General features: G+C 64.3%; 48 protein-coding genes (1 of these 48 running past the window's edge). 23 read left to right on the forward strand and 25 right to left on the reverse strand.

The annotated features are described in order from the left end of the window. On the reverse strand, positions 1–825 hold the 5' portion of the coding sequence (gene puuE, locus ACOXXX_RS15845; protein ID WP_422827581.1) for an allantoinase PuuE. 588 nt of this gene lie to the left of the window's left edge; 825 of the gene's 1,413 nt are visible here — the first part of the coding sequence; the start codon lies at positions 823–825; its stop codon lies off the left edge, out of view. A 152-nt stretch (positions 826–977) separates the two neighbouring features. Between puuE and uraH the strand changes: the two genes are divergently transcribed. Next, positions 978–1,337 carry a hydroxyisourate hydrolase gene (uraH, locus tag ACOXXX_RS15850; RefSeq protein WP_422827582.1) on the forward strand — a complete coding sequence of 120 codons (360 nt, stop codon included), beginning with the start codon at positions 978–980 and terminating at the stop codon, positions 1,335–1,337. Positions 1,338–1,342: 5 nt separating this feature from the next. Here the strand turns inward: uraH and speB are convergent, their stop codons facing one another. Genes speB through ACOXXX_RS15865 form a run of 3 tightly spaced genes read right to left on the reverse strand, consistent with a single transcriptional unit; the run spans position 1,343 to position 3,680 of the window. Beyond that, on the reverse strand, positions 1,343–2,290 hold the full coding sequence (gene speB, locus ACOXXX_RS15855) for an agmatinase (protein ID WP_422827583.1): 948 nt from the start codon (positions 2,288–2,290) through the stop codon (positions 1,343–1,345). A 60-nt stretch (positions 2,291–2,350) separates the two neighbouring features. Further along, positions 2,351–2,833: a prepilin peptidase gene (locus ACOXXX_RS15860; RefSeq protein WP_422827584.1), complete on the reverse strand. Its 483-nt coding sequence runs from the start codon at positions 2,831–2,833 to the stop codon at positions 2,351–2,353. Continuing rightward, the gene (locus tag ACOXXX_RS15865; RefSeq protein WP_422827585.1) at positions 2,826–3,680 is read right to left on the reverse strand and encodes a helix-turn-helix transcriptional regulator; all 855 of its coding nucleotides are present in this window, start codon (positions 3,678–3,680) and stop codon (positions 2,826–2,828) included. The genes ACOXXX_RS15860 and ACOXXX_RS15865 overlap by 8 nt, the downstream gene beginning before the upstream one ends. Positions 3,681–3,998: 318 nt before the next feature. Between ACOXXX_RS15865 and ACOXXX_RS15870 the strand changes: the two genes are divergently transcribed. The 8 genes from ACOXXX_RS15870 (at position 3,999) to ACOXXX_RS15905 (ending at position 11,478) form a co-directional block, all read left to right on the forward strand. Next, on the forward strand, positions 3,999–4,190 hold the full coding sequence (locus tag ACOXXX_RS15870) for a Flp family type IVb pilin (protein ID WP_422827586.1): 192 nt from the start codon (positions 3,999–4,001) through the stop codon (positions 4,188–4,190). 100 nt (positions 4,191–4,290) lie between these two features. Continuing rightward, entirely contained in the window at positions 4,291–5,715 is a 1,425-nt protein-coding gene (locus ACOXXX_RS15875; RefSeq protein ID WP_422827587.1) for a pilus assembly protein TadG-related protein, read from the forward strand. Then, the gene (locus tag ACOXXX_RS15880; protein ID WP_422827588.1) at positions 5,712–6,194 is read left to right on the forward strand and encodes a TadE/TadG family type IV pilus assembly protein; all 483 of its coding nucleotides are present in this window, start codon (positions 5,712–5,714) and stop codon (positions 6,192–6,194) included. Before ACOXXX_RS15875 ends, ACOXXX_RS15880 begins: the two co-directional genes overlap by 4 nt. Then, the gene (locus ACOXXX_RS15885) at positions 6,191–6,814 is read left to right on the forward strand and encodes a TadE/TadG family type IV pilus assembly protein (RefSeq protein WP_422827589.1); all 624 of its coding nucleotides are present in this window, start codon (positions 6,191–6,193) and stop codon (positions 6,812–6,814) included. Before ACOXXX_RS15880 ends, ACOXXX_RS15885 begins: the two co-directional genes overlap by 4 nt. A gap of 18 nt (positions 6,815–6,832) precedes the next feature. Then, positions 6,833–8,131, forward strand: a complete 1,299-nt coding sequence (locus tag ACOXXX_RS15890) for an AAA family ATPase (protein ID WP_422827590.1) — start codon at positions 6,833–6,835, stop codon at positions 8,129–8,131. Continuing rightward, the gene (locus ACOXXX_RS15895) at positions 8,131–9,552 is read left to right on the forward strand and encodes a CpaF family protein (RefSeq protein ID WP_422827591.1); all 1,422 of its coding nucleotides are present in this window, start codon (positions 8,131–8,133) and stop codon (positions 9,550–9,552) included. Before ACOXXX_RS15890 ends, ACOXXX_RS15895 begins: the two co-directional genes overlap by 1 nt. Continuing rightward, positions 9,549–10,496 (forward strand): type II secretion system F family protein, encoded by a 948-nt coding sequence (locus ACOXXX_RS15900; protein ID WP_422827592.1) that lies wholly within the window; start codon positions 9,549–9,551, stop codon positions 10,494–10,496. The genes ACOXXX_RS15895 and ACOXXX_RS15900 overlap by 4 nt, the downstream gene beginning before the upstream one ends. A 16-nt stretch (positions 10,497–10,512) precedes the next feature. After that, positions 10,513–11,478, forward strand: a complete 966-nt coding sequence (locus tag ACOXXX_RS15905) for a type II secretion system F family protein (RefSeq protein WP_422827593.1) — start codon at positions 10,513–10,515, stop codon at positions 11,476–11,478. A 6-nt stretch (positions 11,479–11,484) separates the two neighbouring features. Here ACOXXX_RS15905 and pqqE read toward each other — a convergent pair whose 3' ends face one another. From pqqE to ACOXXX_RS15940, 7 genes are all read right to left on the reverse strand, one after another. Next, positions 11,485–12,591, reverse strand: a complete 1,107-nt coding sequence (pqqE, locus tag ACOXXX_RS15910; RefSeq protein WP_422827594.1) for a pyrroloquinoline quinone biosynthesis protein PqqE — start codon at positions 12,589–12,591, stop codon at positions 11,485–11,487. After that, positions 12,588–12,863, reverse strand: a complete 276-nt coding sequence (pqqD, locus tag ACOXXX_RS15915) for a pyrroloquinoline quinone biosynthesis peptide chaperone PqqD (RefSeq protein ID WP_422827595.1) — start codon at positions 12,861–12,863, stop codon at positions 12,588–12,590. Before pqqD ends, pqqE begins: the two co-directional genes overlap by 4 nt. Continuing rightward, positions 12,863–13,612, reverse strand: a complete 750-nt coding sequence (gene pqqC / locus ACOXXX_RS15920) for a pyrroloquinoline-quinone synthase PqqC (protein WP_422827596.1) — start codon at positions 13,610–13,612, stop codon at positions 12,863–12,865. Before pqqC ends, pqqD begins: the two co-directional genes overlap by 1 nt. Next, a complete protein-coding gene (gene pqqB / locus ACOXXX_RS15925) occupies positions 13,609–14,505 on the reverse strand; it encodes a pyrroloquinoline quinone biosynthesis protein PqqB (protein ID WP_422827597.1) in 897 nt (298 codons plus the stop codon). The genes pqqC and pqqB overlap by 4 nt, the downstream gene beginning before the upstream one ends. A gap of 23 nt (positions 14,506–14,528) precedes the next feature. Continuing rightward, positions 14,529–14,618, reverse strand: a complete 90-nt coding sequence (pqqA, locus tag ACOXXX_RS15930; RefSeq protein ID WP_422827598.1) for a pyrroloquinoline quinone precursor peptide PqqA — start codon at positions 14,616–14,618, stop codon at positions 14,529–14,531. A gap of 112 nt (positions 14,619–14,730) precedes the next feature. Further along, on the reverse strand, positions 14,731–15,420 hold the full coding sequence (locus ACOXXX_RS15935; RefSeq protein ID WP_422827599.1) for a response regulator transcription factor: 690 nt from the start codon (positions 15,418–15,420) through the stop codon (positions 14,731–14,733). 9 nt (positions 15,421–15,429) lie between these two features. Then, positions 15,430–17,016, reverse strand: coding sequence for an ATP-binding protein (locus tag ACOXXX_RS15940; protein WP_422827600.1), 1,587 nt, complete (start codon positions 17,014–17,016; stop codon positions 15,430–15,432). Between the two features lie 196 nt (positions 17,017–17,212). Here ACOXXX_RS15940 and ACOXXX_RS15945 point away from each other — a divergent pair, with 196 nt between their 5' ends. The 9 genes from ACOXXX_RS15945 to ACOXXX_RS15985 all read left to right on the forward strand — a co-directional run bounded on the left by ACOXXX_RS15945 (position 17,213) and on the right by ACOXXX_RS15985 (position 27,675). Beyond that, positions 17,213–17,416: a hypothetical protein gene (locus ACOXXX_RS15945; protein ID WP_422827601.1), complete on the forward strand. Its 204-nt coding sequence runs from the start codon at positions 17,213–17,215 to the stop codon at positions 17,414–17,416. A gap of 493 nt (positions 17,417–17,909) precedes the next feature. Then, positions 17,910–19,769 (forward strand): B12-binding domain-containing radical SAM protein, encoded by a 1,860-nt coding sequence (locus ACOXXX_RS15950; protein WP_422827602.1) that lies wholly within the window; start codon positions 17,910–17,912, stop codon positions 19,767–19,769. A gap of 21 nt (positions 19,770–19,790) precedes the next feature. Then, positions 19,791–21,074 carry an ATP-grasp domain-containing protein gene (locus ACOXXX_RS15955; RefSeq protein ID WP_422827603.1) on the forward strand — a complete coding sequence of 428 codons (1,284 nt, stop codon included), beginning with the start codon at positions 19,791–19,793 and terminating at the stop codon, positions 21,072–21,074. Beyond that, positions 21,049–22,236 (forward strand): MFS transporter, encoded by a 1,188-nt coding sequence (locus ACOXXX_RS15960; protein ID WP_422827604.1) that lies wholly within the window; start codon positions 21,049–21,051, stop codon positions 22,234–22,236. The genes ACOXXX_RS15955 and ACOXXX_RS15960 overlap by 26 nt, the downstream gene beginning before the upstream one ends. A gap of 169 nt (positions 22,237–22,405) precedes the next feature. After that, a complete protein-coding gene (locus ACOXXX_RS15965; RefSeq protein ID WP_422827605.1) occupies positions 22,406–23,602 on the forward strand; it encodes an aminotransferase class V-fold PLP-dependent enzyme in 1,197 nt (398 codons plus the stop codon). Positions 23,603–23,642: 40 nt separating this feature from the next. Further along, entirely contained in the window at positions 23,643–24,587 is a 945-nt protein-coding gene (locus tag ACOXXX_RS15970; protein ID WP_422827606.1) for an HpcH/HpaI aldolase/citrate lyase family protein, read from the forward strand. Positions 24,588–24,613: 26 nt separating this feature from the next. Continuing rightward, a complete protein-coding gene (locus ACOXXX_RS15975) occupies positions 24,614–25,792 on the forward strand; it encodes a malate--CoA ligase subunit beta (protein WP_422827607.1) in 1,179 nt (392 codons plus the stop codon). A gap of 18 nt (positions 25,793–25,810) precedes the next feature. Continuing rightward, positions 25,811–26,710: a succinate--CoA ligase subunit alpha gene (gene sucD, locus ACOXXX_RS15980; RefSeq protein WP_422827608.1), complete on the forward strand. Its 900-nt coding sequence runs from the start codon at positions 25,811–25,813 to the stop codon at positions 26,708–26,710. Next, a complete protein-coding gene (locus ACOXXX_RS15985; RefSeq protein WP_422827609.1) occupies positions 26,707–27,675 on the forward strand; it encodes a 2-hydroxyacid dehydrogenase in 969 nt (322 codons plus the stop codon). Before sucD ends, ACOXXX_RS15985 begins: the two co-directional genes overlap by 4 nt. Before the next feature lie 80 nt (positions 27,676–27,755). Here the strand turns inward: ACOXXX_RS15985 and ACOXXX_RS15990 are convergent, their stop codons facing one another. Continuing rightward, complete coding sequence (locus tag ACOXXX_RS15990) at positions 27,756–28,013, reverse strand: YjhX family toxin (RefSeq protein WP_422827610.1); 258 nt, start codon at positions 28,011–28,013, stop codon at positions 27,756–27,758. A gap of 538 nt (positions 28,014–28,551) precedes the next feature. Between ACOXXX_RS15990 and ACOXXX_RS15995 the strand changes: the two genes are divergently transcribed. Further along, positions 28,552–29,343 (forward strand): prephenate dehydrogenase/arogenate dehydrogenase family protein, encoded by a 792-nt coding sequence (locus ACOXXX_RS15995; protein ID WP_422827611.1) that lies wholly within the window; start codon positions 28,552–28,554, stop codon positions 29,341–29,343. A gap of 150 nt (positions 29,344–29,493) precedes the next feature. Here ACOXXX_RS15995 and ACOXXX_RS16000 read toward each other — a convergent pair whose 3' ends face one another. Genes ACOXXX_RS16000 through ACOXXX_RS16025 form a run of 6 tightly spaced genes read right to left on the reverse strand, consistent with a single transcriptional unit; the run spans position 29,494 to position 34,472 of the window. After that, entirely contained in the window at positions 29,494–29,925 is a 432-nt protein-coding gene (locus ACOXXX_RS16000; RefSeq protein ID WP_422827612.1) for a hypothetical protein, read from the reverse strand. Then, positions 29,922–30,542 (reverse strand): ABC transporter ATP-binding protein, encoded by a 621-nt coding sequence (locus ACOXXX_RS16005; protein WP_422827613.1) that lies wholly within the window; start codon positions 30,540–30,542, stop codon positions 29,922–29,924. Before ACOXXX_RS16005 ends, ACOXXX_RS16000 begins: the two co-directional genes overlap by 4 nt. Next, positions 30,539–31,288 (reverse strand): ABC transporter permease, encoded by a 750-nt coding sequence (locus ACOXXX_RS16010; protein WP_422827614.1) that lies wholly within the window; start codon positions 31,286–31,288, stop codon positions 30,539–30,541. The genes ACOXXX_RS16005 and ACOXXX_RS16010 overlap by 4 nt, the downstream gene beginning before the upstream one ends. 10 nt (positions 31,289–31,298) lie before the next feature. After that, on the reverse strand, positions 31,299–32,270 hold the full coding sequence (locus tag ACOXXX_RS16015; protein WP_422827615.1) for an ABC transporter substrate-binding protein: 972 nt from the start codon (positions 32,268–32,270) through the stop codon (positions 31,299–31,301). Between the two features lie 24 nt (positions 32,271–32,294). Continuing rightward, positions 32,295–33,272, reverse strand: a complete 978-nt coding sequence (locus ACOXXX_RS16020) for a YVTN family beta-propeller repeat protein (protein WP_422827616.1) — start codon at positions 33,270–33,272, stop codon at positions 32,295–32,297. A gap of 15 nt (positions 33,273–33,287) precedes the next feature. Further along, positions 33,288–34,472: an ABC transporter substrate-binding protein gene (locus tag ACOXXX_RS16025; protein ID WP_422827617.1), complete on the reverse strand. Its 1,185-nt coding sequence runs from the start codon at positions 34,470–34,472 to the stop codon at positions 33,288–33,290. A gap of 122 nt (positions 34,473–34,594) precedes the next feature. Here ACOXXX_RS16025 and ACOXXX_RS16030 point away from each other — a divergent pair, with 122 nt between their 5' ends. The 4 genes from ACOXXX_RS16030 to ACOXXX_RS16045 all read left to right on the forward strand — a co-directional run bounded on the left by ACOXXX_RS16030 (position 34,595) and on the right by ACOXXX_RS16045 (position 37,408). After that, positions 34,595–35,113 (forward strand): DUF3280 domain-containing protein, encoded by a 519-nt coding sequence (locus ACOXXX_RS16030; RefSeq protein WP_422827618.1) that lies wholly within the window; start codon positions 34,595–34,597, stop codon positions 35,111–35,113. Between the two features lie 6 nt (positions 35,114–35,119). Then, positions 35,120–35,659, forward strand: coding sequence for an SRPBCC family protein (locus ACOXXX_RS16035; RefSeq protein WP_422827619.1), 540 nt, complete (start codon positions 35,120–35,122; stop codon positions 35,657–35,659). Between the two features lie 67 nt (positions 35,660–35,726). Then, positions 35,727–36,590, forward strand: a complete 864-nt coding sequence (locus tag ACOXXX_RS16040) for a beta-propeller fold lactonase family protein (RefSeq protein WP_422827620.1) — start codon at positions 35,727–35,729, stop codon at positions 36,588–36,590. Between the two features lie 2 nt (positions 36,591–36,592). Then, the gene (locus ACOXXX_RS16045; protein WP_422827621.1) at positions 36,593–37,408 is read left to right on the forward strand and encodes a quinoprotein dehydrogenase-associated SoxYZ-like carrier; all 816 of its coding nucleotides are present in this window, start codon (positions 36,593–36,595) and stop codon (positions 37,406–37,408) included. Here the strand turns inward: ACOXXX_RS16045 and ACOXXX_RS16050 are convergent. The 7 genes from ACOXXX_RS16050 to ACOXXX_RS16080 all read right to left on the reverse strand — a co-directional run bounded on the left by ACOXXX_RS16050 (position 37,402) and on the right by ACOXXX_RS16080 (position 43,708). Continuing rightward, complete coding sequence (locus tag ACOXXX_RS16050; RefSeq protein WP_422827622.1) at positions 37,402–37,947, reverse strand: PQQ-dependent catabolism-associated CXXCW motif protein; 546 nt, start codon at positions 37,945–37,947, stop codon at positions 37,402–37,404. The genes ACOXXX_RS16045 and ACOXXX_RS16050 overlap by 7 nt on opposite strands. Continuing rightward, the gene (locus ACOXXX_RS16055) at positions 37,944–38,789 is read right to left on the reverse strand and encodes a substrate-binding domain-containing protein (protein WP_422827623.1); all 846 of its coding nucleotides are present in this window, start codon (positions 38,787–38,789) and stop codon (positions 37,944–37,946) included. Before ACOXXX_RS16055 ends, ACOXXX_RS16050 begins: the two co-directional genes overlap by 4 nt. Beyond that, complete coding sequence (locus ACOXXX_RS16060; RefSeq protein WP_422827624.1) at positions 38,773–39,312, reverse strand: c-type cytochrome, methanol metabolism-related; 540 nt, start codon at positions 39,310–39,312, stop codon at positions 38,773–38,775. Before ACOXXX_RS16060 ends, ACOXXX_RS16055 begins: the two co-directional genes overlap by 17 nt. A 91-nt stretch (positions 39,313–39,403) precedes the next feature. Next, positions 39,404–41,203 carry a methanol/ethanol family PQQ-dependent dehydrogenase gene (locus tag ACOXXX_RS16065; RefSeq protein WP_422827625.1) on the reverse strand — a complete coding sequence of 600 codons (1,800 nt, stop codon included), beginning with the start codon at positions 41,201–41,203 and terminating at the stop codon, positions 39,404–39,406. A gap of 144 nt (positions 41,204–41,347) precedes the next feature. After that, entirely contained in the window at positions 41,348–41,740 is a 393-nt protein-coding gene (locus tag ACOXXX_RS16070) for a c-type cytochrome (protein ID WP_422827626.1), read from the reverse strand. Positions 41,741–41,752: 12 nt separating this feature from the next. Next, positions 41,753–42,589 carry an S-formylglutathione hydrolase gene (gene fghA / locus ACOXXX_RS16075; protein ID WP_422827627.1) on the reverse strand — a complete coding sequence of 279 codons (837 nt, stop codon included), beginning with the start codon at positions 42,587–42,589 and terminating at the stop codon, positions 41,753–41,755. A gap of 6 nt (positions 42,590–42,595) precedes the next feature. Next, positions 42,596–43,708, reverse strand: a complete 1,113-nt coding sequence (locus ACOXXX_RS16080; protein WP_422826889.1) for an S-(hydroxymethyl)glutathione dehydrogenase/class III alcohol dehydrogenase — start codon at positions 43,706–43,708, stop codon at positions 42,596–42,598. Position 43,709 lies beyond the last annotated feature (1 nt).

Below are 43,709 nucleotides of genomic sequence, written 5' to 3' on the forward strand. Positions count from 1 at the left end.
CTTGATGAAGCGCTGCAACCCGCGCAGCTTGCCCGGCCGTCCGATCAGGCGGCAATGCAGGCCGATGCTCATCATCTTGGGCGCGCCCGCCTCGCCTTCGGCATAAAGCACGTCGAAGGCATCCTTGAGGTACTGATAGAACTGCCGCCCGGTCGTGTAGCCGGGGGCTGTGGCAAAGCGCATGTCGTTGGCTTCGAGCGTGTAGGGAATGATCAGCTGGTCGCGCTCGCCGACGCGCATCCAGTGCGGCAGGTCATCGTCGTAGGTGTCGCTGATATAGTCGAAGGCACCGGTTTCAGCGGCAAGCCGCACGGTGTTCATCGAACAGCGTCCGGTGTACCAGCCGCGCGGCGCCTGTCCAACGACCTCGGTATGCAGGCGGATTGCCTCGGCAATTGCCGCGCGTTCCTCGGCTTCGGGCATGTCGCGGTGTTCGACCCACTTGAGCCCGTGCGACGCGATTTCCCAACCTGCGTCCTTCATCGCCTCGACCTGCACGGGGCTGCGCGCCAGGGCGCTGGCCACACCGTAGATCGTGACCGGAATATCCGCGCCAGTGAACAGCCGGTGCAGTCGCCAGAACCCGGCACGCGCGCCGTAGTCGTAGATCGATTCCATGTTCCAATGGCGCTGACCGGGCCAGGGCGCGGCGCCCGGGATGTCGGACAGGAAGGCTTCTGACGCGGCATCGCCGTGCAGGATGTTGTTCTCTCCGCCTTCTTCGTAGTTCAGCACGAACTGCACGGCGACGCGCGCGCCGTCGGGCCACTGCGGATCGGGCGGCGTCGCGCCATACCCTGTCATGTCACGCGGATATCGTTGCATGATGCTCCTCTCGACTCGCTATGCTTTTAGGCGAGAAAATCCCCGGGCATTTTCAATTTTTATCGAAAGGTCTTTCGGGGCTGCGCCAGCGCCGACAATCGCCTAGGCTTTGATCAAAGCAAAGCCTCAACGCGCGGAAAAAGGAGTGTTCCATGTCCGAAGGGTACCTGACCACGCACGTTCTGGACACCGCACGGGGCGTGCCGGCCGACGGCATCACCATCGCGCTGTACCGGGTGTCGGGCAATTCCCACAAGAAGATCGCAGAGGCGGTGACCAACGACGACGGCCGCACCGACAGTCCGATCCTGCCCAAGGGCGAAATGACGGCGGGCACCTACGAGCTGGTATTCTTCTGCGGGCCGTACCTTGACCGGCACGGGCTGGGTCAGAGCGATCCGAAATTCCTTGACCAGATCCCGATCCGGTTCGGCATTGATGACGAGGCAGCGCATTACCATGTGCCGCTGCTGCTGTCGCCCTACGGTTACTCCACGTATCGCGGCAGCTGACCCGCTCAGCGCCGTGGCACGCCCGGAAGCGCGCAGAGCATTTCGTAAAGCAGGTTCGCGCCGATCAGCGCGGTGTTGCCGCTGGTGTCATAGGGTGGCGACACCTCGACCAGGTCGCCCCCGACCAACGACAGGCCCGCGCAGCCGCGCACGATTTCCAGCGCCTGCCAGGTGCTGAGCCCGCCCATCTCCACCGTCCCGGTGCCGGGGGCAAAGGCCGGGTCCAGCGCATCAATGTCAAAGCTCAGATAGACCGGCGCGTCACCGATCCGGTCGCGGATGTCCGTCATCAGCGGGGCCAGCGATTTGTACCAGCAGTCCTCGGCCGGGACGACCGTCCAGCCCTTGTCGCGACCCCAGTCGTAATCCTGCGGCGAATAGCCGGTGCCGCGCAGGCCGATCTGGAACACCTTGTCGTTGATCAGGCATCCGTCCTCCCAGGCCCTGCGGAAGGGGCAGCCATGGGCCACCTTTTCGCCGAACATCTCGTCACTGGTGTCGGCATGAGCGTCCACATGGATCAGCGCCACCGGCCCGTGCCTGTTACGCATGGCGCGCAGGATCGGCCAGGTCAGGGTGTGATCGCCGCCCAGCGTCAGCGGAACGGCACCGTGGCCCAGAATGTCATTATACTGCGCCGTGATGATGTCGCAGCTTTTGCGAAGATCGAAGGTGTTGATCGCCACGTCGCCGATATCCGCCACCTGCAGATGTTCGAACGGGGCGGCCCCTGTGCCCATGTTGTAGGGACGCAGCATCCGGCTTTCGTCGCGGATCTGGCGCGGCCCCAGCCGCGTGCCCGCCCGGTTCGAGGTGCCGATATCCATCGGGATGCCGACGAAACAGGCGTCCAGCCCCTCGGCCGTGTCCGCCGTGGGCAGACGCATCATCGTCGCGGGCCCGCCAAAGCGCGGCATGTCGTTGCCGCCAAGTGGTTGGTTGTATTGCGCCATCGTGCTGCCCCCTGTTGCTGCCCGACAGAGTGGTGCCAAGACCCGCGCGGATGCAAGCCGCTAAAGCAGGCCCCAGAACACCAGCCCGGCCATGCCGAAAGACAGGCCCATGGGCAGGCGATTGGCATCGTCGCGCAGCCCCGCCCAAGCGCCGCGATATCCGGGGCGCAGTTTTCGCGCTGCCAGGACGATCGCGATGCTCAGCAAAAGACAGACCGCCGCGACGAATGCAAACCACGTCAGCTGGTGCGACGGCACGAACAACAGCAGAGCCGACAGGAACTTGACATCGCCGCCGCCGATCAACCCGGCAGCAAAGGCCGCGAGCCCCAGCGCCAGCAACACGCACGCGGCCAAGAGCCGCCAGCCAAGCTCGGCCAGGGGCAGAAAGGGTGCCGCCAGCAGGGCAAAGCACAGGATCAGCGCATAGACCAGCATGTTGGGCAGGCGCAGATGCCGCAGGTCAAAGAAGACGGCCGCCAGCAGGATCACCGCCAGCACCACAGGCACCAGAATCGCGGAAAGGGTGCTAAGCTCAGACATCGGCCTGCCTCTCCTGCTGCGCAAGCGCGATCAGCGACACCTGCCCGCCGGTGCCCGTCTTGCTGTAAAGGTTGCGCAGGTGGGTCCGCACGGTCGCGATGGATTGGTTCTGTGCCGCCGCGATCTCTTTCGGGGTCTGTCCGGCGGCCAGAAGGCGGCATACCGCAATCTCGGCCCGGGTCAGCGCATAGGGGTTGCTGATGTCAAAGATCGACACGCCCGATGTCCTGGGTGCGGACTGGCGGCGCCGGTCTTCGGCGATCAACGTGTCGATCACCCCGGGCGCCTTGAAGGTCCAGACATCCGCCAGCGCCTTGGTCACGATGATGCTGGGCAGTTCCGGACTGCGGTTTGGCGCGGATTCAAAGCTGATCTCGAGCAGGTCGCAATGCCGGTCGGTCTTTTCCATCACGATCAGGCTGATGTCGAAAAGCGCCGGATGGCGGTCGCGCTCGCGCGCCGCATCGGATCCGGCAAAGCCTTCGGTCTTGGCCACCTCGGACTGCCGCCAGATGGTCCCCGCGCCCATATCTTCGCCGTTATGGTCCAGCAGGAACCGGGCCAGCGCGGTGGACATGGTCGCCCCTTCGCTGCTGCCGGTGACGCGCGAATGCGCGATGATGCGCTCGGACCGGCGGCTGGCCAGGTCGACCCGGTAAAAGGTCACGCTTGCCGCCTGGGTCTGATGCGCGAGAGTCACAACCACGTCCATGACGTCGTAATGGCCGGTCAGCGCCCCCATCCAGTCGGTCAAAAGCGAAAATGACCGCGCCAGCCGGTGATGCAGGTCGGTCGCCCCCTCGAACGGGATCAGATCCACACGTCTGAGATAACTCCTGGTCGGCATCACTCACTACCAAAAAACACCGAACAATCCGGCACAGTCTTGTCCCGATTCTCACCCGGACGCCGGACGCCGTCAAGCCACCCGTCAGGGCAACGGCGGCCAAACGACCCGTCAGAAGTGCAGTGCGGCGGCAGAAGGGGCCGATTGTGGCGGTTCGGGCCCGGGTTTGCCGCAAACTTACCTTAATTCCTCATCCATCTGAGGGACGTGGCTGTGCGCAAGTTGAGCTAATTTCTCCTCATCACGTCCAAGACTGCTTGGGCAGGACATCACCAACTCCGCAGATACGATCTGCGTTTTCTTTGAAGGAGAAAACCAATGACGAAAGTCGCAAACCTCATCCGCCGCTTCGGCGCGAACGACGAAGGCGCAACCCTGGTGGAATACGGCATCGCGCTTGGCCTGGCCGTCACCTTGGGCGCCACCGCGCTTATCACGCTGTCCGGCGATGTCAGCGGCACGATGAAAGCCGCAGGCGACGCGATGCCGGAAGCGGCCGCGCCCAGCTAAGGCTGATCGTACGGGCCCCCTCCGCCCGGATCAGACGACGCTCGGGGGGCCTTTTGGCCCCCCGGGTTTTTTACCCCGCCCGACACCACAGGACAGCACCATGAAAAGGCCCCCGTTTACCACACTGCCCACCGACGAAGACGGTGGCATCCTGGTGTTCTGGAGCTTTACGCTGGCCGCGATCCTGGGCCTTGCCGCGCTGGTCGTCGATGCCGGACGCCTGTCGGCGACGCATTCGGAGCTGCAATCCTATGCCGACGCGGTCAGCCTGACGGCCGCGGCCGAACTGGACGGACGCGCCGATGCCATCGACCGCGCGCGCGCCGCGGCGTCGAACCTGATCACCGACAGCCAGACCTTCGGCAGTGGCAGCCGGACGCTGGCCGCCGCCGATCAGACCCTGACATTCTACCAGCCCGGCGGCACTGGCGGCTTTGACCGCGACGCGGCGCTGGTCACCAACAATCCGCACCTGGCCCGCATCGTCGAGGTGCGCATCGCCGAACGGCAGGTCAGTCTGCCCTTCAGCGCCGCGATGGCCGCGCTATCGGACACCGCCGCCGTCGACGACACCGTCGCCGCGACCGCCGTTGCGCAATTCTCGATCGAAGCCTGCGACGTGTCGCCGGTGGCGATCTGCCTGCCGTCGGTGGATTTCTCTGCGGAAACGGCCATCGGGTCTTCGCTGTCGCTCAGCACCGATATCTCTGCGGGGGTGACCCTGCCCGGCGACCTGATCGCCGTCGACACACTGTCGAGCCTGCTCGATGGTCTGTCGATCTGTGTGGGGCTGTCGGGCGGGGCGCTTGACGCCTGCCTGCTGGCCGCGCAGGAACCCGAAACCGCCTGCCGCGGCGGGTCGGGCGGGCTGCAGATTTCCGCGGATGTGACCGGCAACGACCTACTGGACGCCGTCAACACCCGCTTCGGCCTTTTCGAGGGGCTGACCTCGGGCCTCGCGGGCAACAGCGACTTTCCGGTCGCGCCCAGCCTGCTGGGCGGCGTGCTGGGGGCGGGCGGGCTTTGCACCCCGCAGACCACCATGCCCGAGGATATGGCCCTGCCTGTCGACGACTGTTTCGCGACCGGCACCTGCGCGGTGCAGGGCAACGGCAGCTGGGAGATTGGCCGCGATGCCTACATCGAGGCGCATTACGACGGCACCGACCCCTTTCCCGAAGCCTCGACCCGGTTCGAATTCTACCAGGCCGAGATTGCCGCCGGGATCGGGCCAGAGCCATCGGGCAACCTGGTCGGCAACCTTCTGGGCACCCTTCTGCCGCAGCTTTGCGTGCCGCCCACCGCCGCCGATGTCACGCGCCGCTTGATGGTCGTCGCGGGCGTCAATTGCGACGGCGCGTCGGACGGGCTGCTGCCGCCGGTCCAGACCTTCTTTGAGGTCTTTGTGCTCGGGCCCGGCGAAAACGGCCTGCTCAACGTCGAAGTCACCGCCTGTCTGGGTGGCGACTGCGGCGGCGGAAACCTCGACACGTCTGTGCAGGACATCGTGAGGTTGGTGGAATGATCCGACTGTCCCGCTTTGCCCGCAGCGAAGATGGCGCCGCGCTGGTGGAATTCGCCCTGCTGCTGCCGACCTTTCTGCTGTTTCTCGGCATCAGCATCGAAGGCGCGCGCACGTTCTGGTCGTACCAGACCACGATCACCGGGGTGCGCGACGCGGCGCGCTATCTGGGCCGCGCGGTGCCGCAGGACATCTGCGCCAGCGGCGGCAGCGTCACGGGCTGGAACGATAGGCTGACCGACATCGTGCGCAACACCCGCACCGGCGACACACTTTTTCCCTCGGCCGTCAGCATCGACAGCGTGACCGCGACGCTGGACTGCGCCGCCGGCAGCTATCGCAACGGTGCCGTCCCGGTGGCGACGATCACCGCGATCCTGCGCATCGACACCCCGTTCAGCGGGCTGTTCCGCCTCGCGGGCCTCAACTTTGACGGCATCGACACGGTCGTCAGTGACCGCACGCGGATCATCGGCGCATGACCGGCACCCTGACATATCTCCGCTGTTTCTGGCGCGACGAGGTCGGCACCGTGCTGGTGGAACTGGCGGTGGTGCTGGGCATCTTTGTGCTGATGATCTTTGGCCTGATCGACTTTGGCCGCCTGGGCTTTTCCTATGTGCTGTCGGAAAAGGCTACGGAAACCGCCGTGCGCATGGCCGTGGTGCGCCCGGCGATCTGCCCGAATGTGCCGCAGGTGGTGCGCCGCACCTTGCTGGGCACGCTGAACCTGGGCGTGCGCAACGGCACCCGCTGTTCCGATGCGGGCGGGGTCTGCCGCGCACCGGCGCCCGTCTCCTGCGACGGCAGCGCCGGGCAACCCGACGTCGCCGCCATCTGGGCGCAGATCGCGCCGCTGCTGCCGGTGAACGCCGGGCCGGAAAACCTGCGCTTCACCTACAGCTACGACGCCGCGCTCAATCGCGTCGGCGCCGCCTACGCCCCCGTCGTCACGGTCGAGATCGTCGATCTGACCTATCAGTTCATCTCGCCGCTCGGGGCTTTTGTGGCGCTCGCGGGGGGGACGGCCGATGAAAGCCTGGCCGCCGATTTCACCTTTTCGAGCATGAGCGCGTCGTTGCCCTCAGAAGACCTCAGGTAAACAGTAAGGATCACTGCCATGACCTATGCCTATTCCGATATCGAACGCGCATCCCACGACCATGTCGCCGACCCGGCAGAGCGCATGCAGATCGGCGTTGTCGCCGCCGATGACGCGATGCTGGCCCGGATGACCAAAACGATGCAGGATGATGCCACGGTTGCGGTGCAGCCCATCCCCGGCACACTGGCGCAGTTGCTGCTGGGTGGCGACGCGGACTGGCCGTCGCTTGATTTTCTGGTCTTCCACGCCGACCCCGACGATGCCAGCGTTCTGGCCGCGGTCCACTGCCTGCTTTCGAAACCAGATGTGCGCCTGCACGCCATCGCCATGACCGACGGCGCGCCCGACCCCGCGTTCAAGGCGCAACTGCAAAGCGCCGGCGTGGCCGAGGTTCTGCCGGTCCCGCAGGGCTCGCCCCCCCCACCGCGCGTCGACACCGGGCCGCGCCTGCACCTGTCTTTGCCGGACGCGGATCCCGTCATCGCCGCGCCTGCACCCGTGCCCGCGCAAGAGGCCCCGGCGGCCACGGACAAGACCGAGGCACCGGTGCCCACCGGGACGGGCCGCATCACGACCGTTCTGCGCGCCCGGGGCGGCGCCGGGGCGTCGACCGTGGCGGTGAACCTGGCGCTGGAACTGGCCCGCACGGGGCAGGACGGATCGCGCGTCGCGCTGGTAGACCTCGACATCCAGAACGGATCGGTCGGCGTGCTGCTCGACCTGCCGGATTCGCCTGCTGTCACCGCGCTGCTGCGCGACGGCGGCACGCCTGACGGCGCTTTTCTGGACGGTGCCATGTCGCGCCATTCCAGCGGTATCGACGTGCTGGCCGCGCCCGATATCTTTGTGCCACTCACCGCGCTGACCGTGCCCATGCTCGAGGCGCTGATGGACACGCTGCAGACGCGTTATGATCATGTCATCGTCGACATGCCACAGGCGATGCTGGACTGGATCGAACCGGTGTTCGAACGCGCCTCGCAAGCGCTGATCGTGACCGACACCTCGGTGCCCGCGATCAAGCGCAGCCGCCGCCTGATCGACGTGCTGAACGACGAACACATGACCCTGACCGTGCAGGTCGTGGTCAACAAGGAAAAGCGCCCGCTGCTGCTGTCGGAGTCGCAGAAAGAGGCCGCGCACCTGCTGGGCCGTCGGCTGGATCACTGGGTGCCCGAAGACATCGCGGGCGCGCGCAAGGCGCTGGATGCGGGCGTGCCGATCATCCTTGGCGCGCCGCGGTCGCGCCCGGCCCGCGCGATTGCAGGACTGGCCAAGGCGCTGTTCCCCGCCGCGCGCTCGGGGGCCAAGTGATGTTCCGCAGCTTTCATACCGCCAAATCCGACTCACCCTCCATGCCTGCCGCCCCGCAGCCTGCCCCGGCGGCCAAGTCGGCCCCCCTGCCGCTATCCCAATTCAAGGCGGCGGATGCCGCCCCGACCCAAAAGGCCCGGCCGAAGACCGACACGCACCTGGCGCTCAAGGGCCATCTGCACCAGAAACTGCTCGAGGCGCTGAACCTGTCAAAGCTCGACAGCGTGTCGCCCGCCGATCTGCGCCGAGACATCGCCACGCTTGCCGCCCGGCATCTGCAGGAAGAAGGCCGGGTCATGCCCGCCCAGCCGTTCCAGCGCCTGGTCGATGAACTGCTGGACGAGGTGCTGGGTCTTGGTCCGCTGGAGCCGCTGCTGGCCGACCCAAGCGTCAGCGACATCCTTGTGAACGGCATCGACCACGTCTTTGTCGAGCGCAATGGCATCCTGGAACGCAGCGACACGCGGTTTCACAACGAACGCCACCTGCTGCGGATCATCGACAAGATCGTGAGCAGCGTGGGGCGGCGCATCGACGAAAGTCAACCCTGGGTCGATGCCCGACTTGAGGATGGCAGCCGCGTCAACGCGATCATCCGGCCCTGCGCCATCGACGGCCCGTCGCTGTCGATCCGCAAATTCTCGCGCCATCCGCTGCGCATGGACAAGCTGGTCGAAACCGGCGCCATGACCGCCTCGGCGGCGGCCTTCCTGTCGGCGGCGGCGAAGGGGCGGTTGAATACGCTGATCTCGGGCGGGACCGGGTCGGGAAAGACGACGCTGCTGAACGCGATTTCGGCCTATGCCGATCCGCGCCACCGGATCGTGACAATCGAGGACGCGGCAGAGCTTCAGCTGCAGCAGGAACACGTGGTGCGGCTGGAAACCCGGCCCAGCAATTCCGAAGGCAAGGGCCGGATCACCCAGCGCGATCTGATCATCAACGCCCTCCGGATGCGCCCCGACCGCATCATCGTCGGCGAGGTGCGCGGCAACGAAGCCTTCGACATGCTGCAGGCGATGAATACCGGCCATGACGGGTCGATGACCACGATCCACGCCAACACGGCGCGCGACGCGCTGAGCCGGCTGGAACAGATGGTGGCGATGTGCGGCGGTGACATTCCCCTGTCGGTCATCCGCGCGCAGATCGCATCGGGCCTGCAACTGGTGGTGCAGACAAGCCGCCTGTCCGATGGCCGGCGCCGCGTGGTCAGCATTTCCGAGGTGACCGGTCTGGATGGTGACACGATCCTGATGCAGGACATTTTCGTCTTTCGCCGCAGCGGCGTTGACGATGACGGCACGGTGCTGGGGCAGATGTATGCCACCGGTGTGCGGCCCAACTGCCTCGAGATCCTGAAATCCGCGGGCCTTGACCTGCCCGAGGACACCTTTCGGATCCGGGAGGGCGCGCGATGACCGACCCGGGCCTGATCTGGATCGCGCTGGCCGCGGGCGCGGCGCTCGTTCTGCCCGCCGCCCTTTGGCTGCTGACCGCCTCCGGGCGGGCCGACGCGGCACGCAAACTTCAGCGGATGCGCGGCGTGGCCCCGGCACCCGACACGGCGCAGCGCATCCTGCTTGAGGTCAGCGAAAACGACGGACGCCGGAAACCGCCGTTCCTGCGCAGCATCGACCAGATGCTGGCGGCGCTGCAGGCGCCGCTGGGTGGGCGGACATTCCTGTTGCTGACCGGGGCGCTGGCATTTTTGATGGGCGCACTGGCGGTCAAGCTGTCGGGATCGCTTCTGATCGGGGCCGCGATTTTCTCAGCCGTCGGCTTTGCCCCCGTGGCCATCCTGCGCGCGCGCTTTGCCAGGCATGTGGAAGCCTTTGCCGCGCAACTGCCCGACGCGCTCGAGCTGATGACGCGCGGCCTGCGCATCGGCCATCCGATCAGCGCCACGATCAGCAACGTGGCGCGCACCATGGCCGACCCCATCGGTGCGGAATTCCGGGTGATCGAGCAGAAGATCGGGCATGGCGACTACCTGACCGACGCGTTCAGCGACCTGGCCGACAAGATGCAGCAAGAGGACATGCATTACCTGGCCGTCAGCATCCGCATCCAGCACGGCACCGGCGGCAACCTGGCCGACATGCTGACCACCCTGTCCAAGGTGATCCGGTCGCGCATCCTGTTGCGTCGCAGGGTCCGGGCGCTGTCGTCCGAAGGCCGGATGTCGAGCCTTCTGCTGTCGTCGCTGCCGGTGGTAATCTACGGCGCGACCACGCTGATGGCCCCGGATTACTACGGCGCGGTGCAGGATCATCCGATGTTCCTGCCGATCGCGGCGGCGATCATCGCGCTGGTGGTGGCGAATTTCCTTGTGCTGCGCCGCCTCGTGAATTTCCAGGCCTGAGAGGAGCGCCACGCACATGACCTTTGACCAGAGCCTTTTCGCCGACAACGCGCTTTACTACGTGGCGGCCTTTGCCGTTGTCCTGCTGATGTCGGGCGGCGTCGGGTTCCTGATGCTGCGCGACCGGTCGGCGATGCGGATGCGCGGCATCGCGGCGCAGCGTTCCGGGCCCGAGGCGCGCAGCCTGGCCCGCACCGCCAGCACCGCGCCGCGCGGACTGGCCCGCGCGCTGATCCCCGACGATCCATCGGAAATCGCGCAGATCCAGTTCCAGCTGGCCAAGGTCGGCTTTCACCACGCCAACGCGGTGCAGCATTTCTTTATGGTGCGCCTTTTGCTGGCGGTGTTGCCACCGCTGTTGGTCTTCGGCGGCTTTGCCCTGGCCCGCGCCGGGTTGCTGCCGCAGGACATGGCGCAGGTGGTGCTGGACTTTCCGCGCCTTGGGCTGATGCAGATTGCCGCGGTCACCGCGGCCGCGGGTTTTTACGGCCCCAGCTACCTGCTGAAATCCCGGATCAAGGCGCGCCAGCAGCGCATCCGCAACGCCTTTCCCAACGCGCTGGACCTGCTGCAGATCTCGGTCGAGGCGGGGATGGGCCTTGATTCCGCGATGAGCCGGGTGGGATCGGAAATCCACAAGGTGTCGCCCGAGATCGCCTATGAACTGCTGACCCTGCAGAACGAGGTCAGCGCCGGGCGCGACCGCGAAACGGCGATGTTCGACATGGCCGAACGCATGGGGGTGGACGAGGCGAAAAGCTTTGCGCTGGTGATCGTGCAGTCGCTGGAATTCGGCACCAGCCTGACCTCGGCGCTCAGGACCTATGCCGCGGAAATGCGCGAATATCGCGAACTGGCGGCGCAGGAAAAGGCCAACCGCCTGCCGGTGCAGATGTCGGTGGTGATGTCGTTCCTGATGCTGCCCGCGCTGTTCCTGATCACGCTGACCCCGATCATCATCCGCTACACCGCGATCTACTGACGCCGGTCAGACCTTGGCCGGGGCGGCGCGATAGACCAGTTCCGCGTCCTGCGCCGAGGCGTGACCGTCTGCCTGGGCCTGCAGCGCGCCGTGATGCGGTGACTTGATGCAGACCGGATCGGTGGCCGAGGCATCGCCGACGATGGCCATCGCCTGGCACCGGCAGCCGCCGAAATCGACGGTCTTTCGCTCGCATGACTTGCAGGGGTCCGACATCCAGTCGGTGCCGCGATAGGCCTGAAACGCCGATCCTTCGTACCAGATGTCGCGCAGGGATTTGTCGCGCACGTTGTCGAATGACAAATGCGGGATCGATTCCGCCGCGTGGCACGGCAGAACCTTGCCATCCGGGGCCACGTTCAGCCCCGTCGTGCCCCAGCCGCCCATGCAGCGCTTGGGGTAGTCTGAGTGATAATCGGCGGGCACGTAGTCGATGACCAGCGTGCCTTTCAGTCTTGCGCGGGCCTCGGTCACGATGCGGTCGGCCTCGCCTGCCTGCTCGCGGGTCGGCATAAGGGTGTCGCGGTTCTTGAGCGCCCAGCCGTGGAACTGCACTGTCGCGACCTCGATCCGGCGCGCGCCCATCTCCACCGCCATCTCGATGGCGCGGGGCAGCTGGTGCAGGTTGCGCCGGTGCAGCACCGCGTTCAGCGTCAGCGGAAAGCCGATGTCGCCAATCCAGCCCGCCACCTTCATCTTGCGATCAAACCCGCCGCGATAGCCGCCGATCTGATCTGCCATCTCGGCATCGGTGCCTTGCAGCGACAATTGCACGTGATCCAGTCCCGCCGCGTCCAGCGCCTGAAGCCGCTTTTCCGACAGTCCGATGCCCGAAGTGATGAGATTGGTATAAAGCCCCGCGTCGCGAGCGGCGGCGACCAGCGTTTCCAGATCGCGGCGCGACGCCGGTTCGCCCCCCGACAGGTGCAGTTGCAGCACGCCAAGATCGGCGGCCTGCCGAAAGACCGACACCCAGGTGTCTGTATCCAGCTCTGAATCGATCCGGGCCAGTTCCACCGGGTTCGAACAATAGGGGCAGGACAGCGGGCAGCGATGCGTGAGTTCCGCCAGCATCGCGATCGGCGGGCGCACTGTCGGGGTCTGGGCATTCATGCGCGCACCTCCAGAAACCGGCGGTCCTTGAGCGCCCGCAGAAAGCCCGCGCTGTCCTTGGCGATCTCATCGGCGGGGGCATTGTAGCGGTCGGCCAGCGCCCGCGTGATCGCCCCGAAAGACCGTTCGCCGTCCAGTTCGCTCAGGATCGCGTGGCCGATCTGATCGAGCATGATCGCGCGTTCGGGGGCCAGCAGGACCCAGGCATCGCGCACCCGGTCATGATGCACACGCACGCCGCGCGGCAGGTAGGGAACATCGTCGGCCTGCATCACGCGGCCCTTGCGTCGGCCAGGCCCTCGCCCGGCTGCCAGGCCCCCGGCGGGATGCGCGCAGGCGCGACATAGGCCGAGTACAGCGCGTCGAGCTGCGACCAGAGCACATCCGTTTTGAATTCGAGCGCGCGGGCGGCAGCGTCCTGCTTTTCCTGCGTATCCGCATGGTCCAGCACCCACGCCAGGCCAAAGGCCACGTCCTTCGGCGCCTCTTTCAGACGGTTCTGGAAGTAGGACAGCGAGGAGTCGTCGGCGAAATCGTAGTTCTTGAGCAGACCGGCGATCCGGTCCTTGTGGATCTTCGGCGCGAAAAGCTCGGTCAGGGACGCCGCGACGGCTTCGAGCAGGCTCTTTTCCCGCACGAACCGCACATAGGCATCGACGGCGAATTTCGTCGCGGGCAGCACGCCCCTGGTCGAAGAGACATAGTCAGGGTCCAGTCCCACGGCCTCGGCCAGGCGCAGCCAGCGTTTGATGCCGCCCTCGTTCGTATCGGTGCCGTCGTGATCCTCGATCCGGCTGCGCCAGATCTTGCGCATCGCCGGATCTTCGAGACGCGACATGAAGGCCGCGTCCTTCATCGGGATCGAATGCTGGTAGTAATAGCGGTTGATCACCCAGGCGCGCACCTGGTCCGGGGTACAGTCGCCGCCGTGCAGCAGGTGGTGAAACGGATGCTTGTCATGATAGCGGTCCGCCCCGATCTGGCGCAGCCGGGCCTCGAACGCGTCGCGTGTCTGGGTCATAGGGTGATCTCCATTCCGTCCTGTCCGATGGTCCAGCCCGCGGCTTCGGCCTCGGCCCGTTCCGGCGACTCCGGCCGCAGGACAGGGTTGGTGTTGTTCATATGCACATAGATGCGGCGGGCGATCCCCAGACCGTCAAAGGCGGCCATCGACCCGTCGGGGCCGGACATCGACATGTGGCCCATGCGCTTGCCGGTCTTCTGGCCCAGCCCGGCCCGGACCATCTCATCGTCCTGCCACAGCGTACCGTCGAAAAACACGGTCGACGCCCCTGTCAGCCGCGCGCGCAGATCGTCGTTCAACAGCGCGCACCCGGGGATGTAGTAGGCATCGCGCCCATCGGCCTTCAGATGGACGCCGACGGTCTGATCGCCGATCAGGTCGGTCTGCACCTCTGCCCCTTCCAGATACAGCGGCACCTTGCCCGGCACGGCAAACAGCGTCGCGGTCAGGCCCGGCGCGATCTCGGCTGGCTGATCCAGCGCGACGGTCGCGCGGTCCACGACCTTTTCATTAAGCGCGGCAAAAATCGGATTGTCCTGCAACACCTCGTGAATGCCGGGGGTCGCAAAGACCGTGAAGGGCTGCATCTCGCGCAAGGTGAGCAGACCCGCCACGTGGTCAATGTCACCATTGGTCAGCAGTACAGACCGCAACGGCATGTCGCGCAGCCCGGTCGGATGCAGGGACGGCGCATCGGCAAGCTGCTGGCGGATGTCAGGCGACGCGTTGAGAATTGCCCAGTCGGTGCCATTCGCACTGACCGCGAGAGAGCTTTGTGTCTGTGAGGGGATTTTGCCCTGTCGGGCCAGATTGCAGTTGTCGCAACCGCAATTCCACTGGGGCAATCCACCACCGGCGGCTGCCCCCAGAATACGCGCGCGGAATGTCATTCAACCCTCCGCGCGCAGGATGCTTAGAACAGCACGCCGTCGTCTTCGGGGCCGTACATGTTGATTTCCATGCCGCATTCGATTTCGCGGACAACGGGTTTGGTCCATGCCATGGGTGTTTCCTCCTCGGAATTGCAAATTCGTAACGCTACCTTGCACGCCCGAGCCGCGAACTCCGAGTCTTATAACTTAAGAACGGCATAGCCATTGGTCGTAAACCGGGCTTCAGACCAAGGTCGGTGTCAGCCCGTCGATCACAAATCCCTTGTTGCGGATCGTCTTGATTTCAAAGCCGAAAGTCCGGTCAGGGCCAAGTTTTCTGCGCAGGTAGCCCAGGTAGACGTCGACGACGTTTTCCGAACTCGACCCCTCTTCGGCCCAAAGCGCGTCGAAGATCTGGCCGCGCGACAGCGTGTCCCCGGCGTTTTGAACCAGCAACGCCAGCAGCGCGCATTCCCGTTCCGTCAGCTGCACCTGCGCGGGGCCCTGGGTCAGCGTCCGCGCCGTGGCATCCAGTGTCGCGGGACGGGGCCGCAGGCTGTCGGCGCGCCGTTCCTGCACCTTGAGCCGGGCCACAAGCTCGTCGAACGAGAACGGCTTGACGATATAATCGTCGGCGCCGGCCTCGAGCCCGCGGGTCCGGTCGTCGACCTCGGACAGGGCCGAGAGCATGAGGACCGGCAGCGTCAGCCCGTCATCGCGCAGGCCGCGCACCAGATCGATGCCGCTGTCCTCGCCGATCATCACGTCGATGATCGCGGCGCTCAGCGCATCGTGCTGCAGCCGGGTGCGCGCCGCGTCGACGCGGTTTTCCGTCACCGGGTCATAGCCGTGCAGCATCAGCCCCCGCGCCAGGGCAGAGGTGATCTCGGGGTCGTCATCGACAATCAGAATGCGGGGCGGGGTGTCTGTCATGGGCGGAATTTACGCCTGCTCACACGGGATGCCTACCGTGACTTTTGTCCCGGGGGCGTCGCCCAGGGCCTCTGGTCCGGATAGTGGGCTGGTCACGCCGATCCGGCCCTGATGCTGCTCGATCACCCACTTGGCCAAGGCGAGCCCGATGCCGAACCCTTCGGACTTGGCCGGGCCGGTGCCCTGCCCGAAGCGTTCGAAGATGTCCGCCTGATCGGCTGCGGCGATGCCGGGGCCATTGTCGATCACATGTACCTGACCCAGACCGTCGCCCACCTCGGCCACCAGCTCGATCTGTCCGCCCGATCGCGCGTGGCGCACGCTATTCTGCACAAGCCCGCTGATCACCTGGCGGATCCAGTTGGCGTCTCCGGTCACCCGGACGGGATCGGGCGCGCGGGTGGTCAGGGTCATGCCGGCGGCGTCGACCTCGGCCGACAGGTCCGCGGCCACGTCGCGCAGGGTGTCGCGCAGATCGAACCCCGCGCGGTCCAGCGCCAACTGCCCGGTTTCCGACCGCGCGATGCGCAGCAGATCGTCGATCCGCCGGTTCAGCCGCAACGCCCGGTTCTGGATCGTCTCGAACGACGGGCCCGGCTCGGCCGACCCCCTGAGACCCAGCTGCGCCTCCATCAGGATCACGGTAAGCGGCGTGCGCAGTTCGTGGCTGATGTCGGCAAAGAACCGACGCCGGTTTTCGTCGGTCTGCGCCAGCCGGTCGTTGGCCCGTCGCAGGGCTTCGGTCCGGTCCTCGATGGTGGCGTTGAGGCGGCTCCATTCAAAATCCACCGCGTCCTTGCGGCGGGCCAGCGCGTCGGCCATGCGGTTGGTTTCGGCAATCAGCCCGCCGATTTCATCCCGGGGTCCGTCGGGAAGGGACACGGCAAAATCTTCCTGCCCGATCTTCTGGGCGGCGTCGCGCAACAGGTCCAGCCGCGAAAACTGCGGCCGCACCAGCCCCAGGTAGAACCCGGCCATCAGCACCAGCGTGGCCAGCGCAATGCCCAGCGCGGTGAGGGTAAGGGTGCGGCGCAGATCGGCGATGCTGTCGATGATCTTGTCGCGGGCGCGCAGTTCATCGGTGATGACCCCGTTCAGCAGCGGATCGAACCCGATGGCAAAGGTGTCTATGAAGCCCTGCAGGCGTTCACGATCGGCGGTCGAGGACAAGAAGGCATCGCGGGTCGAAACGAACAGCGCTTCCATCCGGGCGATGCCGATGCTTTGCGTGGCGCGGCGCGACTGTTCGTCCAGGCCCAGCGCCTGCGCCTCGGCCACCGCCTGTTCCAGATCGCGGCGCAAGAGCTGGAAGGTCCGCGTGACGTTGAGCGTGATGCTGTCCAGCCTCTGGGTCCGCTCTTCGATGGGCAGTCCGGACTGGATCGCCTCTGCCGCGACGACGATAAAGGTCGACACCTGCGTGGACAGCACCGAATACCGCTCCACCCGCGCTTCGGCGGCGACCGACGCCTCGATCCGGTCCGACACGCGCTGCATGGCCAGCACCATGATCGCCGCGGCCAGCAGCGCCGCTAGGCCCAGAAGGCCCGCGCCGAACGCCAGCTTGGTCTTGAGCGATGGCGTTCCACGCCGCATGACGCCCTCCGTATCGTGGCCGCGACCAGCGGACCCCTTGAAGATCAGCCCATTTTTATAGCTTTCGCCGGAAAAATGGGCAATTCATAACCATTTCTGCACCGCAGCATCCTGCGAGCGCAGTCTTCAGGCGATCTTTATGTCTGTCTGCATAGGTATGGAACCAGCAATGCCATCCAACCGGCACGAGGGTCCCATGATCGAACTGCTTTTTGTCGCCTGCCTCAGCACCGCCCCGACGGAATGTCGCGAACGCAGCCTTCTGTTTACCGGCATCACCCCCGGACAATGCGCCATGGGCGCGCAGCCGGAACTGGCGAAATGGGTGAATGCGCATCCCAACTGGCAGATTGCCCGCTGGAAATGCCAGCAGGTCCAGACCGCAGAGCGGGATATCTGACGCAATTCTGCGCTGCGCTGCCAGGGTAACACCTGATTTGCGGCCTGCGCGCCGGACGCGGGAAAGCCTTTCGCCGCCGCAGGGGCGATTTAAACCATAAGGCGATCCCGTTAGCGGCCGCCCAAAAGCTCCACAGGCCGACCTGGCCTTGCAAGAGGCCTCTCAGATTCTTGGGCTACAACAAAACATCATATTTCCTCACACTGATGTCGCGAATTGCGCAAAGTTGTGAACGGCGCGCGTAGCGCCTTGCCCGAAACACGCCCTGGTTGCATACACCTCTTGAGCTGTGGCTGACGCTGCGGCAGCACGCAGGGTGGATTGGGTATGTTCGACAGAAATCACACGCAGAATGGGATGGCGGCATGGTCGCCCGTGCGCGGCGACCGGCGTACCGGTTGGCGGCACGCCGAGGCACCGGGCCTGCAACGCGATGCAGAGGCGGACAGTCCGTCATTTGACCTCTCCGACCTGATTATCGGGAAGCCGAAAAATGTCCCGTTTCACTGACGCGCCCGTCGATTTCCTGTTGCTGAATTTCAGCAACTACCCCGAACGGCCAATCTTTCCGTACGCCTTTGTCCAGATCGGCGCGCAGTTCCGCCAGCACGGTCTGCGCTTCAAGGCCATCGATTTCCTGGGCCAGCCGCCCGCGAAATGGCCCGAACTGCTGCGCGATGCGCTCGACCGCTACGCCCCGCGCTGCGTCGGCTTTCACCTGCGCCAGGTCGACAGTTGCGATTTCCGCGACTACCTGGCCGCCGCCCGCAACACCTCTGTCGACTGCGCCGCTTTCGAGCCCGTCCAATGGACCAAGCGCGCCATCGACCTGGTCCGCCAACACACCCCCCGGACGCGGACCATCGTGGGCGGGATCGGTTTCTCCTTCCAGCCGATCCCGCTCTTCAATTTCCTGCAACCGGATTTCGGTATGGCGGGGGATGTGAATTCCTTTGCCGCCCGGTTCGACGATATCCTGTCGGGCCGCGATCTGGACCAGGTACCCAACCTCATCTTCACCGATCACAGCGGCAAGGTCACCGCCAACCCTCGCGCGCATTTCGCCGGGCCGGACTTCACCGAATACACGCCCAAAGTCATCGCCGAACTGCGTGCCTTCTACGACCATCATGACGATCCGGCCCGGCACGCGCCGCAGGTCGCCGTCGAGATCGGGCGCGGCTGTCCCTATCAGTGCTATTTCTGCGGCGAACCGGTCGCCAAGGGGCGCAAGGTGTCGTGGCGCAGCCTTGACGTGGTGCGGGCAGAACTGGAGTTCCTGATCTCTCAGGGCGTGACCCGGTTCTGGCTGGTCTGTTCCGAACTGAACCCCAAGGGCGACAAGCACTTCCTCGAGGTCGCGCGGATGATGGGCGAGCTGCTAAGCCTGCATCCAGGCATCGAATGGAGCTCGTACATCCTGCCCTTCATCGAGCCCGAGGATCTGGCCTATCTCTACAGCACGAACTACCGGCTTTCGAACAACGAGGTGCTGTCGCTCGACCCCGAAAACCTGCACGCGGCCAAGGTGCCCTACACGGTGGAACACGCGAAACGCTTCATGCTGATGCAGGCGGCGCAGGCGCCCGAGGGGCAGAAAAAGAAGATCACGCTCTTTACCGGCAACACCAGGATCACCGCAGCCACGGTCAAGCGGACGGCGCGATATATCTCCGAATATCGGCTTTACGACGCATACGATCATTGCTCGGTGGTCTATGGCAGCCGGATCTACGGCAACGAAAAGGCCACGGGCCACGGTACGGGCCGCAACGGCTATGCGTTCCGCGACGGCGATCTGCACAAGGCAAAGGCCGACATCGCCGATCCGTGTCTGCCGACCTTCATCCTGCCCGACACCGTGACGGATGAGCTGACCGATCTTGAGGATGTCGACCGGTTCTACAAGTTCTGCGGCGACTACCTTTTTTCCCGTGCCTACCGCCACGCCCGCGGGGCAGACGGCTTCGCGGACTGGTGCGCCGAACGCGGGCTGCCCGCCCCTACGCCCGCGCAGATGGCGCGGATCGAAAAGCGCCCGCATGCGGCGGCGGGGGCCGAGGATGCGCAAGCGCTGGACATCGCGGGGTCAGAGCCCGAACAGCAGCAAATTTGCCGGGAGTTCGCCACCGGACTGGGCCTTGATCTGGCCGAGGATGGCGCGCTGCCCTTCGACAACCTCACGCTCTACGAGACGATCTTTGAGCGGTATCCCGGGGCCACCGATCTGACCCGGATCCTGGACAAGCAACCGGAATTCAGCGCCTCAAGCCAGGTCTTCTTCAACTGGCTGTCCTACCGGCACGGCCTTGACCTCGCGCTGCGCTACAAACCCCTGATGTCAGCCGCCTAGCGCGAAACCGGGACCGACGAGATGAGCATCTACCGAACCCCCTGCATGACGGATTCTCAAGGTTACACCCTGTTGCTGGGATCGCAGGAGCGGTGGAAGGACCGCGCGGTCTGCGCGGCCATGCGGTCCAGCACCCAGCCGGTCTATGTGATGGAACCGTCGCGGCTCAACTCCAGCCGGTCGGCGGATGGGCTGATCGTCGGCAACCCGCTGGACGCCGCTTCGGCCATCGCGGCGCTGGAAGAGCATGAACGCGCCACCGGCCACCGGCCCGCCGCGGTCATTCCACTTTTCGAACCGGCGATCGAGGTGGGGCATGCGATCAGCCGCCACTTCGGCCTGGGGTACCTGAGCGATGCGGCGGTGATGAACGTGCGCAGCAAGTTTCACATGCGCCGTGCCTTTGAACAGGCGAGCCTGCGGGTGCCCCAATACGTGCGGATGTTCGGACCTCAGGATGCCGAAAAGGCCGCGCACCTGCGCTTTCCGGTCATCGTGAAGCCCGAAAACCTTGGCGGCGGGCTGGGCGTGCGGCTGGTACACACCGCCGAAGACCTGCCCGACGCGCTGGCCTGGTCCAGCCAGGCGGCGCAGGCCTTGCTCGCCTACGGGATGCACACGCCGTCGTTCGTGGTCGAGGAATATATCGAAGCGGTGGCCGAAGTGTCTGTCGAGGTCCTCAACGCACCCGACGGGTCCGAGGTGGTGGGCATGACCGACAAGATCCTGTCCGGCCCGCCGCATTTCGTCGAATGCGCCCATCGGTTTCCCAGCCGCTATATCCAGGATGCGGCCATTCAGGACACCGCGCGGCTGGCCTGCCGGGCCGTCGGCATGGATCGCGGCGTGGCGCATGTGGAAATCCGCGTCTGCCCCGATGGCGCGCCTGTGGTGGTCGAGGTCAATGGCCGCCTGCCCGGCGGTGCCATCCCGGAATTGATCGAAAGCTGCACGGGCCGCAACCTCTTTGAGCTGCATTGCGCCAGCTTTGTCGGCACGCCGTCCATCGAGGTGGCGCGCAAACCGGCGATCATGCGCGGCAGCGCCGCCATCGTGTTCCTCAAGGCGCCCGAAGGCTGCATCACCCAGGTCAACACCAGCGCCCTGCCCGACCTGCCCAAGCCGGTGATCGGCCTGCAGGTCTGGGCGCGGCCCGGCGATGTCTCCGGTCAGGGGGCCAGCAATTTCGAACGCCACGGCGCGGTCGAGCTGTTCTGGCCCAACGGGACGGAGCCATGGACCGACGACCAACTCATCGCCTTTGCCCAACGGTTAAGCCGTGACGTCTTCTGCACCGACGGCTGAGCGCAGGATCGCCGGATCGCGCATTGCGCTGATGTCGGTTTTCCTGTCGCGGCTGGCGCAGTTTGCAACCTTTCCATTCATCTACAGCTTTGTCGTCGGGTCGGGGGCCAGTCCGGTCCTCGCCGGTGTGGTCGTGGCACTGTCGGCAATCACCTCAGCGCTGGTCGGGCTGGGGGGTGGCGTGCTGGCCGACCGGCGCTGCGAGGTCGCGGTGATCGGGCTGTGCAACCTGGCGTTGGCGACTTTGCTGCTGTTGTTGCAGATCAGTTTTGCGGTGCATGTCCTGATCCTTTTCAGCGCGCTGTTCGGGGCGATACAGGGCTGCCTTGATCCCGCAACGCAACTGTCGCTGGCCAAGCAGCGCACGACCTATGAAAGCCGGAGATCGTTCGGGGCGCGCTACTACGTGATCAACCTGGCCGCCGCCATCGGCCCGGTGCTGGGCGCGCTGATCTTTGAACACGCGCAGATCTGGCCGGTCTTCGCGATCTCGGCGCTGCTGGTCGGCGTCGCCGGGCTGTCCCTGCCACACCGCGCTGACACGCCCCCGCCCGGCCCGGCGCGCGCCGCGCCGCTGCATGACATCCTGGCCGCCCTGCGCCACTACCGTGGCGGCATCCTGTCGGTGACGCTGATCATGGTGGCCTATGCGCAGATGACCACGACGTTTTCGCACCACATCATCACGTCGCTGGGTTACGGCATCGAATTCTACGCGGGCCTGATGGTGTTTCACGCCGGGCTGATCCTGTTCGGCCAGCCGCTGGTGCTGAACCTGCTGGCACGGGCGCAGTTCGTGCAGACGATCACGCTCGGGCTTCTGGCGCTGGGGCTTGGCCTGCTTCTGCCTGCGCTGGCAAGTGGTCCGCATGGCCGCGCGGTGCTGGTCGCGGCGATGTTCTGCTTTACCGTGGGCGAGGTGCTTGTGCTGCCCTCCTCCAACGCGCTTTTCGCCGAGCTGTCGCCGCAGGACACCAAGGCACTGGCGCTGAGCCTTTACAATCTCAGCCGCCTTGGCCTTGCCGCCGGGCCGATCCTCGGGTCGGTCATCGTGGAAACGCTCGGCTTTCCGGCGCTTTGCGCGCTCAGCGCGCTGGCCGCCGCCGGGGGGACGATGGGCCTTGTCCGGATGTCGCGGCGCGAGGAAACCGCCAGCGGCTAGGCCGCGCAAATCCCGTTATCGCTATCATGCGAACCCGCCCCCGAACGGGTAGGGCGATCCCCCCCGCCGCGGCGGCGTTTCCTATCCTGCAAGGTGTTCCGGTCAGGCCGACCCAAGGTCAACCTGAAGCTCAGAAACAGAGATCAGAGAATCCTTGGGAGGATCCCGCATGCCCGGCTACAACCATCTTTTCATTCCCGGCCCCACGAACATCCCCGAAGAGGTCCGCATGGCGATGAACGTCAGCATGCAGGACATGCGGGCGCCGGACTTTCCCGAACTCACGAAACCGCTGTTCGAAAAGATGGCCAAGCTCTTTCGCAACACCACCGGCCGCGTCTTTCTTTACCCGTCCTCGGGCACCGGCGCCTGGGAAGCGGCGATTCAGAACACTCTGTCGCCCGGCGACAAGGTGCTGATGAGCCGCTTTGGCCAATTCAGCCACCTCTGGGTCGACATGGCACAACGCTTTGGCCTCGACGTCGATGTGATCGATTGCGAATGGGGCACCGGTGTCCCGGTCGAGAAATACGCCGAAAAATTGAAAGCCGACACCGCGCACGAGATCAAGGCGGTCTTTGCCACCCATAACGAAACCGCCACCGGCGTGAGTTCCGATATCAAGGGCGTGCGCCGCGCGCTGGACGATGCCAACCACCCGGCCCTGCTGATGGTCGATGGGGTGTCGTCCATCGGCTCCATCGAATTCGATCAGGACGCCTGGGGCGTCGATTGCGCCGTGTCGGGTTCGCAGAAGGGTTTCATGCTGCCTGCGGGCCTTGGCATCCTGTCAGTCAGCAAATGGGCGCTCGATGCGCACAAGCGCGCCGAATACAAGCGCACCTTCTTCAGCTTCGAGGACATGATCGCCACCAACGACCAGGGGTTTTTCCCCTACACCCCCGCCACGCAATTGCTGCGCGGGCTCGACGTGGCCTGCGACATGCTGCTGGACGAGGGGCTGGAAAACGTCTGGGCGCGGCACAACCGGCTGGCCACCGGTGTGCGCAAGGCCGTCGATGCCTGGGGGCTGAGGCTTTGTGCCAAGGAACCCAAATGGCATTCCGACACGGTAAGCGCGATCATGGTGCCCGAGGACAAGGACGCCCGCGATGTCATCGCCACGGCCTATTCCAAGTATAACACCTCGCTCGGGTCGGGGCTGAGCAAGGTCATGGGCAAGGTCTTCCGCATCGGGCACCTTGGCTGGCTGAACGAAGGCATGGTGACCACCGCCCTGTCGGTCGCCGAAATGTCGATGATCGAAAACGGGTTCGACATCAAGGCGGGCTCTGGCGTCGGCGCTGCCATCGACCATTTCACCAGCACCTCGGCCAGGAACGGCAGCGCCATCGCCGCCGAATGATCCGCAACATCGCACAGACTGACAGGAAAGACCCCGCACTATGAGCCATACAGTTCACGGCATGCGCGCCACCCGCCTTCAGCGATCCACGCTGGCGGTGCCCGCCTCCAACCCGTCGATGGTCGAAAAGGCCGCTGAATCGAACGCTGACGTCGTGTTCCTTGATCTTGAGGATGCAGTTGCCCCCAACGACAAGGAACAGGCCCGCAAGAACGCGATCCAGTTGCTGAACGACATCGACTGGAAGGCCAAGAACAAGATCACGTCGGTCCGGATCAACGGGCTCGACACCCATTACATGTACCGCGACGTGGTGGATGTGGTGGAACAGGCGGGGGCCAAGCTGGATGTGATCCTGATCCCCAAGGTCGGCCTGCCGCAGGATGTCTATATGGTCGAGGCGATGCTGAACCAGATCGAGATGGCCATGGGCCTGAACAAGAAGATCGGGATCGAGGCGCTGATCGAAACCCCGCTCGGCATGGCCAATGTCGAAGCCATCGCCGCCGCCCCGTCGCGGCTCGAGGCGATGCATTTCGGGGTCGCGGATTATGCCGCTTTCCACAAGGCGCGCACCGTCAACATCGGCGGTCTGAACCCCAACTACCCGGGCGATCAGTGGCACGCCGCGCTCAGCCGCATGACCACCGCCTGCCGCGCCTACGGCATCCGCCCCATCGACGGCCCGTTCGGCGATTTCAGCGATCCCGACGGGTTCCGCGACGCCTGCAAGCGCGGTGCGGCCCTTGGGATCGAAGGGAAATGGGCGATCCATCCCAGCCAGATCGACCTCGCCAACGACGAATATTCCCCGACAGAGGCCGAGGTAGAGCGGGCGCAGAAGATCCTTGTGGCGCTTGAGGAAGCCGCTGCACAGGGCAAGGGCGCGGCCAGCCTTGACGGCAAGATGATCGACGCCGCATCGGAAAAAATGGCCAAGAACGTTCTTGCCGTGCAGGAAGTTCTCAAGGCCCGCGCGGCCTAATCGGACCCAACCGGGAGGAGTTCAAGATGGATATCCATGAATATCAGGCCAAGGAACTGCTGGCCACGCACGGCATCCGGATGCCTCGTGGCGGGCTGGCCTACAGCCCCGAACAGGCCGCCTACCGCGCGACCGAAATCGGCGGAGAGGCGTGGGTCGTCAAGGCGCAGGTGCATTCCGGTGCCCGCGGCAAGGCCGGCGGCATCATTCTGTGCAAGTCCGACAAGGAGGTCGCGGACGCCGCCGAGAAATTGCTGGGCCAACGTCTGGTCACGCATCAGACCGGGCCCGAAGGCAAGCTGATCAACCGGCTTTATATCGAGGAAACCGTCGATATCGAGCGCGAGCTTTACCTTGGCTTCGTGCTCGACCGCAAAGCCGAGCGGATCATGATCGTCGCCTCGAGCTCGGGCGGGATGGAGATCGAACAGATCGCCGAGGAAGCGCCCGACAGCCTGGTCCGCGCCTCGGTCGATCCGGGGCTGGGCATGCGCGAATTTCAGGCACGCGAAATCGCGTTCGGCCTGGGCCTGGATGGCGCGCTGATCGGCAAGGCAGTCGATACGATTCTGGGCTGCTACCGGGTGTTCCGCGACTTCGACGCCTCGATGCTCGAGATCAATCCGCTGGTGGTGTCCAAGGGCGAGGTCATCGCGCTTGACTGCAAGATGTCGTTTGACGAAAACGCGCTCTTCCGCCGCCCCGAGATTTCCGAGCTGCGCGACAAGAGCCAGGAAGACCCGCGCGAAACCTTCGCGTCGGATCGCGGGTTGGCCTACGTCGGTCTCACCGGCAACATCGGCTGCATCATCAACGGCGCGGGCCTGGCGATGGCCACTATGGACATGATCAAGATCGCCGGCGGCGAGCCTGCGAACTTCCTCGACATCGGCGGCGGCGCATCGCCCGACCGGGTGGCGAAAAGCTTTCGCGCCGTGCTTGCCGACAAGGAGGTCAAGGTCATCCTCGTCAACATCTTTGCAGGCATCAACCGCTGCGACTGGGTCGCCGAAGGGGTGGTCAAGGCGCTCGAGGAGGTCGGCGTCGACTGTCCGCTGATCGTGCGCCTGTCCGGCACCAAGGTCGAGGAAGGCAAGGCGATCCTGGCCGAAAAGGCGCCGGACGTCACCGTCGCCGACACCCTGAAGGAAGCGGCCGAAGCCGCCGTCGCCGCCTTGCGCCGCGTCGAGAAAACAGCCGCATAGGATCGGGAGGAAACCACGATGGCAATTCTGCTGAACAAAGACACGCCCGTGCTTGTGCAGGGGTTCACCGGGCGCATCGGCACGTTTCACGCGCAGGAAATGATCGACTACGGTACCAAGGTCGTGGGCGGCGTCACGCCCGGCAAGGGCGGTGCCACACATCTGGATCTGCCGGTCTTCAACACCGTCAAGGGGGCGGTATCCGAAACCGGGGCCGAGGCGTCGATCGTCTTTGTCCCGCCGCCCTTCGCCGCCGATTCCATCATGGAAGCCGCCGACGCGGGCATCAAGTATTGCGTCTGCATCACCGACGGCATCCCGGCGCAGGACATGATGCGCGTGAAGCGCTACATGCGCCGCTACAAGGCCGAGATGCGCATGCGCCTGACCGGCCCCAACTGCGCCGGGACGATCAGCCCCGGTCAGGCGATGATGGGCATCATGCCCGGGTCGATCTACACGCCCGGCCGCGTCGGGATCGTCGGGCGTTCGGGCACGCTGGGGTACGAGGCCGCAAGCCAGATGAAGGCGAAGGGGATCGGTGTCTCGACCTCCGTTGGCATCGGCGGCGACCCGATCAACGGGTCGAGCTTCAAGGATATCCTCGAGCTTTTCGAACAGGATCCCGAAACCGATGCCGTCGTGATGATTGGCGAAATCGGCGGACCGCAGGAAGCCGAGGCCGCGGAATGGGCGCGCGCGCACATGAAAAAGCCGCTGATGGCCTATGTGGCTGGCCTGTCAGCACCCAAGGGCAAGGTTATGGGCCACGCCGGGGCCATCGTTTCCGCCTTTGGCGAATCCGCGCAGGAAAAGGTTGAGATCATCCGCGAGGCTGGCCATACGATTGTTCCGCATCCCGCAGCCTTTGGCGAAACCGTCGAAGCGGTGCTGTCGGGCAAGAAGGTGGCCGCATGACCAAGAAGAAGATCCTCCTGACGCGTCGCTGGCCGGACTCCGTCGAAGAACGGCTGTCCCGCGATTACGAGGCGACGCTCAACACCGATGACGTGCCGATGACGACCGAAGCCATCGGTGCCGCGCTCAACGACTATGACGCCGTCTGCCCCACGGTGTCCGACAAGCTGCCCGCCGAGATCTTTACCGGCGGGCACCGGGCGCAGATCCTTGGCAACTACGGCGTCGGGTTCAACCATATCGACATCGCCGCGGCAGAGGCGGCGGGGCTGGTGGTGACCAATACGCCGGGCGTTCTGACCGACTGCACCGCCGACACGGCGCTGACGCTCATGCTGATGCTGGCGCGCCGCGCTGGCGAGGGCGAGCGCGAGCTGCGCGCGGGCAACTGGGCGGGCTGGCGGCCGACGCACATGATGGGAACCCGCCTGCGCGGCAAGACTCTGGGCATCATCGGCATGGGCCGGATCGGCATCGCCACGGCGAAGCGCGCGCATGCGGCCTTTGGCATGAAGGTGGTGTTCTACAATCTGGTGGACGTGCCCGAAGAGCATATCGCCGGGATGGACGCCGTGCGAATGGACACGATCGAGGATGTGCTCGAGGCCGCCGACGTGGTGTCGCTGCACGTGCCGGGCGGCCGCGACAACACCCATCTGATGAACGCCGAACGTCTGGCGCTGATCGGGCCCGACGGCATGCTGATCAATTCCGCCCGTGGCGACGTGATTGACCAGAAGGCGCTGATCTCGGCGCTGAAGGATGGCAAGCTGGGCGGGGCCGGGCTGGACGTCTTCGAGGGCGAACCGGACATCCCGGCAGAGCTGATCGCGATGGAAAACACCGTTCTGCTGCCGCACCTGGGCAGCGCCACGCGCGAAACGCGCGAGGATATGGGCAACATGGTGGCCGACAACCTCGATGCCTTCTTCGCCGGGAAACCGGTGCCGAACCCGGTCTCATAAGTCCGGACCGGCGGTTGTAAGTCGACAGCGACCAGAGCGCCGATCCGCGCTCTGGTCTTTTTCATGCCAACAAGGCGGCGCTAGCGGTTGTCCAGCTGCGCCCTGACCGCCAGCAACCCCGCCCGGGTGATCCGGTAGGGTTGGCCCCCGCGCGAGCGCACGAAGCGCCGGGTGCGCAGACGGTCGAACACCTGCAAGCTGCAATCGGTCAGAACGTTGCCGTCACGGGTAAAGCAGGTCACGTCGCGCACCTTGCCGTTGGGATTGCGGTCGAAATGGATGGCGCCACCCTGCGCCAGAACGTGCAGCACGCGCTGCTCGTGTTTTGAGATATTCATCGGGAGGTCTCGGAAACATGTCAGACAACAGTCCGGCACCCGGCCAGTCGCGCGGGTGACGGTTGATGTATGTCGGCCCCGGGGGTCAGGGCCTTAACGGATGGCTACATTCTCTGACATGAACGCCTCGTTCGGCGGGAAACCTTCCCACAGGTGGTGTTCTAGCAGGGACCGCCGCCGTAGACCATAGGCTGTCCGGCACGCAGGTGATCATCCGTGGCTCGCGAACAACTCACGGGTGTTGCTCAAGCGGTCCCAAGAGGCTCGGGCAGGTGATGCGAAGAGCGGCGCATGACGGCACCCAGCCCAAATCACCTCAGGCCGCGCCATAGCCAACGGCCGCCGGACCGCAAGACCGTTGACTCTGCTCTCTTGTCTGCCTTATCGCTGCCGTCATGATGAACACGTGCTTCCAATTGCAGGCCTATTATCCTCAGCTTCCATAGCTGCGGGCCCTTCATCATTGGTTTTCCGCTGCCCTGACAGCGGTCAACATACATTCGACCTTGTGCCGGGCGGCAAGTTCAAAGGTCGAAAAATGAACAACAACAGCAATAGTCAAAATATGTCGCTCGGCATCGTGGGGTTTGGTGCGTTCGGTCAACTTGCTGCCCGTCATCTTGGCCCGCATTTCGACATCACCGCCTACGATCCGTCCCCGGACGTGGCCAAGGTCGCCCAGCAACTCGGGGTACGTCTGTCGCCATTGCCCTCAGTCGCGCAGGCTGATGTGGTCCTCATTGCGGCGCCAGTGTCCTCGTTCGAGCAGGTGGTCACCGAGATAGCGGCCGCGTGTAAATCTGGCGTGCTGATTGTCGATGTCGGCTCGGTCAAGGTGGTCCCATCGGAAATCATGCGGCGGCTGCTGCCCGACGACGTCGACATTGTCGCATCTCATCCCTTGTTCGGCCCTCAGAGTGCCACGGCAGGTATCAAGGGCCTGAAAATCGCGGTCTGTCCTATTCGGGGAAGGCGACATGCGAGGCTGGCCGCGTTCTTGCGTAAGGCTCTGGGTCTGACGGTCATCATGACGACAGCGGATGATCACGACCAGGAAGCCGCCGTTGTCCAGGGGCTCACGCACCTGATCGCCAAAGTGCTGCTGAGGATGGGGCCGCTGCCAACGCGCATGACAACCAGGAGCTTTGATTTGTTGTCCGAGGCGGTCTACATGGTTCAGCATGATGCGCCGGAAGTGTTCGAGGCGATCGAGAAGACCAATCCCTACGCCGGAACGGTTCGGCGTCGATTTTTCGATTTGGCCGCAGATTTGAGTGTCGAGCTGGAAACAACTTTGACGACGCCGACACACGACGAGACCGGACATTGAAAGGGCGCTATACGATATCCGCTTGTCACACCTTGTCTGGTCGAAAACGGGCTGTCGGGTCGCGTGTCTTTGGGACCAAAGCTCCCTGACAAACAAAAACGGGCCGCGGCGTTTGCGCCGCAGCCCGCCGGCATCGTTCCGCTGCGGCGTCTATTCGATGATGATATCGACACGCTGGCTGTCGCCGGTCGAACCGGGGATGCGCAGGAAATGGCGGCCCGGCTTGATGGCGATGAACTCGATCTCCATCGTGCCCTCTTCGTCGAATTCGACGCTTTCGATGCCGTAGGGGCGGATTTCCAGACCGTTGATGACGATCTCGTTGATCCAGATAGAGCGGAAGAAGCCCGGCCCCTCCAGCCCGATTTCGGCTGATCCGTCGGCGATGATCTCGATCTCGTAACCGGTGCCCGATTTCAGCATCAGCGGACCGTCCGCCATCTGCTTGCCCGATCCCAGCGTGATCGGCGGCAGTTCTTCCATGTTGGACGCCGACAGCACCCCGGCGAAACCGAAGTCATGTGCCCAGGCGGCACCCCCCAAAGCGGCGATCAGGGCGGACAGTGCGAGGGTTTTTCTCATGGGTTCTCCTTTGCTGAGACAAGGTGCGGGCCCAGCGTGGCCGGGTGTCCCCGCAGTTCGAGGATGCGCGCCGACAGGGCTTCGGCCTCGCCCCGCGCGTGGGTGACAAAAAGCGTTGCGGGACGGCTTTCCGCGACCAGCGCGCGGGTAAGGTCCAGCATCGTGCGGGCGGTTTCCGGATCGAGCGACACGAAGGGTTCATCCATGATCAGGAAATCGGGATCGCCCGCAAAGGCCCGCGCCAAAGCCAGACGGCGCTGCTGGCCCAGCGACAGCTGACCGGGGAAGAGATCGGTCTTGTCGCCGATCCCGACCTTTCCCATCATCTCTTGCGCGCGCGCCGCGCTTAGGCCGGGATGTACCAGTGTCAGGTTCTGCAAGGCGCTGCGCCAGGGCATCAGCGTGGGTTCCTGAAAGACAATGGCCATCCGGTCGGGCCGGTCGATATGCCCCTCAAAGCGCGGATCGATCCCCGCCACGATGCGCAGCAGGGTCGATTTCCCGATCCCCGACGGGCCGAGAATGGCGACGGTTTCGCCCTTGGCGATGTCAAAGCGAACCCGGCCCAGAACCTGCGTATCGCCGTACTTCTTGGAGGTGACATCGACGCCGATCATGCCGTCCGCCACCGGCGCACGCGCCGTTCCCAAGGCTGAAGGAAGGTCCATTCCACCGCCAGCATCACGGCGATGAACGACAGCGCATAGACCAGCACCATCGCGACGTCGAAAAGCTGGAAATAAAGGTGGATCTGAAACCCGATCCCGCTGGAGCGACCCAGGAATTCCACGACCAGCACGATTTTCCAGATCACCGCCAGACCGCCGCGCGCCGCCGCGGTGATAAAGGGCGCAAGCTGCGGGATCAGCACGTGCCGCAGCCGCGTCCAGGCCGACATGCGGTAAACCCGCGCCATCGCGTCGAGGTTCGGATCGAAGGCCCGTGCGCCTTCCCGGATCACCGTTGTGACGTTGGGCACCTTGTTGAGCGTCACCGCCACGATCGCCGCGGTTTCGGTGAGCCCGATCCACAGGTAGCACAGCACGATCAGTACCAGCGCGGGCAGGTTCAGGAACACCACCAGCCAGGGATCGAGCCAGCGATCGACCTTTTCGAACCGGCCCATCAGCAGGCCCAGCGTGCAGCCAAGGATCATCGCCAGCGCAAAGGCCCAGATCACCCGCAAGAGCGTCGCGCCCAGATGATACAGCAACTCTCCCGAGGCCAGTTCGCGGCCGAACGGGGCGATCAGCGCCCAGGGTTGCGGCAGCACCTGCGGATCGGCGGTCAGCGCCGCCGCCACGACCCACAGGAGCAGCAGTCCGACCAGCGATGCAGCCGGAATGTACCCCTTGCCGGTCATCGCGCCCGGATCACTTCAGATCCGCGAAAAGACCGTCGGGCAGGCTGGTCGCCTGGCCCACAAGATCCTCACCGCCAAGCTCGGTCATCAGCTGCAGGAACTTGTCCGCCCCTTCCAGATCGACCGGCCCGCGCACCGGCATGCCCGCGATGAAATCGGCCTTGAGTTGTTCGAACTGCGCATCGTTGCTGGCGTTCATCCGGGGGCGGATCGCCTCCCATGCGGCGTCATCGTCACGCAGCATCGCCTTGGCATCCTGCGACGCGTCATAAAACGCCTGCGCGATGCCGGGGTTCGCCGCGATAAAGCTTTCCTTCATGAAATACCCCAGAAGCGGCGTGTCGGGGTTGAGCCCCAGCGCCGTCCCGGCAGTTTCTACCGAGATCAGTTCACGCATGCCGCTGGCTTTCATCTTGGCCAGGAAGTGCCAGAAGTTGATCGCGCCTTGCGTCTCACCGCTCAGCCCCGATTTGAAAATCAGCGGCGGCGCGCCAAAGACCTGTTCGGTCTCGGCCTTGAGGTCCATGCCGTATTCCTGGCTGGCATAGGCGCGCAGGATCAGCCAGCTTTTGTCGAGCGGCCCGCCCGCGATGCCGATCTTGCCCCCGGCCAGATCCTGCAGGGTTTGTGCCTCGCTGTCTTCGGGCACCACCACGCCGCCGACGGCGCGGGAATAAGGGATAAAGACGTAATCCTTGCCCGCCGCGCGCTGTCGCGCGACCCAGATCCAGTCGGCCACGGCCACGTCAGCTTCGTCCCCTTCGACAGCCACGCGGGTCGCACCGTTGTCGGCAAAGGGCTGCACCTCAAGCGCGAAGCCGTGCTTTTCATCCAGCCCGTTTTCGGTGATCGTGGCCAGTTCCCAGTTCACCGTGCCGATCTTGAGCACGGCGGCCCGGACGGTTGTCATGTCCTGCGCGAGCGACGCGGTGGCCAGCGAAAGGCCCGCGATCAGGCCCATTGCGAATGTCCGTGGTGTCATCATCTTGATCCCTCCCAAGATCGTTTACTGATCCGGCTGCACGACCACGCCCCAGGGCTGCTGGCCGACCTGCACGGATTTGATCGCTTCCTGTTCCGCCACGTCGATCACGGTGATATCGTTGGAATTGCCGTTCGTGGTGATCAGGTATTTCTCGTCCGGGGTAAAGGCCAGTTGCCAGACGCGCTGGCCCACGATGATGTACTTGACCACCTCGCGCGCCTCCACGTCGATGACCGCCACGCGGTTTGCCGGCCCCAGCGCAACAAAAGCCCATTTGTCGTCCGATGTGACCCGCAGCCCCACTGGCTGAAGCCATTCGGGCAGCACGCCCGGCACCTCGAACCCGATCTTGGTGGTCAGCTCGGGCGTGCCATCTTCGGCGATGTCCATGACGCTGACCGTGCCGCCGATTTCCGAGGTGACGAACAGCATGGTTCCGTCGTCGGTATATTGCGCAAAGCGCGGGCGCTGATCGACCAGCACATTGTGCTTGATCTTGTAATCCTCGGTCGAGATGAAATGCGCCATGTTTGTCGTCTCGGAGGTGTTGACCACCCATTTCGCATCCGGGCTGATCCCCATGCCTTCGGGCTCGACGCCCACCGGAACCTCGGCCAGGACCGTGTGGCTTTCGGTGTCGGTCACGGTGACAAGGTTGTCGTCCTCGTTGGCGATATAAAGCGGGTTGCCGCTGGGATGCAGGACGAACAGCTCGGGATCCGGGCCGGAGGGCAGCGAATAAAGCTCTTCATAGGTGTTGGCGTCGAAGACCTTGACCTGATCATCGTCCGATGCGGCCACATAGAGCAGGCTGCCATCCGGGCTGATGGTGATGCCGCGCGGGCGGTTTCCGGCGGGGAACTCCTCCATCACCTCCCAAGTGTCGCTGTCGATGACGGTAACGGTGTTGCCCTTTTCGTTCGAGACAAAGACCTTGTTGGCCTGCGCCCCGGTGGCGAGAAGGGTGGCAAGGGCGGCGGTCAGAAAGACACGGTGCATGTTCTACTCCGATGCTCAGTTAAAGGCGGTGCAGGACGATTCCGGACGGTCGAGGCCCAGCGTATCCAGCGGTGAGGTCTGGTGCAGGAAGCCGTCTTGCGGCGATACGCTTACGGTGATCCGCCCGTCATACAGCAGGACAGGCTGGCGCAGCTGGCCGTTCCAGTCGCGAAAGGTGACGGCGACGCCCTTGAAGGCGGCCAGTTCGAACTGATCGCTCAGGATATAGTCCCTGAGCGTCGCCACCTCGTTCGACGAGGTGCGCGTCACCGCCTCTCCGATCACCCGCAGCGCCAGCCAGGCCTGATAATCCTCTTCGCGCACGTATCGGCGCGTCAGCTCTTCGAACCGGCGCTGGAACTGCGTGGCGCCCCAGGCCTCGTGCGCGCCGTGGATGGTGACGGGGCGCAGGCCCGACGATCCCATGGTCGGGCGCGGGGTCCAGAGGTGAAAAGGCACGTAGGGCGCAAAGACATCCGACTGATCGGCGGTGATGACGATCTGATGATCTTCGGCATTCTGGGAAAAGACCGGGATCTGCCGCTGCACCAGAACGTGGCCGGTATCGGTACGGCGCGAACCGCCGGTATCCTCGAATTCACGCTCTTCGACGATCTGCGCGCCGAACTTGGTCGCGGCGCGGCGGTAGGCGTCGGCCAGGGCGCGATCCTCGGGGTTGGAGCCGTGGATCAGGAACCAGCGCGGCCACTTCTTCCAGATCGCGAACTGCGCGACCGTATCGGCCATCATGGCGTGGCTGGGCGCGATGTGGATCATATTGGCGCGGCACTGATCATCACGCAGTGGCACGCCGCGCGCCTGCGCGTTGAGGATCAGCACGCCGTCGCCCGCACGGTCGGCCAGACGCAGCGTGTCTTCATCATTGGCCATCAGCGTGATGATCGTGTGCCCGTCGGCCAGCAGCGCATCCAATGCCGCATCCGCCTCGTCCGGCGGGACGGCGACGGTGTCGACCTCGTAGGTGTGGCCCAGAAACTGTCCGGTGGTCTGGTTGTCCTCTTGCGCCAGGGTGGCGCCGGCAAAGCCGTTATCCTCAGGCGTCAGGTCATAGCGGGAAATCGGTGCCAGAACCGGGTAGTCGACCCGCAGGATGGCCGACCGGACTTCGACCGCCAAGGCCGATCCCGCATGGAAAACCGCAAGCGCGCCGGTCAGCAGCGCGATCCAGAGTGATCTCAATTTCTCCTCCCGTGCCCCTGTTCCGGGGTCTCTTCTGGCAGACTGTCAGAGATCGGATGCCCCCCAAACCAATACCTTTGGATCATTGCCGGGCCTGCCTGTCCTGCAACAACATAGAATTCATGAAACATCTGGCAGCCCTTCTGTCTGTTCTTATTTTCTGTGGCACCGCGTCGGCACAGGCTCCGCAGAACCAGACACCGCTTGATCCCGACGGCCCAGTGGCCTTTTTCGGCGTGACCTTTCTCGATACCTCGACCGAGGGCGATTACTTCGGCGAACGCGCTGACCAGAGTGCGCGCATCGAGTTGATGGAGGACTATGTCCGGGACTGGTTCACCGACAACGGCTTTGCCTTCGTCGATCTCGCGCCGGTCCGGGAAGAGCTTGACCGAACCGTCAATCCCGCCGACTGTTACGGCTGTGAACTGCGGATGGGCGAAAAGCTGGATGCCGCCTACGTGCTGGTCGGGGAGGTGCAGAAAGTGTCGAACCTGATCCTGTCGATGAATCTGGTGATGCGCGATGTCGAAACCGGCCGGATGGTGCGCGGGCAATCGGTCGAGATCCGCTCGAACACCGACGATTCGTGGCTGCGGGGCACGCGCTACATCCTCAAGAACAACTTCTTCAAATCGTGAGGTCGCATGAGACAACTTAGATATCTGCTGGTCGTTCTGGGCTTTCTGGTGCCCGCCATGGCCATGGCACACGGGCCGACTCGTCAAAAGGTCACCCTGACGACCGAGGTCGCCGCCGACCCCGCCGCCGTGTGGGAAGTGATCGGTGATTTCCAGGACATGAGCTGGCACCCGGCGGTCTATTCCTCGACCGGTGAGAACGGCAACGAGATCGACGCCACCCGGGTGCTGACCCTGGGCGAAGAAGGCGGCCCGACGATTTCCGAGGTGCTCTACAAGTACAGCGCCGAGAAGATGAGCTATTCCTACCGGATCACCGACGTGCTGGTCGAGGTGCTGCCGGTCACCAACTATTCCTCGCATCTGACGGTCAAGCCGCGCGACGGTGGCGGATCGCTGATCGAATGGCGCGGGGCCTTCTACCGCGGGTATCCCAACAACGACCCGCCGCCCGAACTGAACGACGAGGCCGCGATCGCCGCCGTGTCAGGTGTCTATCAGGCCGGTCTGGACGCGCTTGCGGAACGCTTTGGTCCGCCGTCCTAAGGCTCTTTTCCTCGGGCTTCTTCCCGCCCTCGTCGCCACTGCGCTGGCGGCGGGGGATTTTGCATATGTGACCAACCAGAACAGCGAGGATCTGAGCATCCTTGACCTGGACGCCCGGGCCGAGGTTGCGCGGATCGCCGTGCCGGGCAAGCCCGCCGGGGTGGCAGTCACGCCGGCGGGCGCGGTCTACACCGTGTCGCCCGACAGCAAGGTGGTGCGGCGTCTGGATCAGGACGGCGCAGAGCATGCCAGCGTCACGCTGGACGGCGGCCCCATCGGCATCGCCGTCGATGCCGCCCGGTCGCGCGTCTTTGTCTCTGACTGGTACAACGCCCGGATCTGGGTGCTGGATGGCGATACGCTGGAGGTTCGTCAGACCCTCACCACCGGCAGCGCGCCCGCGGGGCTGGCCCTGTCGCCCGACGGCCGGTTGCTGGCCTCGGCCGACAGGGATGCCGATCAGGTGTCGGTCTTCGATGCCGAAACGCTTTCCCTGCGGCACCGTCTGACAGTCGGCGTCCGGCCCTTCGGTCTGGATTTCGCGCCCGATGGGCGTCTGTTCGTTGGCAATGTCGGCAGCAACGATGTGACGGTTCTGGATGCCGAGGCCGGGCAGGTCCTGGCCACCGCCCCGGTCGGCGCGCGGCCCTATGGCGTGGCCTTTGCCGCCGGGCGCGCCTTTGTCAGCAACCAGTATGCCGACACGGTCAGTGTCATCGACCTGGACACGCTGGACCCCCTGGGCGTGATCGACGTGGGCGAATACCCCGAAGGTATCAATGCCACTACCGACGAAAGTCTGGTATTGGTGGCCAACTGGTTTTCGAACACCGTCAGCTTGATTGATCCCGTCGCGATGGAGGTGGTGGACGAGATCGCGACAGGCGATGGCCCCCGGGCCTTTGGCGCGTTCATTCTGCGGAGGAACTGACAATGAAACTGACTGCTCTGACCCTGCCGCTCTGTCTGGCCGCAGCGCTGCCCGCCGCCGCACTCGAAGACAGCACCTGGACGGACCTGTCGCAGGCGCTTTATGGCGACCGCGCGTTGCAGGACGGCGCGGATGTCATCGCCATCGACGCGCCCTACCGCACCGCCAACGACACCCGCACGCAGATCGCCGCCCAGGTCGCAGCGCCCGAGGGGCTGATGCTGGGCAAGGTGACGTTGGTGCTGGATGAAAACCCGATGCCGGTGTCGGCGGTCTTTGAAATGGACCGCCCGCAAGAGCGGTTCTTTTTCGACGTGACCATGCGCATCAACGGCCCGACCCCCATGCATGTGGTGGCCGAAACCACCGACGGGCAGCTTTTCGTGGCCGAGGCCTTCGTCAAGACCTCCGGCACCGGCGCCTGCGCCGCCCCGCCGGGCACCGACGTGGAAGAGGCGCTGGCCACCCTGGGCAACATGGCTATCGGGATCGAGGACACGCTGGGAGGGCCCACGTCGGACCAGCTGAGCGCACTGTCGCTGCAGCAGCGACGGCTCGATCTGGATATTTCGCACCCCAGCCATTCGGGGATGCAGATGGATCAGATTTCGCTGCTGTTCATCCCCATGCGCTATGTCGAGAATGTCGAGATCGATCTGAACGGCAAGGGCTACGTGGACATGACGGGCAGTATCTCGTTGTCGGAAAATCCGCGGGTCAGCCTTTCTGTGCCGGGTCAGACGCAATCGGTCGATGTCACGATGACTGACACCGATGGCACCGTCACCCACGCGCACAAGACGCTGCCGGGTTACTGACCGCCCGGTTCGGGCGGGATGACCTCGGTCGGGTAGTCCTGAAAGGTCCAGCCGTCGGTGCCGTCGGGATACCAGTAGACCTGGGAGTAGCCATATTCCTCGATCGCGCGCTTGGCGGCGTTCCAGGACATCCAGCAGTCCTCCAGGCAAAAGAACAGCACTGGATGCGTCAGGTCGCCTCCGGTGGCCTTCTGCAATCCGGCCCTGAAATAGTCGTGGGTCACATCCGCGATGGCGCCGTATCCGACATTGGGCAGCCAGATCGCGCCTGGGATCGAATGGCGTTTTTTCTCGCGCCAAATCGTGCCTTCGGGCAGGCCCTTGGGCTTGGGCGCTTGCGGCAGGACATCGACAAAGGCGACCGTCCCGTCCTGCCAAAGCGCGTGCGCCTCTTGCGAGGAGACGACGGTTCCGCCGGTGAGCGTATCCGGCACCGGGGCGCGAAAGTCTTCCATCCGGTAGCTGTCGGGTTCATCCACCGCCAGGGCGCAGACCGGCAGCAGCGCGACAAGGCACGCCGCTGCCAGACCCCGTATCACTGTTGGACCTCAAGCAGCGCGTCACCCATATCGTTGACCAGCGGCACGCCCGCGTCGATCAGGACCTGATTGATTTCATCCTGATGCCGCCGGATCAGGGAATTGAGCTGCCGTTGCCAGACCTTTTCGCCCTGGCGTACCCCCATCGTGATCCGGAAGAACAGCCGCGGCGGCAGGGTTTCCTGCAAGAGCGGTGTGACCGTCAGATCGGGATAGCTTTCCTTTACCAGCGGCCCGGCCAGCGGCCCCCAGAGGATCGCCAGATCGGTTTCGCCGGATTGCACATCGTCCAGCAGGTCGATGACGGGGGATTCGTAGCGCCGGTCGACGACGAGGTTGTAGGGCTTGGCCGCCTTGAGCAGACCATTGCGCGCCATGTGGTCGGCGGGCGGGCTCCCCGCGACAATGCCGATCCGCGCCTCTTTCAGCCGATCATCGGACAGCGTGACCACATCGGCCAGCGGGCCGTCGGCCTTGGTCACGATGGCAAAAACCGAGGTAAAGTAGTGGTTGGTGTTCAGGACCATCTCGTGACCCTGGGCATAGCCGATCACGACATCGCATTTGTTGTCGCGCAGGGTATTGCGAATGAACCCGGTGGACATCGGATACCATTCGTACTGCACCGGCAGATCCAGCTTGGACGCGATGAGCTCGGCCAAGGCGTTTTCATACCCGGTGCCTTCCCTGTCCGACATCGGGTAGTTTGCGGGATCGGCGCAGACCCTGAACGCGTTCTTGGAAACGAGATCCGATGTCTGCGCCTGCCCCGGCCCTGCGTGGGAGATACACAGGACCGAAACTAGGACTGCACTCAGAAGGCTCTTAGCCCATGCAGGCATTTTCGGCCTCTTGGATCATCTCGGACTTGGCGTCCTTCTTGGCCGGCCGTCCACGCGGCACCGCCTCGACGCCGCGGGCCTTGAGGTAGACATAGATGTCGTCGAGATAGCACATGACGTTCTGGTTATCGCCAAAGTGCGGCATCACCGAATTGCCGTTCTGGCGGCCGTTCACCACCACGTCGACAAAGTCGTAGTAATCCATGTTCACGGCCGAATTCTTGATTTTCGGGGCGTAGGTCGATCCTTCGCCATCGGGGCCGTGGCACACGTGGCATTCCGAATGATAGCGGCGGAATCCCGAGAAGGTCAGCCAGTCGACGGTACCGTCTTCGGCCACGTTGAAGGTCGGGATGTCGTCATCGGTGTAATAGCGACCATTGTCTTCGTAGGCGACGGGCACCTGCGGATGGTCGGCGGCGGGGTCGACCGGCTGATCGCTCCAGGATTGGGCGGTGGCGACAGCGGGAAGCCCGAGCGCCAGGACAGCGGTGACAAGAAGGCGTTTAGCGGTACGCGGCATATGAAGCGAACCTTTCAGGGTTGATGGTGTTCGGAAAGGAAGGGGCCGACACTCCGGTCTGGCGTGCCGGCCCCTCTTGATCAGACTGCGCTTAGTTCGGCAGCTTGAAGACGGTCAGCTGACCACCCAGCGCGGTATAGTCGCTGAGCGCGGCATAGCCGCCCACGGCGCCCAGACCGTCGTTCGGGTTGGTCAGACCAGCCGCAAGGCCGATGCCTGCCCAGCCACCGACACCCGACAGGATGCCGACATACTGTTCGCCGTCATGGACGTAGGTCATCACGTTGCCGATGATGCCGGACGGGGTCTTGAACTTGTAAAGCTCATCGCCGGTTTCGGTATCGACAGCCTTCAGGAAGCCTTCGAGCGTTCCGTAGAAGGTGACGCCGCCAGCGGTTGCCAGGGCACCCGACCAGACCGAGAACTGCTCGGGGATGGACCACTTGATCTCACCCGCGATGTTGTCCCAGGCGATGAAGTTGCCCATGCCGCCGTGGCTGTCCGGTGCCGGATACATCGCGAGGGTCGCGCCGACATAGGGCTGACCCGCGGTGTAGGACACGCGGAACGGTTCGTAGTCCATGCAGACGTGGTTTGTCGGAACCAGGAAAAGCTCGAGGTTCGGATCATAGGCCGCGGGCTGCTGGTCCTTGGTGCCAAGCGCCGCCGGGCAGATGCCGGTGGAGTTGACGTCTTCGCCGTTCTGCTCGGTCGAGTACTGCGCCACGACCTGCGGACGACCGTATTGGTCGGACTCGGGGTCCATGTCCACGCCGGTGGTCCAGTTCACCGCCGGGTCGTACTTTTCGGCAACCAGAAGCTCACCGGACACGCGGTCCATCGTGTAGGCCAGACCGTTGCGGTCGAAGTGGGTGAGAAGCTTGCGCATCTCGCCATCAACTTCCTGCTCCGTGAGGATCATTTCGTTGATGCCGTCATAATCCCACTCGTCATGCGGGGTCATCTGGTAGAACCACTTGGCCATGCCGGTGTCGGCATCGCGGGCCATGATCGTCATGGACCAGCGGTTGTCGCCGGGACGCTGCGCCGGGTTCCAGGTCGACGGGTTACCGGTGCCGTAATAGACCAGGTTCTCTTCCGCGTCGTAGGAATACCAGCCCCAGGTCGTGCCGCCGCCGATCATCCACTGATCGCCTTCCCAGGTGTTGGTGCCGGAGTTTTCGCCGACAGGCTCGCCCAAGTGGGTGGTGTTTTCAGGATCGACGAGGATGTCTTCGTCCGGACCCATGGAATAGGCGCGCCAGACCTGCTCGCCCGAATTCATGTCATAGGCAGTGACGTGGCCGCGGACACCGAATTCGCCGCCCGAGATGCCGACGATGACCTTGTCGTTGACGGGCAGAACGGTGGCGGTGTTCGTCTCACCGATGGACGGATCGCCGTTCACGGCGGACCATTCCACAGCACCGGTGTCAGCGTTCAGCGCGACGACGGTGGTGTCGGCCTGATGCAGGAAAATCTTGCCGTCGGCATAGGCGACGCCGCGGTTCACGGTGTCACAGCACATCACCGGGATGACGTCCGGATCCTGCTTGGGCTCGTACTTCCACTTGATCCGGCCGTCGTTGGCCAGGTCCAGCGCATAGACGATGTTCGGGAACGGCGTATGCAGATACATGGTATCGCCGATCACAAGCGGCGAACCCTCGTGGCCACGCAGAACGCCGGTGGACATGGTCCAAGCGACCTGCAGGTCACCGACGTTGTCCTTGTTGATCATGTCCAGCTTGGAATAGCGCTGGTTCTTGTAGTCACCGGTCTGGATCACCCACTGGTTCGGGTCATCCATAATTTCCATCAGGCCTTCGTTCGCGCTGGCGAAACCGGCGCAAAGGGCAAGCCCTGAGGTCAAAGCCAAAAGCTTTTTCATTTCCAACTCCCTAGTTGTTTGTCTTGATTAGTGCCGACCGTTCCGGCGCATGGCTGCGCGGGCGGGCCGGATGGTTTCGGCCAGCGGGCGGGTCTGCCCGCTGACCAAATGCGTTTAAAACTCAGGAACCTCCCATCCTAGGTTTCATTCAAACGTGGCAAGGTAGGCGATCACGTCGTTGCGATCTTCTTCCTTGCGCAGACCTGCAAAGGACATCTTGGTGCCCTTCGCCCAATCGCGCGGCTTTTCGAGGAACGCGGCAAGGTTTTCGACGGTCCAGACCTCGCCTGCCTCACCCTTTTCCATCAGCGCGTCGGAGTAGCTGAAGTCTTCGACGGACGCGATGTCGCGGTCGACGATTCCGTTCAGAACCGGGCCGACCTTGTTCTTGGCGTCTTCGCCGACGGCATGGCAGGCCATGCACTTGCGGAACACCTTTTCACCAGCCTCCGCATCGCCGGTGATGTGGCTTTCCGCCGAAACCGCGCCTGCAGACATCATCATGATCGCTGCGGTGCCAAGCATTTTATTAAACATATCGTACCTTTCTTAGTGCCTTGTGCTGTTCAACCTTTGGGCGTGCCATTCCACATGATCCGCCGCAAAAGTGTTTACAAAGTAATAAGAGTGGTCATAGCCCCGTTGCATCCTGACCTGGCCGGGCTGTCGGCGTTTCGCCATGGCATCGACCAACGCTTCGGGCCTCAGCAGATCCAGGAACTGGTCGCTGGCGCCCTGATCAATCAGGATGTCACCCTTCCATCCATGCTCCTCCAGCAAAATGGTCGAGTCGTGATTGGACCAAGCACTCTCATCATCTCCCAGATAGGACGAAAGTTGCTTTCGTCCCCAATCCGATTGTGTCGGATTGGCGATCGGAGCGAAAGCCGAAACAGAATCGTACATCTCGGCGTTGCGCAGCGCGATCGTAAGCGCACCATGGCCCCCCATCGAATGGCCGGTAATCCCGTGCGCATCGGCAACGGGTAAATTCTCTGTGACCAGCGACCGCAGCTCTGACGTGATGTAGTCGTACATCCGGAAATGCCCCCGCCAGGGGTCGCGGGTGGCATTGACGTAAAAGCTGGCGCCTTGCCCCAGATCATAGGCTTCGTCGTCGGCAACGCTGTCGCCCCGCGGGCTGGTATCGGGGAACACGACCGCAAGGCCGTAGCGCGCCGCGTGCTGCTGAAAACCGCCCTTGGTCATGGCGTTTTCATGGGTGCAGGTCAGCCCCGACAGGTACCAGAGCACCGGAACATGGCCGTCCTCGGTCTGCGGCGGCATGTAGACCGCAAAGGTCATTTCGCAGCCGCAGGTGTTCGACGGATGCCGGTACACGGTCTGTACCCCGCCAAACGACCGATTTTCGGAAAGCACCTCCATCAGCGTTCAGAACTCCACCACGGCGCGGATGGATTTGCCTTCGTGCATGAGGTCGAAGCCGTGGTTGATCTCGTCGAGGCTCAGCTTGTGGGTGATCATCGGGTCGATCTCGATCTTGCCGTCCATGTACCAGTCGACGATCTTCGGCACATCCGTCCGGCCCTTAGCGCCGCCAAAGGCCGTGCCGCGCCAGTTGCGGCCGGTCACCAGCTGGAACGGCCGGGTCGAGATCTCGGCCCCCGCAGGCGCCACGCCGATGATCACGGAGGTGCCCCAGCCCTTGTGCGCGCATTCCAGCGCCGTGCGCATCACGCCGACGTTGCCCGTCGCGTCAAAGGTGTAATCCGCCCCGCCCTTGGTCAGTTCGACCAGGTGCGCGACCATGTCGCCCTCGACGTTCTTGGGGTTCACGAAATCGGTCATGCCGAAGCGGCGCGCCATCTCTTCCTTGTCGTCGTTGAGGTCGACCCCGACGATCTGGTCGGCGCCCGCCAGCCGCAGCCCCTGGATCACGTTGAGCCCGATGCCGCCCAGCCCGAAGACCACGCCGCGGCAGCCGATCTCGGCCTTGGCGGTGTTGATCACCGCGCCGATGCCGGTGGTCACACCACAGCCGATGTAGCAGATCTTGTCGAAGGGCGCGTCCTCGCGCACCTTGGCCAGCGCGATCTCCGGCACCACGGTGTGGTTGGCGAAGGTCGAGCAGCCCATGTAATGGTGGATCGGCGTGCCATCCAGCATCGAGAACCGCGTGGTGCCGTCGGGCAGCAGGCCCTCGCCTTGCGTGCTGCGGATCGCCTGGCAGAGGTTGGTCTTGCCGCTGAGGCAGTATTCGCATTCGCGGCATTCGGGGGTGTAGAGCGGAATGACGTGATCGCCGGGCTTCAGCGAGGTCACGCCCTCGCCCACCTCCATCACCACGCCCGCGCCCTCGTGGCCCAGGATGGCGGGAAAGATACCCTCGGGGTCGTCGCCCGACCGGGTGAATTCATCGGTGTGGCACAGGCCCGTCGCCTTGATCTCCACCAGAACCTCGCCCGCCTTCGGACCCTCGAGGTTCACCTCCATCACTTCCAACGGTTTCCCGGCCTCTAAGGCCACGGCAGCTCTCGTGCGCATG

Origin of the sequence: Thalassococcus sp. BH17M4-6 (assembly GCF_049323015.1) — a bacterium.
Lineage (GTDB): Bacteria > Pseudomonadota > Alphaproteobacteria > Rhodobacterales > Rhodobacteraceae > Puniceibacterium.

Coding starts and splice junctions, on each gene's coding strand:
- uraH (WP_422827582.1), top strand. CDS start 978: ATGTCCGAAGGGTACCTGACCACGCACGTTCTGGACACCGCACGGGGC.
- speB (WP_422827583.1), bottom strand. CDS start 2,290: ATGGCGCAATACAACCAACCACTTGGCGGCAACGACATGCCGCGCTTT.
- ACOXXX_RS15860 (WP_422827584.1), bottom strand. CDS start 2,833: ATGTCTGAGCTTAGCACCCTTTCCGCGATTCTGGTGCCTGTGGTGCTG.
- ACOXXX_RS15865 (WP_422827585.1), bottom strand. CDS start 3,680: ATGCCGACCAGGAGTTATCTCAGACGTGTGGATCTGATCCCGTTCGAG.
- ACOXXX_RS15870 (WP_422827586.1), top strand. CDS start 3,999: ATGACGAAAGTCGCAAACCTCATCCGCCGCTTCGGCGCGAACGACGAA.
- ACOXXX_RS15875 (WP_422827587.1), top strand. CDS start 4,291: ATGAAAAGGCCCCCGTTTACCACACTGCCCACCGACGAAGACGGTGGC.
- ACOXXX_RS15880 (WP_422827588.1), top strand. CDS start 5,712: ATGATCCGACTGTCCCGCTTTGCCCGCAGCGAAGATGGCGCCGCGCTG.
- ACOXXX_RS15885 (WP_422827589.1), top strand. CDS start 6,191: ATGACCGGCACCCTGACATATCTCCGCTGTTTCTGGCGCGACGAGGTC.
- ACOXXX_RS15890 (WP_422827590.1), top strand. CDS start 6,833: ATGACCTATGCCTATTCCGATATCGAACGCGCATCCCACGACCATGTC.
- ACOXXX_RS15895 (WP_422827591.1), top strand. CDS start 8,131: ATGTTCCGCAGCTTTCATACCGCCAAATCCGACTCACCCTCCATGCCT.
- ACOXXX_RS15900 (WP_422827592.1), top strand. CDS start 9,549: ATGACCGACCCGGGCCTGATCTGGATCGCGCTGGCCGCGGGCGCGGCG.
- ACOXXX_RS15905 (WP_422827593.1), top strand. CDS start 10,513: ATGACCTTTGACCAGAGCCTTTTCGCCGACAACGCGCTTTACTACGTG.
- pqqE (WP_422827594.1), bottom strand. CDS start 12,591: ATGAATGCCCAGACCCCGACAGTGCGCCCGCCGATCGCGATGCTGGCG.
- pqqD (WP_422827595.1), bottom strand. CDS start 12,863: ATGCAGGCCGACGATGTTCCCTACCTGCCGCGCGGCGTGCGTGTGCAT.
- pqqC (WP_422827596.1), bottom strand. CDS start 13,612: ATGACCCAGACACGCGACGCGTTCGAGGCCCGGCTGCGCCAGATCGGG.
- pqqB (WP_422827597.1), bottom strand. CDS start 14,505: ATGACATTCCGCGCGCGTATTCTGGGGGCAGCCGCCGGTGGTGGATTG.
- pqqA (WP_422827598.1), bottom strand. CDS start 14,618: ATGGCATGGACCAAACCCGTTGTCCGCGAAATCGAATGCGGCATGGAA.
- ACOXXX_RS15935 (WP_422827599.1), bottom strand. CDS start 15,420: ATGACAGACACCCCGCCCCGCATTCTGATTGTCGATGACGACCCCGAG.
- ACOXXX_RS15940 (WP_422827600.1), bottom strand. CDS start 17,016: ATGCGGCGTGGAACGCCATCGCTCAAGACCAAGCTGGCGTTCGGCGCG.
- ACOXXX_RS15945 (WP_422827601.1), top strand. CDS start 17,213: ATGATCGAACTGCTTTTTGTCGCCTGCCTCAGCACCGCCCCGACGGAA.
- ACOXXX_RS15950 (WP_422827602.1), top strand. CDS start 17,910: ATGTCCCGTTTCACTGACGCGCCCGTCGATTTCCTGTTGCTGAATTTC.
- ACOXXX_RS15955 (WP_422827603.1), top strand. CDS start 19,791: ATGAGCATCTACCGAACCCCCTGCATGACGGATTCTCAAGGTTACACC.
- ACOXXX_RS15965 (WP_422827605.1), top strand. CDS start 22,406: ATGCCCGGCTACAACCATCTTTTCATTCCCGGCCCCACGAACATCCCC.
- ACOXXX_RS15970 (WP_422827606.1), top strand. CDS start 23,643: ATGAGCCATACAGTTCACGGCATGCGCGCCACCCGCCTTCAGCGATCC.
- ACOXXX_RS15975 (WP_422827607.1), top strand. CDS start 24,614: ATGGATATCCATGAATATCAGGCCAAGGAACTGCTGGCCACGCACGGC.
- sucD (WP_422827608.1), top strand. CDS start 25,811: ATGGCAATTCTGCTGAACAAAGACACGCCCGTGCTTGTGCAGGGGTTC.
- ACOXXX_RS15985 (WP_422827609.1), top strand. CDS start 26,707: ATGACCAAGAAGAAGATCCTCCTGACGCGTCGCTGGCCGGACTCCGTC.
- ACOXXX_RS15990 (WP_422827610.1), bottom strand. CDS start 28,013: ATGAATATCTCAAAACACGAGCAGCGCGTGCTGCACGTTCTGGCGCAG.
- ACOXXX_RS15995 (WP_422827611.1), top strand. CDS start 28,552: ATGAACAACAACAGCAATAGTCAAAATATGTCGCTCGGCATCGTGGGG.
- ACOXXX_RS16000 (WP_422827612.1), bottom strand. CDS start 29,925: ATGAGAAAAACCCTCGCACTGTCCGCCCTGATCGCCGCTTTGGGGGGT.
- ACOXXX_RS16005 (WP_422827613.1), bottom strand. CDS start 30,542: ATGATCGGCGTCGATGTCACCTCCAAGAAGTACGGCGATACGCAGGTT.
- ACOXXX_RS16010 (WP_422827614.1), bottom strand. CDS start 31,288: ATGACCGGCAAGGGGTACATTCCGGCTGCATCGCTGGTCGGACTGCTG.
- ACOXXX_RS16015 (WP_422827615.1), bottom strand. CDS start 32,270: ATGACACCACGGACATTCGCAATGGGCCTGATCGCGGGCCTTTCGCTG.
- ACOXXX_RS16020 (WP_422827616.1), bottom strand. CDS start 33,272: ATGCACCGTGTCTTTCTGACCGCCGCCCTTGCCACCCTTCTCGCCACC.
- ACOXXX_RS16030 (WP_422827618.1), top strand. CDS start 34,595: ATGAAACATCTGGCAGCCCTTCTGTCTGTTCTTATTTTCTGTGGCACC.
- ACOXXX_RS16035 (WP_422827619.1), top strand. CDS start 35,120: ATGAGACAACTTAGATATCTGCTGGTCGTTCTGGGCTTTCTGGTGCCC.
- ACOXXX_RS16045 (WP_422827621.1), top strand. CDS start 36,593: ATGAAACTGACTGCTCTGACCCTGCCGCTCTGTCTGGCCGCAGCGCTG.
- ACOXXX_RS16055 (WP_422827623.1), bottom strand. CDS start 38,789: ATGCCTGCATGGGCTAAGAGCCTTCTGAGTGCAGTCCTAGTTTCGGTC.
- ACOXXX_RS16060 (WP_422827624.1), bottom strand. CDS start 39,312: ATGCCGCGTACCGCTAAACGCCTTCTTGTCACCGCTGTCCTGGCGCTC.
- ACOXXX_RS16065 (WP_422827625.1), bottom strand. CDS start 41,203: ATGAAAAAGCTTTTGGCTTTGACCTCAGGGCTTGCCCTTTGCGCCGGT.
- ACOXXX_RS16070 (WP_422827626.1), bottom strand. CDS start 41,740: ATGTTTAATAAAATGCTTGGCACCGCAGCGATCATGATGATGTCTGCA.
- fghA (WP_422827627.1), bottom strand. CDS start 42,589: ATGGAGGTGCTTTCCGAAAATCGGTCGTTTGGCGGGGTACAGACCGTG.
- ACOXXX_RS16080 (WP_422826889.1), bottom strand. CDS start 43,708: ATGCGCACGAGAGCTGCCGTGGCCTTAGAGGCCGGGAAACCGTTGGAA.